General features: G+C 61.9%; 57 protein-coding genes (1 of these 57 only partly in view). 19 read left to right on the forward strand and 38 right to left on the reverse strand.

The window, feature by feature from the left end:
- Nucleotides 1-313: 313 nt before the first annotated feature.
- From NITMOv2_RS21865 to NITMOv2_RS21925, 14 genes are all read right to left on the reverse strand, one after another.
- Complete coding sequence (locus NITMOv2_RS21865; RefSeq protein ID WP_083448299.1) at nt 314-973, reverse strand: class I SAM-dependent methyltransferase; 660 nt, start codon at nt 971-973, stop codon at nt 314-316.
- A 322-nt stretch (nt 974-1,295) separates the two neighbouring features.
- Complete coding sequence (locus tag NITMOv2_RS23690) at nt 1,296-1,958, reverse strand: hypothetical protein (RefSeq protein ID WP_145976477.1); 663 nt, start codon at nt 1,956-1,958, stop codon at nt 1,296-1,298.
- A 191-nt stretch (nt 1,959-2,149) separates the two neighbouring features.
- Complete coding sequence (locus tag NITMOv2_RS21870; protein ID WP_083448300.1) at nt 2,150-3,292, reverse strand: glycosyl hydrolase family 28-related protein; 1,143 nt, start codon at nt 3,290-3,292, stop codon at nt 2,150-2,152.
- A 168-nt stretch (nt 3,293-3,460) separates the two neighbouring features.
- Entirely contained in the window at nt 3,461-5,350 is a 1,890-nt protein-coding gene (asnB, locus tag NITMOv2_RS21875; RefSeq protein ID WP_053381846.1) for an asparagine synthase (glutamine-hydrolyzing), read from the reverse strand.
- 16 nt (nt 5,351-5,366) lie between these two features.
- Nucleotides 5,367-6,560: a glycosyltransferase family 4 protein gene (locus NITMOv2_RS21880; RefSeq protein ID WP_053381847.1), complete on the reverse strand. Its 1,194-nt coding sequence runs from the start codon at nt 6,558-6,560 to the stop codon at nt 5,367-5,369.
- Between the two features lie 73 nt (nt 6,561-6,633).
- Complete coding sequence (locus NITMOv2_RS21885) at nt 6,634-7,863, reverse strand: glycosyltransferase family 4 protein (protein ID WP_053381848.1); 1,230 nt, start codon at nt 7,861-7,863, stop codon at nt 6,634-6,636.
- Nucleotides 7,864-7,885: 22 nt separating this feature from the next.
- On the reverse strand, nt 7,886-8,749 hold the full coding sequence (locus NITMOv2_RS21890; RefSeq protein ID WP_053381849.1) for a glycosyltransferase family 2 protein: 864 nt from the start codon (nt 8,747-8,749) through the stop codon (nt 7,886-7,888).
- Nucleotides 8,746-9,921, reverse strand: coding sequence for a family 10 glycosylhydrolase (locus NITMOv2_RS21895; RefSeq protein ID WP_053381850.1), 1,176 nt, complete (start codon nt 9,919-9,921; stop codon nt 8,746-8,748). Before NITMOv2_RS21895 ends, NITMOv2_RS21890 begins: the two co-directional genes overlap by 4 nt.
- A gap of 1 nt (nt 9,922) precedes the next feature.
- A complete protein-coding gene (locus NITMOv2_RS21900; RefSeq protein WP_053381851.1) occupies nt 9,923-11,305 on the reverse strand; it encodes an O-antigen ligase family protein in 1,383 nt (460 codons plus the stop codon).
- Nucleotides 11,302-12,894, reverse strand: a complete 1,593-nt coding sequence (locus NITMOv2_RS21905; RefSeq protein WP_053381852.1) for a flippase — start codon at nt 12,892-12,894, stop codon at nt 11,302-11,304. Before NITMOv2_RS21905 ends, NITMOv2_RS21900 begins: the two co-directional genes overlap by 4 nt.
- Nucleotides 12,895-13,107: 213 nt before the next feature.
- Complete coding sequence (locus NITMOv2_RS21910) at nt 13,108-13,740, reverse strand: hypothetical protein (protein WP_053381853.1); 633 nt, start codon at nt 13,738-13,740, stop codon at nt 13,108-13,110.
- Nucleotides 13,741-14,119: 379 nt separating this feature from the next.
- Nucleotides 14,120-14,827 carry a hypothetical protein gene (locus NITMOv2_RS21915; protein WP_053381854.1) on the reverse strand — a complete coding sequence of 236 codons (708 nt, stop codon included), beginning with the start codon at nt 14,825-14,827 and terminating at the stop codon, nt 14,120-14,122.
- A 122-nt stretch (nt 14,828-14,949) separates the two neighbouring features.
- Nucleotides 14,950-16,419, reverse strand: a complete 1,470-nt coding sequence (locus NITMOv2_RS21920) for a type 2 periplasmic-binding domain-containing protein (RefSeq protein WP_053381855.1) — start codon at nt 16,417-16,419, stop codon at nt 14,950-14,952.
- Nucleotides 16,420-16,474: 55 nt separating this feature from the next.
- Nucleotides 16,475-17,299, reverse strand: coding sequence for a hypothetical protein (locus tag NITMOv2_RS21925; protein WP_053381856.1), 825 nt, complete (start codon nt 17,297-17,299; stop codon nt 16,475-16,477).
- 738 nt (nt 17,300-18,037) lie between these two features.
- On the opposite strand from NITMOv2_RS21925, the gene NITMOv2_RS21930 reads away from it, so the two are divergent.
- Nucleotides 18,038-18,283, forward strand: a complete 246-nt coding sequence (locus NITMOv2_RS21930) for a type II toxin-antitoxin system HicB family antitoxin (protein ID WP_053381857.1) — start codon at nt 18,038-18,040, stop codon at nt 18,281-18,283.
- On the forward strand, nt 18,267-18,509 hold the full coding sequence (locus NITMOv2_RS25280; RefSeq protein ID WP_083448304.1) for a type II toxin-antitoxin system HicA family toxin: 243 nt from the start codon (nt 18,267-18,269) through the stop codon (nt 18,507-18,509). The genes NITMOv2_RS21930 and NITMOv2_RS25280 overlap by 17 nt, the downstream gene beginning before the upstream one ends.
- Nucleotides 18,510-18,552: 43 nt before the next feature.
- Here NITMOv2_RS25280 and NITMOv2_RS21935 read toward each other — a convergent pair whose 3' ends face one another.
- The gene (locus NITMOv2_RS21935; protein WP_053381858.1) at nt 18,553-18,795 is read right to left on the reverse strand and encodes a TonB family protein; all 243 of its coding nucleotides are present in this window, start codon (nt 18,793-18,795) and stop codon (nt 18,553-18,555) included.
- Nucleotides 18,796-19,014: 219 nt separating this feature from the next.
- On the opposite strand from NITMOv2_RS21935, the gene NITMOv2_RS21940 reads away from it, so the two are divergent.
- Entirely contained in the window at nt 19,015-19,236 is a 222-nt protein-coding gene (locus NITMOv2_RS21940) for an antitoxin MazE family protein (protein ID WP_053381859.1), read from the forward strand.
- Nucleotides 19,233-19,559, forward strand: a complete 327-nt coding sequence (locus NITMOv2_RS21945; protein WP_053381860.1) for a type II toxin-antitoxin system PemK/MazF family toxin — start codon at nt 19,233-19,235, stop codon at nt 19,557-19,559. The genes NITMOv2_RS21940 and NITMOv2_RS21945 overlap by 4 nt, the downstream gene beginning before the upstream one ends.
- A 60-nt stretch (nt 19,560-19,619) precedes the next feature.
- Here NITMOv2_RS21945 and NITMOv2_RS21950 read toward each other — a convergent pair whose 3' ends face one another.
- The 6 genes from NITMOv2_RS21950 to NITMOv2_RS21980 form a co-directional block, all read right to left on the reverse strand.
- Nucleotides 19,620-20,255: a TonB family protein gene (locus NITMOv2_RS21950; protein WP_053381861.1), complete on the reverse strand. Its 636-nt coding sequence runs from the start codon at nt 20,253-20,255 to the stop codon at nt 19,620-19,622.
- A 110-nt stretch (nt 20,256-20,365) separates the two neighbouring features.
- Nucleotides 20,366-20,779 carry an ExbD/TolR family protein gene (locus tag NITMOv2_RS21955; protein ID WP_083448305.1) on the reverse strand — a complete coding sequence of 138 codons (414 nt, stop codon included), beginning with the start codon at nt 20,777-20,779 and terminating at the stop codon, nt 20,366-20,368.
- A gap of 285 nt (nt 20,780-21,064) precedes the next feature.
- The gene (locus tag NITMOv2_RS21965) at nt 21,065-21,418 is read right to left on the reverse strand and encodes a four helix bundle protein (RefSeq protein WP_202967292.1); all 354 of its coding nucleotides are present in this window, start codon (nt 21,416-21,418) and stop codon (nt 21,065-21,067) included.
- 158 nt (nt 21,419-21,576) lie between these two features.
- Nucleotides 21,577-22,359, reverse strand: coding sequence for a MotA/TolQ/ExbB proton channel family protein (locus tag NITMOv2_RS21970; protein WP_053381864.1), 783 nt, complete (start codon nt 22,357-22,359; stop codon nt 21,577-21,579).
- 19 nt (nt 22,360-22,378) lie between these two features.
- Nucleotides 22,379-26,944, reverse strand: coding sequence for a two-partner secretion domain-containing protein (locus tag NITMOv2_RS21975; protein WP_053381865.1), 4,566 nt, complete (start codon nt 26,942-26,944; stop codon nt 22,379-22,381).
- A 10-nt stretch (nt 26,945-26,954) separates the two neighbouring features.
- Nucleotides 26,955-28,709 (reverse strand): ShlB/FhaC/HecB family hemolysin secretion/activation protein, encoded by a 1,755-nt coding sequence (locus NITMOv2_RS21980; RefSeq protein ID WP_053381866.1) that lies wholly within the window; start codon nt 28,707-28,709, stop codon nt 26,955-26,957.
- Nucleotides 28,710-28,953: 244 nt separating this feature from the next.
- Here NITMOv2_RS21980 and NITMOv2_RS21985 point away from each other — a divergent pair, with 244 nt between their 5' ends.
- From NITMOv2_RS21985 to NITMOv2_RS24150, 3 genes are all read left to right on the forward strand, one after another.
- On the forward strand, nt 28,954-29,814 hold the full coding sequence (locus NITMOv2_RS21985; RefSeq protein ID WP_274519490.1) for a type II secretion system protein N: 861 nt from the start codon (nt 28,954-28,956) through the stop codon (nt 29,812-29,814).
- A 141-nt stretch (nt 29,815-29,955) separates the two neighbouring features.
- On the forward strand, nt 29,956-30,750 hold the full coding sequence (locus NITMOv2_RS21990; RefSeq protein WP_053381868.1) for an outer membrane protein: 795 nt from the start codon (nt 29,956-29,958) through the stop codon (nt 30,748-30,750).
- 132 nt (nt 30,751-30,882) lie between these two features.
- On the forward strand, nt 30,883-31,053 hold the full coding sequence (locus NITMOv2_RS24150; protein ID WP_187299307.1) for a hypothetical protein: 171 nt from the start codon (nt 30,883-30,885) through the stop codon (nt 31,051-31,053).
- A 77-nt stretch (nt 31,054-31,130) separates the two neighbouring features.
- Here the strand turns inward: NITMOv2_RS24150 and xth are convergent, their stop codons facing one another.
- Nucleotides 31,131-31,904, reverse strand: coding sequence for an exodeoxyribonuclease III (gene xth, locus NITMOv2_RS21995; protein WP_053381869.1), 774 nt, complete (start codon nt 31,902-31,904; stop codon nt 31,131-31,133).
- 70 nt (nt 31,905-31,974) lie between these two features.
- Nucleotides 31,975-32,811, reverse strand: coding sequence for a mechanosensitive ion channel family protein (locus tag NITMOv2_RS22000; protein ID WP_187299308.1), 837 nt, complete (start codon nt 32,809-32,811; stop codon nt 31,975-31,977).
- Between the two features lie 83 nt (nt 32,812-32,894).
- Between NITMOv2_RS22000 and NITMOv2_RS22005 the strand changes: the two genes are divergently transcribed.
- Nucleotides 32,895-34,436, forward strand: a complete 1,542-nt coding sequence (locus tag NITMOv2_RS22005; protein ID WP_053381871.1) for an HDOD domain-containing protein — start codon at nt 32,895-32,897, stop codon at nt 34,434-34,436.
- 25 nt (nt 34,437-34,461) lie between these two features.
- On the opposite strand, the gene NITMOv2_RS22010 is transcribed toward NITMOv2_RS22005, so the two are convergent.
- The 4 genes from NITMOv2_RS22010 to NITMOv2_RS22025 form a co-directional block, all read right to left on the reverse strand.
- Nucleotides 34,462-34,899 carry a hypothetical protein gene (locus NITMOv2_RS22010; protein ID WP_145976478.1) on the reverse strand — a complete coding sequence of 146 codons (438 nt, stop codon included), beginning with the start codon at nt 34,897-34,899 and terminating at the stop codon, nt 34,462-34,464.
- Nucleotides 34,896-35,093: a hypothetical protein gene (locus NITMOv2_RS22015; RefSeq protein ID WP_053381873.1), complete on the reverse strand. Its 198-nt coding sequence runs from the start codon at nt 35,091-35,093 to the stop codon at nt 34,896-34,898. The genes NITMOv2_RS22010 and NITMOv2_RS22015 overlap by 4 nt, the downstream gene beginning before the upstream one ends.
- A 72-nt stretch (nt 35,094-35,165) precedes the next feature.
- The gene (locus NITMOv2_RS22020; RefSeq protein ID WP_053381874.1) at nt 35,166-35,846 is read right to left on the reverse strand and encodes a tetratricopeptide repeat protein; all 681 of its coding nucleotides are present in this window, start codon (nt 35,844-35,846) and stop codon (nt 35,166-35,168) included.
- Entirely contained in the window at nt 35,843-37,237 is a 1,395-nt protein-coding gene (locus tag NITMOv2_RS22025) for a dihydrolipoyl dehydrogenase family protein (protein ID WP_053381875.1), read from the reverse strand. The genes NITMOv2_RS22020 and NITMOv2_RS22025 overlap by 4 nt, the downstream gene beginning before the upstream one ends.
- A 109-nt stretch (nt 37,238-37,346) precedes the next feature.
- On the opposite strand from NITMOv2_RS22025, the gene NITMOv2_RS22030 reads away from it, so the two are divergent.
- The 5 genes from NITMOv2_RS22030 to NITMOv2_RS22050 are packed head-to-tail and all read left to right on the forward strand — an operon-like array spanning nt 37,347 to nt 41,551.
- A complete protein-coding gene (locus NITMOv2_RS22030) occupies nt 37,347-37,577 on the forward strand; it encodes a DUF1653 domain-containing protein (RefSeq protein ID WP_187299309.1) in 231 nt (76 codons plus the stop codon).
- 57 nt (nt 37,578-37,634) lie between these two features.
- A complete protein-coding gene (locus NITMOv2_RS22035) occupies nt 37,635-38,381 on the forward strand; it encodes a CBS domain-containing protein (RefSeq protein WP_053381876.1) in 747 nt (248 codons plus the stop codon).
- Between the two features lie 37 nt (nt 38,382-38,418).
- The gene (locus tag NITMOv2_RS22040) at nt 38,419-40,698 is read left to right on the forward strand and encodes a glycosyltransferase family 2 protein (RefSeq protein WP_145976479.1); all 2,280 of its coding nucleotides are present in this window, start codon (nt 38,419-38,421) and stop codon (nt 40,696-40,698) included.
- Nucleotides 40,695-40,892, forward strand: coding sequence for a hypothetical protein (locus NITMOv2_RS22045; protein WP_053381878.1), 198 nt, complete (start codon nt 40,695-40,697; stop codon nt 40,890-40,892). The genes NITMOv2_RS22040 and NITMOv2_RS22045 overlap by 4 nt, the downstream gene beginning before the upstream one ends.
- Nucleotides 40,850-41,551 carry a cellulose biosynthesis protein BcsS gene (locus NITMOv2_RS22050; RefSeq protein ID WP_145976480.1) on the forward strand — a complete coding sequence of 234 codons (702 nt, stop codon included), beginning with the start codon at nt 40,850-40,852 and terminating at the stop codon, nt 41,549-41,551. The genes NITMOv2_RS22045 and NITMOv2_RS22050 overlap by 43 nt, the downstream gene beginning before the upstream one ends.
- 6 nt (nt 41,552-41,557) lie before the next feature.
- Here the strand turns inward: NITMOv2_RS22050 and NITMOv2_RS22055 are convergent, their stop codons facing one another.
- Both NITMOv2_RS22055 and NITMOv2_RS22060 read right to left on the reverse strand, forming a co-directional pair.
- On the reverse strand, nt 41,558-42,067 hold the full coding sequence (locus NITMOv2_RS22055; RefSeq protein WP_238590421.1) for an MEKHLA domain-containing protein: 510 nt from the start codon (nt 42,065-42,067) through the stop codon (nt 41,558-41,560).
- 55 nt (nt 42,068-42,122) lie between these two features.
- On the reverse strand, nt 42,123-42,335 hold the full coding sequence (locus tag NITMOv2_RS22060; protein WP_053381880.1) for a hypothetical protein: 213 nt from the start codon (nt 42,333-42,335) through the stop codon (nt 42,123-42,125).
- 133 nt (nt 42,336-42,468) lie between these two features.
- Between NITMOv2_RS22060 and leuC the strand changes: the two genes are divergently transcribed.
- Genes leuC through NITMOv2_RS22075 form a run of 3 tightly spaced genes read left to right on the forward strand, consistent with a single transcriptional unit; the run spans nt 42,469 to nt 44,928 of the window.
- Complete coding sequence (gene leuC / locus NITMOv2_RS22065) at nt 42,469-43,872, forward strand: 3-isopropylmalate dehydratase large subunit (protein WP_053381881.1); 1,404 nt, start codon at nt 42,469-42,471, stop codon at nt 43,870-43,872.
- A gap of 51 nt (nt 43,873-43,923) precedes the next feature.
- Nucleotides 43,924-44,541 carry a 3-isopropylmalate dehydratase small subunit gene (gene leuD, locus NITMOv2_RS22070; protein ID WP_053381882.1) on the forward strand — a complete coding sequence of 206 codons (618 nt, stop codon included), beginning with the start codon at nt 43,924-43,926 and terminating at the stop codon, nt 44,539-44,541.
- 18 nt (nt 44,542-44,559) lie between these two features.
- Nucleotides 44,560-44,928, forward strand: coding sequence for a hypothetical protein (locus tag NITMOv2_RS22075; protein WP_053381883.1), 369 nt, complete (start codon nt 44,560-44,562; stop codon nt 44,926-44,928).
- A 5-nt stretch (nt 44,929-44,933) separates the two neighbouring features.
- Here NITMOv2_RS22075 and corA read toward each other — a convergent pair whose 3' ends face one another.
- Nucleotides 44,934-45,989 (reverse strand): magnesium/cobalt transporter CorA, encoded by a 1,056-nt coding sequence (corA, locus tag NITMOv2_RS22080; RefSeq protein WP_238590422.1) that lies wholly within the window; start codon nt 45,987-45,989, stop codon nt 44,934-44,936.
- Nucleotides 45,990-46,082: 93 nt separating this feature from the next.
- Between corA and NITMOv2_RS22085 the strand changes: the two genes are divergently transcribed.
- Together NITMOv2_RS22085 and NITMOv2_RS22090 are read left to right on the forward strand one after the other, a co-directional pair.
- Nucleotides 46,083-46,871, forward strand: a complete 789-nt coding sequence (locus NITMOv2_RS22085; RefSeq protein ID WP_053381884.1) for an inositol monophosphatase family protein — start codon at nt 46,083-46,085, stop codon at nt 46,869-46,871.
- Between the two features lie 22 nt (nt 46,872-46,893).
- On the forward strand, nt 46,894-47,763 hold the full coding sequence (locus NITMOv2_RS22090; protein ID WP_053381885.1) for an NAD(P)-dependent oxidoreductase: 870 nt from the start codon (nt 46,894-46,896) through the stop codon (nt 47,761-47,763).
- On the opposite strand, the gene NITMOv2_RS22095 is transcribed toward NITMOv2_RS22090, so the two are convergent.
- A complete protein-coding gene (locus tag NITMOv2_RS22095; protein ID WP_053381886.1) occupies nt 47,760-48,212 on the reverse strand; it encodes a hypothetical protein in 453 nt (150 codons plus the stop codon). The two genes, NITMOv2_RS22090 and NITMOv2_RS22095, sit on opposite strands and share 4 nt — an antisense overlap.
- Before the next feature lie 61 nt (nt 48,213-48,273).
- A complete protein-coding gene (locus tag NITMOv2_RS22100; RefSeq protein WP_053381887.1) occupies nt 48,274-49,434 on the reverse strand; it encodes a pyridoxal phosphate-dependent aminotransferase in 1,161 nt (386 codons plus the stop codon).
- A 265-nt stretch (nt 49,435-49,699) separates the two neighbouring features.
- On the opposite strand from NITMOv2_RS22100, the gene NITMOv2_RS22105 reads away from it, so the two are divergent.
- Nucleotides 49,700-50,056, forward strand: coding sequence for a PilZ domain-containing protein (locus NITMOv2_RS22105; RefSeq protein WP_053381888.1), 357 nt, complete (start codon nt 49,700-49,702; stop codon nt 50,054-50,056).
- 12 nt (nt 50,057-50,068) lie between these two features.
- On the opposite strand, the gene NITMOv2_RS22110 is transcribed toward NITMOv2_RS22105, so the two are convergent.
- The 6 genes from NITMOv2_RS22110 to NITMOv2_RS22135 all read right to left on the reverse strand — a co-directional run.
- On the reverse strand, nt 50,069-50,692 hold the full coding sequence (locus NITMOv2_RS22110) for a lytic transglycosylase domain-containing protein (protein WP_053381889.1): 624 nt from the start codon (nt 50,690-50,692) through the stop codon (nt 50,069-50,071).
- Between the two features lie 170 nt (nt 50,693-50,862).
- Nucleotides 50,863-51,483, reverse strand: coding sequence for a peptide-methionine (S)-S-oxide reductase MsrA (gene msrA / locus NITMOv2_RS22115; protein WP_053381890.1), 621 nt, complete (start codon nt 51,481-51,483; stop codon nt 50,863-50,865).
- Between the two features lie 98 nt (nt 51,484-51,581).
- Nucleotides 51,582-52,124: an SLOG cluster 4 domain-containing protein gene (locus tag NITMOv2_RS22120; RefSeq protein ID WP_202967293.1), complete on the reverse strand. Its 543-nt coding sequence runs from the start codon at nt 52,122-52,124 to the stop codon at nt 51,582-51,584.
- 22 nt (nt 52,125-52,146) lie between these two features.
- The gene (locus NITMOv2_RS22125) at nt 52,147-53,835 is read right to left on the reverse strand and encodes a tetratricopeptide repeat protein (protein ID WP_202967294.1); all 1,689 of its coding nucleotides are present in this window, start codon (nt 53,833-53,835) and stop codon (nt 52,147-52,149) included.
- A gap of 35 nt (nt 53,836-53,870) precedes the next feature.
- Nucleotides 53,871-54,533 carry a hypothetical protein gene (locus tag NITMOv2_RS22130; protein ID WP_053381891.1) on the reverse strand — a complete coding sequence of 221 codons (663 nt, stop codon included), beginning with the start codon at nt 54,531-54,533 and terminating at the stop codon, nt 53,871-53,873.
- Between the two features lie 135 nt (nt 54,534-54,668).
- Nucleotides 54,669-55,248, reverse strand: the 3' end of a protein-coding gene (locus NITMOv2_RS22135) for a TldD/PmbA family protein (protein ID WP_053381892.1). It continues 767 nt past the right edge of the window; only the last 580 of its 1,347 coding nucleotides appear in the window; its start codon lies beyond the right edge, outside the window; its stop codon occupies nt 54,669-54,671.

A 55,248-nucleotide genomic window follows, 5' to 3' on the forward strand; every position in this document is an offset into this window, starting at 1 on the left:
AAGACTGCAGCGGGAATGCGAAAGTGTACTCCAGGGGATATTTTCGGGTGGGTACACAAAGTTCAAGATTGAGTTAACTAATTGTTAAACCGGCGGCGACCCAGACGCCGTCAGCTGCCGAAGATGGAGGGAGGAAAGAGAAGCAGACGGTCTGCTAAACAGCGGAAAGATGAAGCAACATCGTCCGATCTGTAAGGTAGAGAACGCCGGCTCGGCTGTATACAGGGAAGGTTATCCTATCAGAACGCTCCGGAGGGACAATGGGCGCTCCTTGTGATCGCCGGCTCCACAGAAATCCGCAGAACGCCCTTCCTCATCGCTTGACCGCTGCAAGGTTCAGAGAAAACGCGTTGCAGGAGTCGTCTTTGATGCCTAGCGTGTAGGGTTCTTCTTTGAAATAACTCAGCCGCGCTTTCACTTGAAAGCCGCATTCATGAAGGAGCCCGCGCAGACTTGCTTCCGAGAAGACCATCTTGTGTCGGAATTCAGCCGGCAGGTCTAATGCGAATAGCCCATTGATCCATCCGTTCTTCAGCGTCCTTTCATCCAGCGCCAACCCTTTCGGCCAGAGCACGGTTCTCCACGCCAGCGCTTCGTAGAACGGCACGCACACGATCAGATATCCGCCGGGCTTGAGGACTCGACGCCACTCGGCGAGAACCGAGCGGCAATCCTTCAGGTCGAAATGTTCGAGGATATGGCTCGCGCGGATCAAGTCATATTCATTGTCACCGGCAAAAGCCAACGAGGTGGCGTTGGACACAATGTCCGGCTTGAATTTCTCCTGCACGTCCACATTGATATACGTCGGCAGTCGGTGGACTGAGCAGCCTAGATTGAGCTTCTTGGAGGACCGATACACTTCGAGCGGAATCGCCGATGTCCGAACCGAGACCAGTCGACTGCACAGGCGATTCCAGGCAGGTGTTTTTTCTATCGTCATTCCAATAAGAGCGCTTATCAATCCCGCCATGAGTATTCTCCAGGTACAGCACTCGCACTTGGAGCCCAGTGTCAGACGCAGATGACCAAGGAACAGATTCCACTGCTAACAGCCATTCGCGCCTTCAGAAGGCGTGGAAGTCTAGCGCATGGTAGGTGTTCGACGGGACACGCAAAGATCAAGATTGAGTTAACTGATTGTTAATGGACTCAAGCGAGGGCAAATCCGCCCGCCGAAGACCAGTCTCTCAACTCATTGACATGCTGGAGGGAACGTCCAAGGAGGCATAGTGCGCGGGCGATTCCAAACGGACTACGAGAGACGAGTTTTTCGCATCTGTACCCGCTAACCATCAATCACAGCGCCAGGCGCCGTTCAACCGTTTGGCGAAGGCTCCGGTGCCTCCAGCGGCGCATGGATTGGTAAAGGCGCAATCCGGGCAGTAATACATCGTCCCGTTCGGTGAGGCCGGCAACGACGCGAACGGCTTTTTCCCTATTTGCATGGCGCCATCGTCGGCGACATCGAAGACCTTCGTGCCGGTCAGTTGTCCGGCTCCTCGTCCGACGCTTAACCCAACAGAGCCGTAGGCCTGAATGAGTGATGGGTACACACCTGTATATCTATAGGATGGTAGACCAAATGCTATGATTGAGGCTCCCGCCACAGTACCGGAATTATCGTTACCGACAGCTAACATATAGGAAAGATCCTGAGTGCCATCATTATAAATAGGTTGTGCCCAATTAGGAGGGCCTAACCAAAATTCGTTGGCGATATTCGTGCTATGCGTGATATGGACCGCACCGTTTCTTTCAACCCGAAAATGAGGCGCAATGATATCATCCGCGGTGTGTGTGATTTTGAACGAGTTGCCGGTTAAATCCCCGTACATTCCTCTGACCGTAAAGTATGTTTCTCCATTCGCACATCCATGGAACGTAGGGCAAATATTTCCGGATAATTGAAGTAAGGCCTGATTAGGAGCAGAGAGAACGACCAGCGGGTCTTCCATCACAGTTGATCCCTGACCCAGTGTGACTCCGCTCCCAGCCCAAATTGTCCCAAGTCCACACAGACCGACTACAACCATGCGTTTCCAAATTTGCATCGGCGCTCTCAGCAAAATAGTGATGGAGCTCCACCTAAGTTTAGCCATAGAGACAATCGCTAAGCGTTCCTAGCACTCGGACCTCATGGATTCAGTTAGTCTCTTCGGACCACTACATTCCACGTACCGCTTGCGAGGTCAATCGTCCCACCTGTCTCATTTTGAAGTCGGATCTTAACTGTATCAGCCGCGCTGACGTAACCAGTACAGGTTATGCCTTGCAAATCATATGGGGGACGTACTTCTACTCCATGCAGGAATGTCGCTCCAGTTACCGTAATGGCTGAAGAGGTCTCCCCTGCACCGTCGGCGAGACTACCGGGATTCCATGTAATAGACCCCCGCAAGGGTTGCAATCGTAAAACAGACGGATCTATTGAGACGCTGGAGCCCCACTTCGACCAATCGAAATTCGCGGTATCGATTTTGATGTTCGACGAGCCGCTGAGCCCATAGATCCAGCCTTGAAAACTGTTATTTGCTCGTGTCGCATAGGTGCCAATGATATACGAATTTTTGCACCCATCCTTTACCGCAATGGCTACAGCGCTATTGTCGGCAATGAGCTGTCCGCCGAACATGCGAAACGCGGCGGTTGAGTCCCCGCTCGGTTCAAGCGAGACACCATATTGCCCCAGGCGCTCGCTATAGAGCCCCAACACCGTGATTTGCCCTCCTAGATGCAGAATACCGGTACCGCAAGTTTCTACATCGCACCCAACGAGGGTTGCCGTGCCGCAGCCGTTCGCAAATTTGAAGCCCACCGTGAAATAGTCTCCATCTGACCTGACGATTACATGGTCATAGACGACATCATTGCCGCTGGTCTGCAGGATTGCTGCCTCAGTGCATTCGTAAGTGGTATCAAGATGGATTCGTATATCCTTCAGTTTTATGCTGTAGCAATCTTGCAGGGTAATGTAGGTCGCGGGAGGCGTCGTCCCCTGAACCCAGATCATGAGATTTTCAATGAAACAGTGATGAACGGATGCTATGGAGAAAGCGGCACAGTTGTATGGGCGTAGAACCGCGCCAAAACTACCGCCTGTATTGGCGCCAATAATGTGAATCCCGACGGCAGGTAGCGTTAAGGGGCTGGTTGTCTTATAGACTCCAGGTGAAAATAGAAGCGTGCCACCGGAACCGCCGACATTTGTAATCGCAGATTGAATCGCACTCGTGTCATCCGTGACCCCGTCTCCTATCGCGCTAAACGCTCTCACATCGACGATGTACATATTCTTTCCCCGTGCTTAGAAGATATTGCGAAATTATTGCAGCTTCCTGTTACATGGCACTCAAAGAGGGGTTAAGAAAACGTAAAGGTGGTGGGCACAGCCTCCGAGGCACTAGCTGTACAGAGACTCAGTTTCTGCTTGTCCCAGGAATGGCGAGAAAGCTCTAGATCACTCGAACCAGCATTCGTGCCAGAGCACGAGATTCAGCAGATTCCAGATCTTGAAACTGTTGAATCGAGGCTGATGGCGGTGGCTTTCAAAAAGACGACGGACTTCGCCGGCGTCGAATCGCTCTCGGATCAACCGACTTTTCGATACCCGTTCTTGCGCGAAGGAGGCCAGACGACCGGTCAGCATGTTGGTGGCGGACCCGCAAAATCCCCATTTCTTCCGGTCAATGATCTCGTCGGGAATGATCCCGCGCGCAGCTTGCTTGAGAAGATACTTAGTCTTCCCCTTTTTGTATTTCAGATCGGATGGAATCGTAAGGGCGAATTCCACCAGGTCTTCGTCGAGAAACGGCACGCGCGTTTCGATCGACTGGGCCATGCTCATCTTATCCACGCGCATGAGCAGCAATTCGGGCAGGCGATTTTTCAACTCGACGTTGATGATGCGGAGCAGCGGGTCGTGCGCCGGTAGATCGCGCATCAGCTCGGCGATCCACCGCCCGGACGTAGAACAGGCTCCTCGTCCTCCCTGTAGCAGCCGATCCTTCTCGCCGTCCCAGAACGCAATCGCGTTTCCCAGAAAAAGCGGTTCATCCTCAGCCGCCCTTCTGCAGGCATCGGCCAACTCGGGTGCCGCGCGACCGGCAGCCGCACCGGCGACTATCCGCCGCAAGCTCAGGGGCAGCTTCTTGTAACGACTGAAGACGCCGGACTCCCACCCGGCAAACTGGTGATAGGTCCGGTATCCGGCAAACAATTCATCACTGCCCTCGCCGACTTGAATGACCAGCGTGCCGGAATTATGCGCAAGCTTCGAAAGGTAATAAATCGGCACACAGACCGGATCGGCAAGCGGCTCGTCCTGGGCATAGGGCATCTTCGGCAGAAAATGGAGAAAGTCATCTTCGTCGATCACCAACTCATGATGACGGGCGCCGAAATGTCCGGCGACCTGTCGGGCATGCTCGAACTCGTTCGAGGCATCTCCCTTGATGCCGATGGAGAATGTTTCAACCGGCTTGTCCAGCAGCTCCGCCATCAAGGCCACATTCAACGACGAATCCACGCCGCCGCTGAGGAATGCGCCGAACGGCACGTCTGAAACCATGCGCCTGGCGACAGACTGCCGCAACAAACGCCGAAGCTCAGCCACCGCTTCCGGTTCCGTCAGTCGAGCGCGGCCGGGGACAAATGCCGCCGGATCCCAAAAACGGGTGTGCGCAGGACGGCCGCGCCGATCGATGCGCAGATACGTTCCTGCCTCGAGTTTCTGAATGCCCTCGAAGAACGTGAGCGGCGCGGGCGCGTTCGCGAACGTTAAATAATGATATAACGCCTCGTCGTTGAGCGCGGCCTTCGCACCAGGAGCAGCAAGTATCGCCTTGATCTCCGAAGCAAAGACGAACCCCGCCGGCTGTCGCGAGTAATAGAGGGGCTTGACGCCCAGCGGATCACGGACCAGCGTCAACGAACCGTCCGTTTGGTCGAAGAGCGCAAATGCATACATGCCGCGGAGACGCTTCAAACATCCGTCCAGCCCCCACTCCCGCACCCCGTACAGAACGACTTCCGTATCGGTGTGCGAACGAAAGGCGTATCGCCCGCTCTCCGAGAGCAGCCGCCGGAGCTCACGGTAGTTGAAGATTTCTCCGTTGAAGACAATCCGGAGAGATCCGTCCGCCGTCGACATGGGTTGCCGCCCAAGCGGGGACAGATCGATGATCGACAACCGGCGATGGCCCAGCCCGACAAAAAGGCCGGAATCCCGATGGATGAACAAGCCGGCATCATCCGGACCTCTCTGCACCATGCAATCCCGCATGGCGGCGAGGTGCTCCTCCGCGATGCCCCGACCGGCCGTGTCAAAGACTCCGACGATGCCGCACATCGTTACGTTCCTTTACCTATCGGACCTGGTGCCGTTCGGTTCCGCCGACCCCGACCGACGCAACGTCGCGACGAGGACGCCATCCTCCTGACGCAAGCGTAAACAAATCACCGACGTGTCGGACGAATCGCTCGCTCGTATAGAACCGCTCAAATCGTTGCCGAGCATTCCGACCCATTCGTTCAATCTCCTCCGGACGGTCGAGGAACCAGAGAATTTGCTCGGCAAGATGCTTGGGATCACCGGACCGGACTTCGAGCCCGCACTCTCCTTCTGTGACGGTATCCCTCAGGCAACCCCGGTCCGTGAACAGCACGGGCAAGCCGGAGGCCATCGCCTCAAGGACGACGAGCGGCTGGCCTTCTTGCTGTACGCCGGGAAACACAAACAGGTCCGCCGATGAGTAGATCGATCGTTTGTGGTCCAGGGTGGAAACAGGTCCGGTAAACACGACGTGGCCTGTCAGTCCATGGCGAGCGATCATCGCTTCCGCTTGCCGGCGATCCTCTTCATCCGACCAAGGACCGGCAAGTATGAACTCCACATCCCGGCGAACTTTCACGATGATCGGGATTGCAGACAACAAGACAAGAGCACCCTTCAGCCGACTCAAGGTGCTCAAGTGTAAAATTCGAAACCGGCGCGGCTTGTGCGGCTCATGCGGCAGCTTTCGGACCACAGGCCAACTGATACCGTTCGGTACGACGGCAATTCGATACGGCGCCATGAGTCCGTCAAAGACGTGTCGGAGCGACTCACCTAATACCGCCACGTACGACACCCGCCGGAGGACCATCCGCACAGAGGCCTTCATGAGGAACCATCGGCTGTCATACCAGGTCCTGAAATTCCCGCCGTGCAGATGCAGCACCACCTGAGAGCCGGAGAGCCAAGCCGGCAGGATCAAGAAACTGTCGCGCAGGAAACCGATCGTCGATTGGGAGAGCGGCAGATACGTCACCGCCGGTCGTTCCTCTCGCAGCATCGCGATCAGTCTCCACCATTGCTTGAGGAACAGCACAACGTCGTGGAGATCCGGTTTGTCGACATGCTGAATCCCGCGGCGGTCGGACAGGTCGAGATGTTCCAATCGAAACCGCTCGCGAAGAGCGGATTTCAGCACGGCCTCCGTCGCCACGCTCACCCCATGAAACGGCGGCGGGGTCGGACCGATGACTAAGATTTTAGGAAGCGCGGACATTCCGATCATAAGCTGAACTTCTCACCGATCTTTGTGTGATGGCAGGGACCGTGGGGCCGCTGCCTTGGAACCTTCGAAGTGCTTATCTCCTACGCCCGAGGCTCCCAATGAGATCACAAATCGTCCCGGAAGCTTGGTTCAATGAACTCGCGAGCCTCACACATTCCTGGCGAAGCTCGGCAGGCAACTCAAGCCCTGCTGCGATTCCCCGAATAATTTCGTCCACCGTTCGGTGTTCAAGAAGAACCCCTGATCGCTCGTCCTCGATCACGTATGGCGCGACCCCTACGCGAGTGCTGACCACCGGTGTTCCGCATGCCAAGGACTCCAGAATGGTGAAGCACAAGCTCTCTTGCTCGGACGCGACAACCGTCAAATCAGCAATGTTATAGAGCGCCGGCAACTCTTCTTGAGGAACCTTGCCGAGAAAGCGCACGCAGGACCCAAGGTCGGCTGTGCGGACTTGCTCATGAAGCGAGCGCTCCTCATCGCCGTTGCCGGCAACCAATAAGACAATGTCCGACCTGATACGCCTCAAGTGCTCAACGGCATCGACGATCAAATGAACTCCCTTCAGCCGAGTCAACCTCCCGACAAAAAGCACTACCTTGCCATCGTGAGGAACGCCGTACCGATTCTTTATCGTGGTACGAACCTCCTGCGAGAGCGGCTTAAACAGCTCGGCATTCACGCTCCCCCACACCAAATGGATATCCTGAGCCCTCGCGGGCCAGCGAGAACGGTATACCTCGTAGCATTGCCGGTCGATGCAAACAAACTGATCCGCATGACTGCCGATCTGATTGATCATTGTCGTATACAGTTTTCTGAATGCCGACGTTCGGCAGATCCAATACCTGGAATATTGCGCTCCCCATTCCTCGGTGCCATGCGCATGGTAAACGATACGAGCCCGCTGGAACGGCATGAGGGGATAGAGTTCAGGAGCATGAAGGTAGAGAACGTCGAATGACCGCTGAGTCACAAGATGTCGATTGCGCAGGCATGACCAGAACATCTTGGCCCGGAGGGGGATGAGTGGACGATGCCCATTCACTTCCCGCTCAGTCAACTTGCACAAAGGGATAAACGGATAAGACACCCCATGGATGGTCCGCTTATACACATGACCAACCGTCTCGTCCTGCCTCCAGCACAGACCGAATAAGGTAATGTTCAGGGGATAGTTCTTCGTGGACTTCAGGAAGTTTTTGACAGCCGTCAGCATTCCCCCCGTCGGACGCTCCTCAAAATCACTGGGCAAGACGACCGCTAAGTTGATCGATGAAGGTGTCGGCTCGGTTAACGGCATAGACCCGCTCATGAGATCCGGGCTACGTACCGGGCTCAGGCCAGCCTCGATACAATATGCCCGCTTTGTACACCTGCGTCCAAAGCGCATGATACGGCCGCATCCATAGAGGCAAGTTCAGCAAGCGGTACGCCCTTCGCTTGATGAGATTCATGGTCTTCAAGTAGTCGGCCATCGATTTCTTTCGGAAGTATCCACCCGATTCGGTTAACCAGACGACTGTCGGTTTGGGGAGAATCGCGGCTCTGCCAAACTGCATGGCTCTGAGATAAAAATCGTAATCCTCGCACATATCCAACCCTTCGTCGTACCCGCCCATCAGACGCCACACCGTCTTGGGATAGACCAATGTTGAGTGATTGAATAAGTTTCTTCTAAACACGGTGATTCTGCTCGGCCACACTACATTGCCTTGGGTGTCCTCACTCGACTCCTCCGGTGGAACAGATTCTGCCGCAATGTGATCCACAAAGGTCTGAGTCGGAACCGCCGGGGTTCCTATAAAAGCAACATCCGCCTGAAGGCGGGCAAATTTCATCACATAGCTCAAACGGTAGGTGAAGCTGAGATCATCGGCGTCATTGTTTGCAATGTATTCGCCGCGGGCGAGTTCCACCGCCTTGTTCAAGGCTCTGCTCCGCCCAATTCTTTCCGCCCTATGCACCCGCAGGCGCGGATCATGGATCTCTTCGCAGATGGCAGCTGTGCGATCAGTCGAGCCGTCGTCCACCACAACGACTTCGAAGTTCGGATAGTCTTGCGCTAAGGCTGCCAACACGGATGCTTTGATGAATCGCTCTGCGTTATAGGTCGTCATGATGATAGACACCATCGGAGCGTCGTGCCGAAGCGAGGGGTTGGGTGTATGAACATTGCCGGAAATCATCGCGATCGTCCTACGCCGTTCGGATCTGCAGAAGCGTCCGCTTTCACCCACCGCGGTCGTGCGGGCTTCGCGAACACGCCCGTTTGCAGCACGTCGATCTGCGCGTCGTTGAGCATGCTGTACAAATAGACGCACACTCCGTTGCCCTGCTGGAGGGTTCTGGCGTCTCGGATCAAATCCGCGACTCGTTCCGGTTCTCGTGACCGCACAGGGCTGGTAGCCGTGGCTTCCTCGTAATTTCCGACGCCGACGACCATCGCCTCCGGACGCTTCATGGCGGACTGAATCGTTTTCATCGCCGCAAAATCAGGGGCGGGCTCGTAATGCATGTTGTAGAGGACGTCGATCAATCCATCGTCCGCCCATTTCGCGCTATCGTGTCCCTCGAGTCTCAACAGCGGATGCACCGGATCGCCCGACATGCTGACGACGATGTCAGGCTTGGCGCGCCTGCAGCTCAACGACACGCGCCTCACCAGATCCGTGACGGCGGCGGCCTGCCAGGCGATGAGTTCTTTCATGTCCCATCCTGGAATGCGTCTGACCTGGCGATCCAGCAACAGATTGCGTCCGGTCTTCCGCCGATAGTCCTCGACCCAGCGGGGGCTGTCGCTGATGCCTCCGGCGCTGACGAAATCCAAATTGATGCCGTGAACCGGATATGCCGCGGCAACCTCGAAGATCAGCGAGGACATGAACTCGCGAAAGGATTGTAGATGGACGTCGAATCGCTGAGCCGGCGTGCCGCTGTCATAAAAGTCCTGGAAGAATTCGCGTTGCCGCAACGACACCGTGAACCACGGATACACCTCGATTCCGTACCGCCCGGCAGTCTGCAGCAGATTGCCCAGAGGATCGAACCCCTGCGCGCGCACGTTGTGGCTATCCCAGGGCGCCAGCTTCGACGGCCAGATGGTGCCCCGCCCGTGCCAGACGCAGGGGATGAACACGTTGAATCCGGCCCGCGCAATGCGTGAGCAGACACGTTCCGCCGACTGCTTCGTGACCCAATTGAGCCCCTCGTCGAGGATAGCCCGGCTTTCCCGCTCGACAGGACCGTCCGCCCGGGCGACGCTCGACGCGCATCCTGTGAGCCGGCTGCCGGCTGAAAGGGCCGCCAGCGCCGCGGCGTAGCGCAGGAACTGGCGCCTGGTCAGAGAGCGATCCGACATCTCACGCCTCTCCCAGCAATGGATACCGGCGCCGGCTCGGCCGCGCTGACGGCCTGGGCGCGAACTCAGAGGTCGCGGATTGGACTTGCTCTGTGGTCACGTGTTCCGCCGACTCCAGTTCACGCGCCTTCTCGCTCATGCCCACCAGCGCAAAGACATACAGACCGACGCCGTGGAAATAGTCGAAGGCGTTATCCGTCGCCATGAACGTCAGGTACACGACAAGGCCGGACAGGGCCGCGAGCGCATAGCGACCGGCCGGCGAGCGGGGACTCTCACGATACAGCCGGATCAACCGCAGCAGATACCCCGCGATGGCCAGGGCGAACAGGGTCAACCCCGCGAGACCGACTTCCGCCGCCAGTCGCACAAATTCCGAATGGATCACCCCGATGCCTCCGCCCAACTGAGAATAAAAATAATTCTGCGTCGCGCCGATGCCGGAGCCGAGGAAGGGATGAGGGGCGAAGAATTTATCGAGCACCGTCCCCCAAGCCTCGTACCGGCCGGACCCATGCACACGACTGAAGACCGCCAGAGGATCCTCCACCAGGCTCGTGAGCGTGATCGACCCGCCGTCCATGAACATGCGGTTCCTGAACGTGTCGCTGATCATGAACAACGCGACCAACCCGGAGAATCCGGCTATAGGCAGGACAACGCGCAACAGCCCCCGCGAAGCAAACAACATCATCGCCGAGATTCCGACGAACAGGGCCCCGATCGTAATCCGGGTGAAAGCGGCGATGACGCCGGCCACGAGGCAGAGCAACAACAGTCCATTGGCCGTCCGGTTCCCGGCCGCGGTGCTCAAGCGGGCGCACACCAGCATGGCGGTGACCGCAAGATATGCGGAAAATAAGGCGGGACTGGTGGCGGGAAGCGTCAGGCCGACTTCATCGCGCGTGACGCCCGTCACGAAAAACAAGGCCGCGGCAAGCGTCGCCGACAGGCCGCCGATGAGCCACAACCGCTCCATCGTCGCGCACTGCCGCTTCTCCGATACGGCGATCTGGATGAACAGCAGGACGAGAACCGGAGCCGAGAGTTTCGCGAACATGCGCGTTCCGTATGGAAGACTGGGCGCCCACATGAGCGACAGCGCGGCCAGGAGCAGAAAGCACAAGTGGAACGGATACCGCTTCGCATAGTGCCAGGCTTGGACGAGGTGTAACGCCAGCACGAGAGACGAGGCCAGCCAGAGCCCCAGCAAGCGGATGGCCGACAGATCCATTTTGCCGAACTCCGATGTGAGCATGCCGTCCCGGCCGAGGGTGAAGGGCACCGGGCCCGTGAGCAACGACACATACAGAAGTCCGACCGGCGCGAACAGCGCCAGAATGACTTGAAGGCCACCGACGGCGAGAATCAGCGCCGCGTTCATCGGTCGGCACTCCATCCGACCGACCAGGCGCGCCTCATGGGTTGGGCTCCCCGAAACAGGCTCACGAAGGCTCGGCGGTCGTTGTCATCCACACCCATGGCCAGGAGGGCGCCGACATAGACGCCGGCCACGACTGGAGCGAGCAGGAGAGCATTTCCCTCCACCAGGGCGGACTTGAGGAGGAACCCTGCCGCCAGCGACAGCGTCGCAGCCCCCAGCGGTTTGAGATGCCGCCGGCAATACGGGATGAACCCGGAACAGCGATAGGCGGCAATCACACAGAGAACGCTGGACATGGCCACGCAGAACGACGTGGCCCATGCCGCTCCGAGGATGCCGAACTGAGGGACCAGAATCAGGTTCGACGAAATGAGGACGACGGCCACCACAATGGCGATGGTCATGACGGTCTTCGAACGCCCCGACATCAGCACGATTCCGGTGGAGGACACGGCCGCGCTGCCCACCAGATGGCCTGACGCGAGAATTACCAGACAGGCCGCTCCGCCCTCGAACGCCGGGCCGAACAACCGCAGAATGTCTCCGCCAAAAAGCGCCAACTGCACAAACATGAAGAAGGACAGGGTGAATGCCCATCGCGAAGCGGTCTGGGACACATGCTTCAGTTTGGCGACGTCCTGTCCTGCCGACAAACCCCCGATCGTGGGCATGATCGCCGCGTCGAAGGCGCTCAGAATCAATGCCAATACCGCCGATGTTTGGGATGCGACCGCGTAGACGGCGACATCGGACGACGCGCCGTAGGCGCCGATGGCCAGCAAGTCCGATCGCGGCGCCACAATGCCGAACAGGTTGGCGACCACGAGCGGCATGGAGAACGCGAGCAATGCCTTGATCTCCTTCCCTCCCGGAACGGCCCCTTGATCATACCTAAAGTCCGTCGATCCCTTGAGATATCCTATTGACAAAACCAGACTCATCAGGAAAGCAATCAGAAGCGCTCCAAGCACTCCTCCCAGACCGAACCCCATCGACAGGGCGATGCCCGCGAGCAGCAATTTCCCCACCGGCTCCACGCCGTTCCGGATGAGCACCATCCAGCGGATCTGCCCGAGGGCTTGCATAGTGGAGAGCAGAATAGTGGACAGGGCGGCAAGCGGGACAGCCAATGCGAGCACGACAAGCACCGGCGCCAGATCAGGCTTTCCGAACACCTCTCGGGCCAGCGGGTTCGCACACCACAACAGGGACAGCGACAACAACGCGCCGAACCCGGCGGCCATCCCCGCCGCCGACACAAGCGTCTTGCGCACAGAGGCGATCCCGTTCGACCCCGCCTGCGAGACGAACTTCATGACCGCCGTCTCCATGCCGAGCGGAGCGAACAGCACGAGGATATTGAATACGGTGATGCCGAGCGCGTACAGCCCGAAGTCCACCGGTCCGAGCGTCCGCGCCAGGTAAAGACCGAACAGATAGTTCAGCCCGTTTCCGAAGGCCGATCCCAGCAGCACCGTGACGCTGTTCGTGGCGAGGTGCGACACCGGATGGTGTGCCGGCGACGGATTCTCCGCCGGCTGATTCGGAACGTGCGCCGGCGGGGTGAGTGAGACAGGTAAAACGGCCATTGCAGCTTTCATCGCCATGTCTGCGTCCACACGATGGTCTGCGAAGATGCCGGTGCCGGCCTTCATCGATTGGAGAAGCAGCCCAGCAAACCGTTACTGTACCGACTTTGCCGAGCCGCGGGGCGACAGAAACCTCAAGCCTCTGTTAACAAGTTGTTAATCGGCCGCCCAACCGGTCCCATCATTCATTGTGCTTCAGTTCGATCTACAGGGTCACGGCGGAGCGTCCTGTCGGACGTCTACCGATCGCCGTCTGATACCCAGGACCATCGCAAGACCGGTGGCGAAGAGGACGAAGGTCGTGATGAGCGGCACGGGCGCGGTCGGCGTCGTCAGGGCAATCCCCTGCAGCGAAAACGTCGCCGTTCCGAGCCTCCGGTTCCCGAAGAGATGATCCCAGGTCAGACAGAACTCCAGCGTGTCGGGATTGAACGTGCCCGTCGCGACCCCGCCGATATTCCAGGCACGCAGGCGGTCGCCGCGGGACACGCCGAAAAATAGGGAGGAGAGATCCACCGTAATCGTGTCGCCGCTGATGATCGCAGTCGGCGGGGCGTTCCCTTGCACTCCACTCGTGAACAGCGAAAACGTCCGCCGGCCTCGCACGATCGGATCGACGATATCCGGTCCGGGCTGGTACTCGTTCAGCAGCAGCAGACCCGGCTGCTCGAACAGGCGGGCGAGCTTCCGGGACAATCTTCCTCCGATGTCCACTGAGCCTCCGGTGAGCTCCAAGTGCGTAACCTGAATGTCCGACGGTGTGACGAGCGCGGCTTCGGCCTGCGAGAACCCCAGCGCCCATCCTAGAACCGGCATGACGAGAAGCGCGGCAGCGACCGATCGCATAACGACCTCCTTGGAGGAAATAGAAAACTAAAAATGCCTAAGCCTTCAAAGCCATGCTAGGAGCCGTGGTTCACAGGTGCGTTACGCCGTGCTCACGAGCGCGTCAAGATTGCCTCAAGAAATGCGGGGACCTCACTCTACTCCCGTCGGCCGAGGGACGGGAGTACGTGAGATCAAGAGCGTGTTAAATGATTGTTACGTATGGATCAGGGGCGCGGACCGCCGGCCAGGCGGCCGGACCCGCTCGATATCCGCATGCCGGAGCGAGTTGAGGACACCGACGGCCGAGCAGGCGACCCGGCGGTCGGCAAGGAGCAGTGCGGTGGAGACCGACGCTGTCCGGCGTGGCGGCCTTCCGGCCGCCACGCCGGAGTCTGGACTAGACCGTGAGGCGGATGCGGCGGGCCCGCAGGGCGAGGCCGATGAGCCCGCTGCCGAACAGCACAGCCGCCGCCGGCACGGGGACCGGAGCATTGACGACGTTGCCGCTGAAGACCGACGTGCTCGAAAACGCGTCGCCGACTCCTGTATTCGCCGATCCGAACAGGAGCGTGAGCGCGCCCTCGAACGGCGAGCCCGGCGCCAGCCCATAATAGGCCAGCAGATCGGGGTGCTTGGTATCCGTGAACGATCCGAACGTCACTTTGAACTGGCTGCCCAGATCCTGGACGAATGCGCTGGTGAACGAGCCGCTGAGCAGAGTGGAACCGAGCGGAATATCAGAAGCCCCTTGAAGCTGGAGCCCTCCGGTAATGGTGATCGTCCCGCCCGACCCGAACCGCCACCAGCCGTTGTTGTTCGTATTGGCGCCGCCGGCGTTCACGAAGGCGCCGGAGGTGAAATTGAGCACGCAGCTCAAACAGGTCGAGGTCACATTCGCGTTGGCCGGCGTGGAAAGGCCGACCGCGTTGTCCACCTCGATGTTCGTGCCGATGAGTCCGCCGCCGGTGCCGTCATACGAGACGGACCCCGACGTGGGAGCGCTGATGTTGAAATCCAATTGCACCGCCAGGGCCGGCCGGCTGACGAGCAGCCCCGCCAGGGTCAAAGCCACATAGGCGGCTATCAGGAGAATCTTCGTCTTCATACGACCGTCCTTCCTCATCGAGGCGAGCCGTGAGAGCCGGAAGACGCTTTGAGGCCTTCCGGCTCTCGACAGGATATTCCAGGTCCCGGTGGGATCCAGGATCAGCCTGTTGGAATCCGCTCTTACATCGGATTCGGGCTCGCGTAGAAGCCGCGGCACTGGCTGTCGTATTCTCCCGATCGCGTCGTGTAGGTGGCGTGATCCGGCGCCGCATTGTCGGCAGGCTTGGTAGCGAGGATATTCTCCGTCGCTTCAAAGGCCCAGTTGGCCGGGAGATTCTCGACGACCGTTTTGTTCGCCGCGTCGGACATGAAGCGAGCGATGAAGGCGTCCCGCGTCGTGTCGCCGGTGCCGGCGGTCTTGGTATAGCCTTCCAGGTTCACCCAGAATTCCGTCTTGCCGCAGCGCAGTGCTTGAAGTACTTTGGGACGCGCAGTCGCCTTATTGGCGTCCGCCACGGTGGCATCCACGCCACGGAAGCCGTTGATATTGATCGGATGCGCGTTCGGCATGGGGTTGGCTACCGCCGGCGTAATGTAGGCCGGTGAGGCGCTCGATTCGAACGAATCGATGTAGCCGATCTTCCCGAAGAACCCGGTCCCTTGGACGTCATTCAAGCAATCCCGGACACCGGAACTGGAGGCAAAATAGAACGCGATGTTGGTCGTCGGAGAGTTCCATTCGCCCGCCTCTTCCTTCATGAGCACTTGGTCAAAAGTGGCCTTCGAGCCAGACCCGAATTCCCGCATGCACAACCGGATGGTATGCGGGCCGGAGGGCACCGCCTGCGTGCCGGCCAGATCGTTGGTCACCGCATAGCCCAGCTCTCTCCAATCGCGCGCTTGTCTGGAGAAAATTTGTTCGATCTCGGTCTGGGTGAGATTCAGCACTGGACCGAGGTTGTTCCCGGCCGCATCCACGCGGCGCACGTTGTTCTGCACCACGATGCTGAACGGCAGCACCATCAGCTTGTTCTCGGTCACGTTCGGAGCGGGATCGGCCGGCTCCGTTCCCGCAGGAGAGGTCTGGCCGAAGGACGTAAATTGCACGTCGGAGAACCCAAAATGCATCGGCTGGCGGACGAATGTCGGGATGGGATAGTCCGTCGTGACGCCGCTCGGAGGATTGGTACAGGTCTTGTTTTCCTGGATGCTGATCGTGACCGTGCTGTTGGTGTCTACGTCGAAGAAGGTCTTGTTCACCGGCGCGAGCGCACCACAGCCGCTCGTCACGGGATTGTTGACATCGATGTAGCCCAGGAACCCTTTGCCGTTGTACTTGCCTTTGGACCGATCGCCGCCGGTCAAGTCGTCAACGGGGTAGACTCCGTCCGATGAGCCACGAGCGGAATAATGGAAATTGACATCCTGCCCGTTGAATTTGCATTTCCAGAGGTGGGTGTTGTTGTTCGCCGACTGATAATGAGTGATCGTCCCGGCCGTGTGGTCGCAGACCGACAGGGGCACTTCGTTGATGAACTGACGGCCCGCGGACGATCCGCCGGCAAACACGTCAACTGCTTCCGCGTTGGACGCCATGCCCGCCACGCCGAGGACGGCGGCGGCGATGGCGGCAAATTGAGTGGTCTTCATTGTTGGTACTCCTGGTTAAATTAGATTCCGAAATGCGATCGTTTTCTGGGTATCCTTACGCCGTCTGGCCGAAGAGATTCCGCCGCGCTATGCCGACGAGACCGATCAGGCCGCTGCCGAACAGCACGACCGCCGCGGGAACGGGAATAGGCGCAACGGCCAGCTGGCCACCGGTAATCTGGAAGAGACCGTTAGCGAACAGTTTCGCCTGGCCCATGGCCATGGCGGGATCGTCTACCAACTCACTATCCACCTTGATGATGTGCAGCAGTTGATCCAGGTTGGCGCCCATCGTCACGTTGAACCCATTGTTCAGCTTTTCTGCCAACCCCATCCGCGAGGTCATCGAATTCGTGTTCGTAAATCCGAGCACTGCACCGTTTTGGCCGGTGACAAGGTTCGGCGCGTTGCTGTCGTTGATATTGCCGGCCCAATTGTTCATCGCAGTGAGAAACGCGCCGTTGCTGGCTTGAACCGTACCAGCGAGGTTCGTGGACGAGCCCGCCTTCAAAGCAAACCCTCTGGTTCCGGGATCGGCCTTCACGCCCATGACGGTATAGCGGACTGGATAGTCAGGGGAGGCCGGGTTAAGATCCTTGACGCCCGGCGCGTTGAGGTAAGCGGACAAGTCGAACGTGTAGGTTTGGGACGGATTCGTCAACGCATCCACGTCTCCGATTGGACCCGGTTGACCGATCGGCGTCAGGTCGCTGAGATTGATCAACGCCTCCGCGCCTTCACCGGGGGTCCTGTTCCCATAAATCGCAAGAATCAGATCCGTCTGCTGGAAATTGAACGCCCACGCCGGCTGGCTGAGCGCTCCCGTCACCAGGACCGCAGCCCCCGCGAGGGCCATCACGGCTTTCTGTACTGTCTTCATTAGAATCCTCCTTCGCGAATGGATAATCCGACTGCCCGTTGTTGCTTGGCACACTTGACTCCGTCCGACCGCTTCACTCCCGACGCTGCTTGAAGGCAGGGCCGGAAGTCCGAAGCTGCCCGCAGCACCTCCTTTCATACGGTTGATCATTGGTTCTCTCCTGTGCTGCCTCCGGTTATGACCGTCCCTGTTGTCACGAGGTGCTTGTAGTGGACCCGTGTTACTGCGACGTAAGGAATCAGTGGGAGCTTCGTAAACGTTCCGTCAAGTTTCCCGTGACTGAGCTGCATCGGAAACACGGGTCCCCTCTTTCTCACAGCGGTCGGAGAATCGCACAGGGCGAGTTACAGCCGAATGGGCGCTTTTATTGCGGGTGCGTTAAATGTGTATGCGTATCGGAACCGGGCCCGAACCGCCGCACCAGGCCAATCGGTGGACAAAGGCTTGATGGGACGCGCCGTTAGGCAGGGGGGAAGAACTTCACGATGACCACGCGGTCCATGCCCTCGGGGGGACGGCCGCACCTGGGTGACTTTCGAGCGCATCGAGGGCGGATCGATCGAAGAGGAGGCTGCCGAAGGAATTGAGCAACCGGTATTGCAGGACCCCGCCTTGCTCATCAAAGATCAATTCGCACATGACCGCCTATTCCAGATCTGAGAGAACGGCTTCGATACACTTGCGTCCCGGAAATAAACGCTCTATCCTGGCCTCAGTTGAAGGACCTGGGAGGAGAACATGAGGCCCTTGCAGCAAACAATCAAAGCCGTGATCCGTTCGGGTGATGAAGGGGGCTACATGGCTGAGTGCGTAGAGGTGGCGGTCGTCACTCAGGGCCGCACCATCGACGAAACCGTCGCCAATCTGAAGGAAGCCGTGGCCCTGCATTTAGAAGGGGAAGCGCCTGCCATGTTCGGCTTGCGTGAACGACCCACTCTGGTTATCACGCTTGAAGTCGATCCCACCTATGCCCAAGCTTCGTAGGTTGTCCGGACACGATGTCGTTGCCATACTGAAGACCTTCGGATTCGTCGTGGTGGCCCAACGAGGCAGCCACATGAAGCTGAAGCGTCGAGGGTCGGAGGGAGATCAAGTCCTAACGATTCCTGCCCATACCAGTCTCGATCTCGGCACACTCCGTGCCATCTTCCGTCAAGCCGGCCGCTTCATCCCCGAAGACCGACTGCGCCCACATTTTTATTCAGCGTAACCCTCGCCGGCCGGTTCCTATTTCTCAACCGTGAGACGGTCGATCAGGCCGGCGGGAAAAACTTGACGATGACGGTGCGGTCCATGCCCTCGGGGGGCGGCCGCACGTGCGTCACTTTCGCGAGGGCATCGAGGGCGGATTGCTCGAAGAGGAGGCTGCCGGAGGCATTGAGCAGCCGGTATTGCAGGACCCGGCCTTGCTCGTCGAGCACGAGTTCGCACATCACGGCATATTCGAGATCGTCCGGCAATGACGATGCCGAGCGGCGCGCTGCAATTTCGGCCAAACGATACCCATGGCGCCGATAGGCCTCATGAATCAGATGGGCCTCTCCAATCCCGTGGCCGTGTGGAACCGTGGGACGTCACAAACGGGGCAAGATCTTACCTTGTGCATTACCAAGCGACTGAACCAGTTGGCCGGCGCACTCCGCCGCAGAATCCAGTAACATGTTACGAGGACGTGTGGTAAGCTGTCGTCACGAGACGACGGAAAGGGAACTCCTATGCCCTCTGAGACGCACCTGACCCCGAAGGAAAAGCAGAGCCGGTATCGGCGCCGGTTGCGCCGCAAGGGTTTGCGCCCGGTGCAGATATGGGTTCCGGATACCCGCGCGGCCGGATTCTCGGCGGAATGCCGCCGCCAGGCGCGCCTCGCGGCTCGGTCCGCGCAGGAGAAACCTGTTCTTGATTTCATCTCGGAGATCGCCGCTTGGGACAACGGATGAAACGCGGCGATATTGTCGCCGTGGCCGCCAAGGGCCATTACAGCGGCAAACCGCGGCCCGCCCTCATTCTGCAATCCGATCTCTTCTCTGCGCTCGGGAGCGTCACGATCTGCCTCTTGACCACCGAGATGATCGATGCGCCCCTTTTCCGCCTTTCCGTTGAGCCATCGCCGGAAAACGGCCTCAAGCAGCCCTCGCAGATTATGATCGATAAAATCGTGACCGTTCCCTCTGCCGCGATTGGCGCCCCCATCGGCGCGCTGGATCACGATGTGATGGTCCGCGTCGACCGCTCCCTTGCCGTCTTTCTCGGAATCGTCTGACTTCATCCCTGCTGGAGCGGCATCCCGTGCCTGCTCGTGGTCTGTGAGAGGCGCGCTTCTCTATGCGGGCGGAAAGAACTTCACGATGACCACGCGGTCCATGCCCTCTGGCGGAGGCCGCACTTGCTTCACTTTCGCGAGGGCATCGAGGGCGGATTGATCGAAGAGGAGGCTGCCGGAGGAATTCAACAGCCGGTATTGCAGGACGCGGCCTTGCTCGTCGAGCACGAGTTCGCACATCACGGCATATTCCAGATCGTCGGGCAAGGACGGCGGCTGGTGGTATTGGGCCTGAATCATCGCGGTGAGAATGTCTGAGTAGCCGGCGAACCGGCCGCGGCTCTTGCCGATGGCGAAGGGATCGGCGGCTGTCGGGGGCGAGGCGGGCGCGTCTGACGCCTTCGGCGGAGGCGGCGCTTCCGCCTGTGGGGGCGGGGGTGGCGGCGCCTCTTGCGGCTTTGGCTCAGGCTTCGGAGGCTCCGGTTCCGGTTCGGGCTCCGGTTCTTTCTCAGGCGGGGGCGGCGGCTCCTCCTTCTTGAACGCGTTGAGCTTGTAGACTTTGATAAGGTTCTGCCCCCATTCGGTCTGCGACACCCAATACAGTCCCGCGCCGATCCCGACGTGGACGAGCCCCACGATCAGCAGCGTCGTGCCGAGCTTGCTCTTTTTCTTTTCGAAACCCTTGTAGCCGCCCACAAAAACGTCCTTCGTATCTCGTGAAGCGTATCTCGTATCTCGCTCGCGAACGACGCTTCACGAGATGCACTTCACGCTTTCGAGGTACGCTTCACGAGATACGAGATACGTTACTCATTAATAGGTTTCGTGGCAATGGCGAGGTCTTCCACCGGAATGCGCTGGAGAATATCCAACACCGCGACGACATGTTTGTATTCAACACCCGCATCGCCGCGCAATACGAGAGGCAGCTTGCCGCCTTTGGCGGCCTTGAGATCGCGGATGAGTTTCTCCAGCTCGCTCAGCTTGACCTTCTCCTCGTCCATGTAGACGTCGCCGTTCTTTTTCACCGAGAGCGTCGGTGTGTTGCTTTCCATGTCGGTCTCGTGCGGGGTCGATTCCGGCAGCTTCAATTCGATGCCCTGTACCATGGCCGTCGTCGTGATGATAAAAATGACCAACAGCACCCAGGCGAGGTCGAGCAGCGGCGTGATATTGATGTCCGCCACCGCGCCGTGGGATTTTTTAGAGAAGCGCCTCATGTCTTTCGTATCTCGTATCTCGTGAAGCGTATCTCGTCTGTCGAAATGCGAGTAGCTCGTCGTTCGTGAAGCATTGCTGCTATCTCATCCCGGAACGCTTCACGATTCACGAGATACGAAAGACATCGAAAGACATCCTGCGGTCCTCCGACCAACTTGAAGCCGTCGGCGTGGTAGTGGAGATCCTCATCGCTGAGCCACCAGCGGTCGCCCCAGCGCTCCTGCAGGAGCCGGCTGTTGTCTTCATCCCGCGCATTGCGACCGGGCGTCTGGCTTTCCAACACTTTAGAGCTTCTTCACTAAATTTCTGAGCATTCTCGACTCATGGTCGAGTTTCTCGATCATGAGATTTCGTACTTTCGGCTCAATGTATCCAAGGTTAGATGAGATCTCCACTTGCGTTTCCAACTCGGCGCAAGAGCCTAACGCGACAAAGAGCAACTGCCGATATTCTTTATTGTGAAATCGGTTAAATCCTTCCGCCACATTGGACGGAATTGACACCGACGCTCTTCGCATCTGCGCAGCCAAGCCATACGCCTCCTCCTTCGGAAAGGACGAGGTTGTCCGATAAACGTCCAGCACGATCTCCTTTCCCACCTTCCACACATCTAAATCACGAAAGTTCTGTATCTTCATGTGGGCACCTCCTGCCCACAGACCGTATCATGGAGTGTGGCTCTGGAGGAATGTCCCTTTTCGCGCCTCTCTTGAAGCGTATCTCGTATCTCGTGCCGGAACGTTTCACGCTTCACGAAGGACGAGATACGCGCAGCGCGCACCTGAACGCTGTGCGTTCAGTGCGCCGCAGCGCCCATTGTGTCGCCTTCTTCCGAGGCGGAGCTGCGCGGGCGCATTTCTTCGAGTTCCTGCTCCGCCGCTTCGAATTGATCTTTCGGGCGGAGGTACTCGGTCATGAAGACGGTTTCGATATGCGCGGCGAAATTGTCCATCTCCATCGTCAAGGCTTTGATCTTGGTGACGAGGAAGTTGTAGCAAAAGAGGGACGGGATCGCGACCATCAGGCCCGCGACGGTCGCAATGAGCGCCGACGCCACCCCGGGCGCCATCGTCGTGAGCGTCGCCTGTTGCGCGCGGCCGATGCCGGAGAAGGTGTCCATCACGCCCCAGACCGTGCCGAGCAAGCCAATGAACGGCCCGCCCGAGATGGCGGTCGCGAGAATAATCATGCCCGATTCCAGCCCCACGGCGGATTCGCCGAGCACCCGCTCCAGCGCGATCCGCACGGCGCTCATCCCGTGATGCGGGACCTTGTCGGTGCCGTATTTCTCCTGCTGCGCCTTGAGCTCCTCGCAGCCTCCGTAATACAGGTCGTACATGGGCGAGCCTTGCAATTGCTTGATCGGCCCCTTGTTGAAGATGACCAGCGGGCTCTTGGCTTTAGAGTAATAGCTCAGGAATACACCATTCCGCTTCTTGGCCTTCGCCAGTTGCCGGAACTTGTTGATGATGACGGTCCAGCTCACCAGTGAAAACAGCAGTAGGACGGAAATGGTGATCTTGCCTTCCAATGTCGCGTGGCTCAATGCGAACGCGACGCCGCCCGAACTCATATCCATGTGCCTGTCCCCTTTCCGATCAGCTGCCGGATGCTGGTTGCGCTTGCGGCTTCACATCGACCTGGATCACAACGCCGCGCTTCACTTTCACTGCCTGCAAGCCTTTTGATTTTCCGTCTTTGCCATCATTGCCGGCTGCGACCTGCTTTTCCGCCTGGGCGCGGGCCTGCTGCGTCGACGATTCGGTCGACTTCTCCTGCACGCTCTCGACCGTTTTCGACGCCGTGGCCGAGGTGCTTGACGTGGCCGAGGCCGTCGCGGACACCGTGCCGGTCACGCCCGCCAATCCGCCGCCGAGCGACGAGCCGCCGGCGCTCGCTCCTCCGCTCACGCTCCCACCGATCGCGGCGGTTCCCGAAAATGCTCCCACAAAGGAGGACAAATCTCCCTTCACGGCGCCCTCGACGTCGAACTGCACCTCGCCTTCGATCGTGCCGCCCTGCAAGTCGAGATTACGCCCGGCGAAAATTCTGATCCGTCTTCCCCTGATACCGGCCGAGGGCACAACCAGATCGCGGCCTGCCCTTAAGGTAATGTCGCCGAGTTCCAGCGGCAGATTTCCTTTATCAGGATTCTGCCGGATGAACTGCTCGAATATCTGGCGGAAGGCCGGTTCTCGCGCCTCCACCATTTGCGCCAGCTGACTTTCCAGAGGCTCGGTGTTGCGGCCCAGGAAATTTTGCTTGACAATCTCGCTCTTCAACGCCGTGATCTCCGGCGTGTCGAACTTCGGGAAGTTCAGCGGGAATTTCGGGTCGCTCCCATGGTGGGTGAAGATGCCGCTGCCGGGAACGAGGAACTCCTGAAACCGGGGCGCTCCGTTCTCATCCCGGAGCGGATTCCCGTTCTCATCGAAGAGCTGCACTCTGAACGGGATCGACTCGTTGCGCCCTCCGCTTCCCGCATTGATATCCCCTTCGACGGAATAGACAGAGATATTACCGCCCGTGAGCGTCGCAATCCGCGACTTGAACACGTCCACGTCGCCCTTCGTCTTGATATCGATATTGCCGCCGCGGATGGTTACAATCCCGGAATTCGGATTGGACCCAAACGTGCCGACCGTCAGTTTGCCGCCGGTTGATTGCTCGATCGACACCTTGGCGGCGTCCACGAGTTGGATCTGCCCCTCGACCGACAGCACGATCTTGCCATCGACGATGACCGGCTTCCCTTTTACGAAGACCGGGGTGAAAGGCTGGCCATCGATCAACTCGCCGGGGCGATCCAGCACCACCGTCGCCTGCGAAACGACCGGCTGGCTTCCGTCAAGCACGAGCGGGACTCCTTCCACCTTCACCTGCTTCCCATCCACCAGCAACACCTTCGAGACGGGGTCGATGACGCCTTGCACCAATTGATCGGTGGCACTGCCATCCGAATTCAGGGCCGGCTTCGTGCCCAGCCCATGGATCCAAATATCCGCGCCGTTGTGGCTCACGATGCGCGTCTGGGTCATCGAGATATCGTTTCCCACTGCGATATCCAGCAAGCCGGGTGCACCGACCTCTTCGGAACTGAGGCTGAGGCGATGCTGGACGCCGCGGCCATCGCCAAGATCGAGATGGCCTGTTCCTGCCACTAGGTTGCCTTGCGCGTCCAGCGACCCCACACGAACCTTGGCCGCACCTTTTCCAAAGAACTCGAGCCCGGTCTCCGTACAAGAGGGACAGTTCCGGCTGAATCCCATGTTGCCGCCGGCGGCCACGGTGGCGGTCACACCTTCGGGCACCGACGTGATCAGCGTGAACTCGCCCCCGGTCCTAGAGCCTGAAACCGGATCCACGATCGTACCGATGTCCTTGGCCGCCTCCACAGTGACCTTTTTCTTGAACACGGGCGATAACAGGTTCAGGACCAGGGAATAGATGCTGCCGGTTTCGCTTTTGAAACTGACGTCTTGCACAGGGTGGTTAGGATCGACTCCCGTCGGAACTTGTGTCCTGTCTGAATTAAAACGAGTCTGGGTATAGAGTCCCTGCAGCTGCAACGGTCTGAAGTTTTCCTCCGGACTGGCGTATTGAGGCGTGTTCCTCAAGATTCCTCCGGACTGAGTCACGACCGGAGCGCCGCTGAACTCTGGAATCGACGGCCATTGCGCTTCGGTAAACTCCGACTCACTCGGCCTTTTGTTGATGGCGGTTTGCGACAACTCGGTTTCAGGCCTTGCGATGAACCGGCCGAGCGCAGGATCCTTCGATGCTTCGGGTATAAACAACAGTTGCCAACTGCCCGTCACTTCGTTATCACCGACAAACACAAGCTGATATCGTGGGTCCTTCCTTCGACTGGGGAGCTGGGTTACGACTCCGTTCAGATCTCTCTTCGCGAAGAAATTGAGCCTGCCGGTCAGTGAGGGCCAGAAGCTGAGATTGGAGTCGATCAGAATGTTTCCTTCCAGCGCCTGCGCGTCGAACGACGCAGGGTACATCAACCGAGCGGGGTCCGTATCACCCGTGGAGGTGACAATCTTTGGCCTTAACGAGATGTCGCCCTTGGTTGATACTAACGATACGCCGCTGTCCGGATGTGCAGTAATAAACGGGGCTCCAAACGCGAAAATATCCTCAACGAGTCCACGATCCTGTGTTAATCCCCAATAGATGTTGCCTGGCGCGATGACATTGACGGTTGTTTTGTAGGACTCAGTGAGCAGTCCTAGCCCCGAATCGTCGATCCGTCCGCCCCCGACGGTAATGTTGGCGTGAAGCGGCTGGTTTCCCGCCGTACCGTCCCATCCTACATGTCCGCCGGTGGCATGCTGGCCAGAGCCGGAACCCACATTGGTTCCCACATTCACAGTCGCCGTGCCGTTGGTCAGCAAGAATCCCGGCCCTACTTTCGCCGTGCTATCTCCCAGCCAGTTCCTTCCGATATTCATGGTCAAGTTTCCCAGACCGCTGAGGCGAATACCAGACACACCAGTTTCTGGAAAGCTGGTCTTGGTGGACAGGACAGGGCTAGGCGAAATCAAATCGCGGTCGGTGGTGATGGACAAGTCTCCGCCTGCAAAAGTCTCCAGGATAGATTGGCCCGAGACATTGGGAAGGTGCACCAATTTGACGTCGCCGAAGGCTGTCGGGTTCCTGCCAGCCTCCACGGTTATTGACCCGCCTGAACCCGTCGAGATGACCGATCCTCTGATTTCGATGTGCTCGTTGGCCAAGAGCTTGTAATCCCACCGGCTGCCGGCCACTCCCTGTCCCCGCTCGCCGTTGGTGATACGGGCGTTGCTGAAGAGGAGGTTTCTGCCGGCATTGAACGTCAAGGTGCCGGTCTGCCCGTCGGGCAGCAGCCACTCGGACAAGTCGAATCTTGCCGTCACGGTGAGATCCGTTCCGGCGGCCGACTGAAACTCGATGTCGTTGAGCCCCGTCCCGCTGAAACTGCTCAGCACACTCGTTGTAATGGGATTGTGTTCGTTGAACACCGGATCAATGAGCAGTTTTCCGCCTCGATAGCCGGCCGGCGCGTGGGCGCGGAAGGCTCCCTCCCACGTGACTTTGCTCGCGCTCAGCTCGATGAACCCGCCGTGGCCGCCCTGCGTGCCGCCGGACACGTCGATGAGCGCGCCGCTCTGGAACTCCGTCCGGCCATTCGCCAGATCCGCCTTGGCGATGACCGTGCCGCCGTGCGACACACCTATCGTCTCGCCTTTGGCCAGGATACGGCTACCGTCCGCCAGCGTGACTGCTTCCGAGGCCACCAGTTCCACTCGACCGTTCCGAGCCTGAACACTGTTGGCTTGAATAAGCCCGTTCTGGTTCACGACACGCCCAAACAAACTCACCTGCCCGCCATCCGCGATCAGATCTTTCAGGTTCGTGGCTTGCCCGGTCGGGGACTGCACTTCCACGAACAGGCCGCGCCCGTCCGGACGATTGCTCAGGTAGGCGCTGGCTCCCGCCGCCAGCGCGATGTGGCCCTCGGGGCTCTTGATGATCCCGGCATTCTCGACGTTGTGCGCGAACAGATAGGCGCCGAACGGACCGGCGGTGATCTGGCCTTCGTTCCGCACCATCCCGGCGATGGAAGTCTCGGCGAATCCGAAATGCGTGGAGGCCCCGCCGAACCGGTAGAGCCCCGCCAGGAAATCGGCATCGCTCATGTGCAGGGTGGACGCCACGAGACCTCCGACGTTCACCTGCGCGTTGCGGCCGAAGAACACCCCGTTGGGGTTCAGCAGAATCACCGTACCGGTGGCATTCAGCATGCCGTCGATCATGCTGGCGTGGGCATCGAAAATGCGATTGAGCGCGATCCCGCCCACCGGCTGCAGAAAGCTCGTGACTTCGTTTGGGGCGATGTTGAACTGATTCCAGTGGATGATGGCGTGCGACGACGCCTGCTGGATCGTCACGCGGTCCGTCCCGAGACCGGAGACGGTCGCCTCGCCGGCGACGACGGCGGGATTGATCGGATTGGCCCACGCCTCTTGGAGCCCGCGCAGGGGGACGAGGCAACCGACGATCAGCGCGCCGACCAAGAGGCGGCGCCCCACCCGCGCCACGACCTTCAAGGCCCGACTCACCTTTCCGCCGTCCACGATCAGGTGTCCGGTCACGGTATAGATTGTGCGGTCCATCTCGGCACCATCAATAGGCTAACGAGAGCATGAAATGGGCAAAGGTATCACCGGCTCTTGTCGCGGTTGCATCCCGCAAGGCGTAACCCTGATCGAAGACGAACGTCAGGTTGTAGGGGACCAGCCGCGCCCGCAGCCCGGCCCCGACTCCTTCCAGGCGGAACTCGTTCCGTTGCCCCGTAGGGGCGCGGGCGATCCAGAGATTGGCGGTGTCGTAGAAGGCGGCGAGCTTCCATTCGATTTTCACCTCGGATGATTTCCGGCGTTGCCAGATCCAATCGATGGGAATGTCGATGAGATTGGGCGACGTAAGCTCGGCGCGCCCGCGCACCGCGTGGTCGCCGATCGACTCGCTTTGGATGTAGCCGCGCACGGAATCCATGCCGCCGGCGAAATACTGCTCGGCCGGCACCAAGGGTTCGTTCGCCCATTGCCCGTCGGCATGCAGCGCCAGGTTGAATCCCCACGGCAGCGGCTGCGCTCGATCGAACGCCGCTTGCAGCACGAAGAATTTTCCCGTCGCGCCGGCCCGGTTGCCCGGCTTGTTGAACGGATCGTTCGGATCGCCCGCGAAGTCTTCTTTTTCCCCCCCGGGAATAACGGGCCAATAGCCTTTGGCGGTCGTCGACAGCAGGGTCACGCCGTGCGAGTCGGGGAGCACGGCGGAGTAGCCAAGCGATAGGGGCGTATATTGGATGGGACTCAACACCACAGCCGTGCCGAGCGTGCCGGGAAACGTCGCTTCGGTCTTTTCCAATCGCTTGTAGTCGGCGCCCACCGTAATGGTATGGGTCGACGTGCCGCCTTCGAAGATGGGGAAAAAGTAGCGCAGGCCGGCGACGGTGGCGTTGCCCGCCACCGACACATCGCCCGGGCTGATCGCCAGGGTGCTGCCACCGAGAATCGAGGTGCTCACCACTTTCGAGGCGTAGACGGCCACGGCGTTCTGTGGGCCGGAAATGGGCGCGACATAGGTGGCGGAATACCCCTGAACCGCGCCCCAATCGGTCGGGGTTTGCGTGGTCTGGAGGGACAGAATGTGGTCGGCTTGCCACAGATTCGTGTAGGAGGCCTCGACGGTCAGGCGATGCAACGGCGTGGTAAAGGGGCCCTTGTTATCCGACGTCACCTTCGCATGCAGCGGCAGGCGGTCTTTCACTTTGAGCTCCAAGTCGACGGTACCCGGCTCCGTCCCGGCCTTGAGCACCGGCGTGACTTTAAGGTCAGGATTCGCATTCACGGCGTCGAGTTCCTTGACCAGCTGTTTTTCTTGGAGCAGCTTGCCCACACGCAGCGACGGCAGCTTGTCGAGGATCTGCCAGCGCGGATAGTGTTCATTTCCGGTCACGCGGATATCGAACAACCGCCCTTCCACGACCAGAAACCGAACTCGGCCGTCTTCAATAGATTGCTCCGGGATACTGACGATGATGGTCGGGAATCCCAGCGCCTGGTAGGCCTTTTCCAGCTCGGCCCTCGCCCGCTCCAGATCCGCCATTTGCCTGTCGGGCCCTTTGTATTTGGCCGTGATCTCGTCGATCTTGGCTTGGGGCAGCAAGGCGCTGCCCTCCACGACGATATCCTTCACGGCGAAGCCCACCGAGGCAGGCGATTCACTGACGCCGGCGCCGGAAGACGGAGGGCCGGCCTGAGCCGTCATCGCCGAACGGCCGGCCGCTGTCGCGTGGCCGGATGCCATGTCGAGCGCCGTTCCCCCTGCCACAACCCACACCATCACGCTGAGCCGTACGAGTTGCCTGTTCATACCTCTTCACGGTCGCTCGAACGGCGAAGCGCGCTTATCGTCCTCCGACACCCCGCAGGATTGCGCCGGGTGACGTCCTACGCACCAGCATTCGACAGCGTTCTATCGGCGGGCTGTTACGGCGGCGTTACTGACAGATTTGTCTTCTGTTAGTTCTTGGCTCCGAGCGGCTAAACCCCTTGCGGACGCATGTGTTCGTCGTTAGAGTGCCGATCGTCTTTTGTCCTTCTTCACAGCCATGCCCATGACATATCGAACCGCTGCGCTTGCCGTGATAGGGGCGATAAGCTGTTGGTTGATCGCGCACAGCGTGAACGGTTATGTGGCCTATACCTTGTCGTCGATTCCCTCCGACTCGCTGACGAAGGACGCGTCGCCTGCGCCGGATGCTCCATCAGCACTCGAGCCTCAAGAGATGGCAAAGTCGATTCTCTCCTCAGGGCTCTTCGTCGTCCCGCCGGACGTCTCGTCGATCACCGCAGAAGCCCAGGAAGCTCCTCCGACTCCGCCCATCGAATTGAAAGGAAAACTGAAACTGTTGGGAACGGCGATCGTCAACGGTCGCCGTTCATCGGCGGCCATCGAGCAGCTTTCCGATCACACGCAAAAACTATATTTCCTGGAAGACACGATTGAGGGATTCGGCCAACTGGCGGGCATTACGCGGGAGGGAGTGACGATCGTCGAGGGCAACCGGCGCGGCTATCTGCCGCTGGCCGATGAATCGGCGAAGCCGGTGCCCATCTCCATTGCAGCGCCCGTCCCTAGACGTCCTAACGCCCCCACCTTGATCGACCGGCGCCAACTGAAAGAGACTCTTTCCGATGTCTCGAAGCTTCTCACCGAAGCGCGGGCCATGCCCTATTACAATCTCGAGAACAGCGGCAAGCTCGAAGGGTGGCAGCTGATCGAGATCAAGCCGAAGAGCATCCTCGATCAACTCGGTATTCAACAGCGGGACGTCATGCTGCGCATCAACGGCACGCCGGTCACCGATCCGGGCACGATGCTGCGGCTGCTGCAAGAACTTCAGCATGAACGGCTCGTGAAATTGGACCTGATCCGCGGCGGCGACCGGCAGACTTTGAGCTACGAGATCCGCTAGCCCAACTTCTTCTCTTCTCTCCAATCACCAGGCTAAATTTCCAGGTCCATGCAAGTTAACCGGAAGTTAATGTGCCAGTAACGATCGCGTGACGCCGCCAAGGCTATTCTCGCGCCGCTTTTTCAATTTGAAGGAGGGCACTTGTTTCCTCGCCTGCGCGGTGCATGCCGGTTCTTGATCCTGGCAACCTTATTGACCTTCACGGCGGTCTTGCCGGCTCATGCCGAATGGTATGTCGCCGGGTATGGCGGGCTCACCACCGGAGGAGATATCCGCAACGTGACCATGCCCGATTACGGCTTGCGTCTCGCCCAGATTCAATTCCCGAGCGTGCTGAATCCTGTGACCGGTGACTCTCTCACTCAGAATTTCAAGGCGTCGGACCTCTCGCTCTCCAATTCCTTGCTCTTTGGGGCGAAAGCCGGCTACTTTTTCAGCGATCAAGGATTGTCCTGGCTCGGGGTCGAGCTGGACGCCTTCACGTCCAAGCCGGACATCAAGCGAACCACTGTGTCCACCGCGCACGATATTACATTCGTGCCGGGCGACACGACGGAGTGTTTCAACCTGGGAACCCGCTGTCCGCAGACCGTGAACAACAAGGGCACTCTCAACGTGGAGGAGACTTCCTTGCGGGTAACGGTGGTGAGCGCCAACGTGATCGTGCGCTACCCGGGCGCGTTCCTACAGCCCTATGTCGGCGCGGGAGCGGGAGCGTTCTACTTCCAGTCGTCCAGCGGCACGTTCCAAGGCCGCCAGATCGTACCGGGACTGAACGTGCTGGCGGGGCTGAAGCTGCTCGTGTCCGACGAATGGGGCCTCTTCGCCGAAGGCCGTTACAATCTGGCCAACCTCAGCAATTTCGATCCCACGTTTGGCTTGAGCGGGACGTATAGTATCTTCCATTTCGTCGGCGGCATCGCGTATCACTTTTAGCCCTCGCCGTTCATATCCTCCGCCCAATATTAGACGGTTTTAACTAAGGCCTAACGCGTCTTTAACCTGCCGATGTTAGCTTCCTGCCAGACGGTTGGGCGGCGACTCATCGTTATGACGCGGAGGGGCACGATGACTTGTCAAAAATGCAAGGGGCTGATGATCGAAGAGCGACAGCCGGAACTCTCGCCGGATATGGTCGGACACCGTTGCGTCAACTGCGGGCTGTTCGTCGATCCGCTCATCCAGCACAATCGGAAGAGCCACGCGCGGAGCCGCGAAGCGCTCGTCCAAGCCGTGTGACGCAGCGCTCCCATCCGGCGTGACGCGGCGGGTGCCGCGGGGCCGGATCGGGCGGGTGGGGACGTCGCGCGCGTGGGTCAGATCGAAAACTCGGCCCAGAGAAACGTATGGTCTGACGGGTCTTTCGCTCGCCGCGGCTCGACGTCCACCTCCACCCGCACACAGCGCTCCGCCAGCGGTGCCGTCGCCAGGATATGGTCGATGCGCCAGCCTTTGTTCGCCTCCAACGAGCTCGGCGCCCGGTAATCCCAAAAGGTATATTGCTGTCGATCCGGATAGAGCCGGATGAAGACGTCCTGCCAGCCCCACGCTAAGACCTGCTCGTAAGCCTTTCGTGCATCCTCGTGATAGCAGACGTGCTTGAGGTGTTTCTCCGGGCTGTGGACGTCGATCGGACGCGGCGCGACGTTCATGTCCCCGCACCAGAGCGCCGGCGCGTCCGGCGAAAGGTGCTTGTCACAATACCGCCGGAGCCGCTCGTACCATCCCAGCTTGTAGGCGTATTTCGGCGACGTGATCTCGTAGCCTTGCGGGACGTAGGTATTGATAATCGGCAGGCCGCCGATCACCACCCGCAGCAGCCGGGCCTCGTCGGGATCCCCGCCGTCGTCGAATCCGTGAAAGACCGCTTCGGGCTTCTTGCGGCTGAGCACCGCGACGCCGTTGTACGATTTCATCCCGCGATACGTGATCTCGTAGCCGCATGACGCCAGCGCGAGCAGCGGAAACTCGCTATCCTGCACTTTGGTTTCCTGGAGACACAGCACGTCCGGCCGGTGGCGTTCCAGCCAGTCGGCCACGATGCCGACACGCTTCCGCAGGGAGTTGACGTTGAAGGTGGCGATTTTCATGGAGCGCCGCGCGCCGGCGGATGCTAACAGATGACGGGAAGGGGCACAAGGCGGACGCGCCCCGGACGGATCAGCCGGCGGGTTTGTCCAGATGGTGTAGATAGCGGCGCAGGATGGCCTGCTCCACGCGGGAGCGCCCGCGGTCGGGCGCGGGAAAGCGGAGCACGAGATGCATCTTGCCGGGCTCCGGCAGTTGAATCGTGATGCGCGGCTCCGGCGACGGGGCTTCGAGCAGATTCGTCTGCTCCAAGAGTTTCATCTGGCGCGCCGCCTCCTCCATGAACGGCGCGCATTCGGTCTTCGCGGCGTCGAGCAGCGCCTGTTCCGCCCTGTGCCAAGGCTCATCCGCGCCGAGCGGAACGACGAGCGTATAGAGCCCGAATTCCTGGCCGGGATTTTCTTTCACCAAGGCGTTCGTGAACAACAGGCTGTTGGGAAACACCGTGATGCGCCCCGTATAGAGATGCGCCGACTGGCCGGGCCCGATTTCGAGCAGCTTCGTGGCGAACATGTCGTGATCCAACACGACGCCGCGATGCCCGGCGATCTGAATCCGATCCCCGACCGAGTAGACCTTTCCTCCCACCCGCAGCGCGGCGCCGCTCCAACAGAGAATCAGCTCCTTGGTCGCGAGGACCAGGGCCGCCGCCAGCGCGACGAGCGAGACGGCGAAGGCTTGGAGCTCGTGCGCCCAAATGACGACCAGGCCGAGGAGAAAGGCGAAGAGGATCGAGTTTCTGGTCGTGACCACCCAGCGCCGTTTCGACTCCATCGAGAGCGCCGCATTGCGCGCGATCCACCGGACGACCAGCGCCCGGATGATCAGCAGCGAGACGAGCAGAATCAGCGACTTGATGCCGTCCAACATCACCGAGCTGTCGATCTGAACCCATCCGCTCGTCGTCATCCGCGCCCTCGCCGGCTCCATCCTGCTCGGTTAAGGTTCATCCGCCGTCATCCGATACAGCATCCGGCCCTACAGAGGAACCCATGTCCACTTCGCCCTCGACATCCGAGTCGGCCTTGGCCGACTCGATCCGACCGCGTCTGCACCGTTCGCTTCAACCGCTGTTCGACCACGGCAACCCTTGCTTACCAGCCCTCGAGAAAACCTGCCAGAAAATTCTGAGTCTCGCGGGCGGCCTGACGGGCGCCGACCGCCTCGCGCAACTCGTGAGCCGCGATCCCGGCCTGGCGTGTAAAGTGCTGCAGGTGTCGAACAGCATCGCGTACAGCCCGCAGCAAGTGATCACGTCCGTTCCGCATGCCGTCACCTGGCTGGGTCTCGACACGGTCCGCTCCATCGTCGCGGCCGCGCAGCTCGTCGAGCAATTGCACGAATGGCCGGAGCGGCGGCGGATTCTCAGCGGCGTCATCGCGCGGGCGCTCGTCGCCGCCGCGCACGCCAACGAGCTCGGGCTGGCCGTCGACTATCCCTCGCCGGGCCAACTGTTCAGCTGCGCCCTGCTGTACGCGGTCGGCGATCTCGCGGTGGCGCATCAGGCGCCCGATCTTTATCGCGCGCTGCGCGGCATTCCCCAGCGGGCGCGCACCCAGGCGGCCCGCATCATGGAAGAAACCGAGCTCCTCGGCGTCCCGAAGCACCGGCTCGCGCAGGCCCTCGCGCAGCTGTGGGGCTTGCCTCCTTATCTCGTGGAGCTCTATGCCGACGGCGAGCCGGCGGAGGGCCGCTGGCACACCGGCAGACACTCGTTGAAGGGGCTGGTGGTCGGATCGGCGCTGTTGGTGGATGCGATGGCCGGCCCCTCCTCGCCCACCGCGGTGGAGGCGGCGAAACGCCCGCTGTTGATCGGTACCGGATTGCCCGGCCATCTGTTCGGCGAGATCCTGATGCGCGCGCTCGACCGGGGAAAACAGCTGGTGCGCGCGGCCGGGTTATCGTTCGACCTGTCCGGCGAGGACGAGCCGGCGCCCGGCGGCCGGGCGCCGGCGGCGGCGCCGGAGCCGATTCCCGCTGCGCCAGCGGCTCCGGCGCAGCGCGGGCCGTCGGCGATCGAAACGAATCCATTGGAGACCCTGCAGTCGCTCCAGGCGGCGCTCCGCGAGGCCAAGGATCTGAATACGCTCCTCGGCACGCTGGTCCGCGCACTGCACCGCGACGCAGGCTTTGCCCGCGTGGCCCTATGCCTGTTGAATCCGCATGACAGCAACCAGCTCGTCGGCCGCCTCCTGTTGGGCGTCGATCCGCCGGCCGCCCATCTCCACTGCCTGTCCGGCTCGCTGAGCGACGACCACCCGTATTTTCTCAATTTGCTGAAAGCCGCGGAGCCCTGCTTGATCGAGGATTTTACGACGCCGATGAGCGTCCCGGTGAATCCGGCGTTCCTCCGGCTGTGGAATCCCGGCTCGGGCATCGTGGCGCCACTGCGCATCGGCCATCGCCCGATCGGCATGATCTACTGCGACAGCGGGCCGCTGCCCAACCAGGTCAGATCGAGCGACTACCAGGCGTTCCAACTGTTCTTCAATCAAACCACCTTGAGTATGAATCGGCTGGCGGGCCTGCTCTGACGGAGTGCTTCGCTCGCGCAGCGCTCTATTTCGCGGTCAGCGTATCTCGTGTTCCCGGCACGCATTCCTCACGCTTCCAGTGTTTCAACACCTTCTCTTCGTTGAACGTCAGGGTGTAGCGGTAACAATAGAGCGTCGGCTTCGGGCCCTCCTGGTTCTTGCTCATCAGTGCGCTCACGGATTGTGAGGCGTCGGCGAGAAACGCCGGATTCCACGGATCCAATTCCTTGTCGCTGAGCGCGAAGCGGTAGGTCCACACCGTGTCTCCGCCGAGCGCCGGGGTCTTCGCGGTATGCGGGGGGCCCAGCTTCTCGCGGACGTCGTCCTGGCTCAAGCGATTGAGGCCTTTCTTGAAATAACCGTCCCGCCACGGTGCGCTGCAGCCGGCCTGGAGGAGGCCGATCGCAACGGCCAGGCACAGCGCCGACATGAAGACTCGCGCCGCCTGTCTCGGGAATCTCATGATCCGGAATTGAGCTGCTGCATCCGCTTGATGGAACAGTACAAGGCATAGCCTTGGGCCAGCATGCCGGTGACGAGCAGTCCCAACGCGGTCTGGAGCCAATGGGAAGAGGGATGGTCGAGGCCGTACATGCCGATGACGAAGCCGAGCGCGATCGCGAGGACCCCGGCGGACCGGGCGATGAGGGCGTTCATCCGCCAGTTTCTTGGGGAGGGTTCTTGCATAGCCACGGTACCGGCTACGCTACACCGGCCCCCTCGCTCAGTTCAACTCCGTTTCGTTCGTACGTCATAGGCCCGAGTCTCCAGGCGGGCGGCTTCCTCGTCCCGTTGCAATTTCCGCAGCACGCCGGCCAGTTCCTCCAGGCTCTTGGCCAGGTCGGGATGCGCCGGTCCCAGCGTCTTCTCGCGGATGGCCAGGGCCCGCCGGTACAGCGGCTCCGCCTTTTCCGGCTGCCCTTGAGAGACGTACACGAGACCCAGATTGTGCAGCGTCAAGGCGACGTCCGGATGCTCCGGGCCGTGCAGCCGTTCCTTGATCGTCAAGGCCCGGCTCAGGAGCTGCTCCGCCTGCGCATATTGCCCGTGCATGCGGTGCAGCACGCCCAGATTGTTCAATGTCGCCGCCACATCGGCATGGGTTTCTCCGTGGGCGTCCTGGTAGATCTTGAGCGCCTGGAGATAGACCGGCTCGGCTTCGACGTACTTGCCTTGCGCCGCCAGCGCCTGCGCTTCGCGGGAGAGCGCCACGCCGACCTGCCGCTGATGCCGCCCGAATTCCTGTTCCGCTTTGCTCACGGCGTCGGCGAAGATCGCCTCCGCTTCGGCGTACCGCCCTCGCTGCATGGCCTGTTCACCGGCCGCCATGGCCGACTCCCAGGATTGCTGCCGGCAGGCGGTGAGCGCGCTCAAGACGAACAGGGCCAGGAGAAGTCGCCCTCGCATCATGCTCGGCGCACCTGCTCGGCGAGCGATTCGGCCGGATACGTGAGGATCTCGGCGAGGGTCGGATGGTAATGCGGCATCCGCACGAGATCCTGCACCGTCCCATGATAGTACATGACCGCGATCAGCTCATGGATCAACTCGCCCGCTTCCGGACCGACGACGGCGGCTCCCAGGAGGCGGCCGGTCTCCGGAGCGGCCAGCAGCTTGACGAAGCCCCGCGTCGATCCCAGGACCATCGCCTTGCCGTGATCCGCGAAGGGATAGGATGCGGTGAGATACGGAACGCCGCGCGCTCGGCAGGCCTTCTCGCTCAGCCCTACCACGGCGACTTGCGGATCGGTGAAGATGACTTCGGTGACGAGCCGATCGTCGAACTCCTTCGGCGGCCCGTGCGGATGACAGGCATTGAAGCCCGCCAGCTCGCCCTGCTGGATGGCGATATGCACGATGTCGTACAAGTTCGTGACGTCCCCCACGGCGAAGATGTGCGGCTGCGACGTCCGTAGCGTCCCATCGACCACCACGCGGTCCTCGTCCACCTTCACGCCGGCCGCGCCGAGCTGTAAGCCGTCGATGTTCGGCCGGCGTCCGAGCGCCTGCAGCATTTCCGCGCCGGTGACGCTCTTCGTCTCGCCCTGATGAAGGAACTCCACGGTCTTCGCCCGCCCGCCTCCGGACGCCCGGAGCAGGCTTACGCCGGTGAGGACCTCCATGCCGTCCTCGCGGAGGGCCTGCTCCAGGGTCGAGCCGATGTCATCGTCCAAATGGGACAGCACATGCAACGACCGCTGGAGCAGCGTCACCCGTGTCCCGATGCGCGAAAAGAATTGGCCGAGCTCCAGCCCCACCGGTCCGCCGCCCAGGACGATCAGCGAGTCCGGCTGCTCCCGGACATCGAGGAGTTCGTCACTCGTCAGATAGCCGGCTTCGCGCAAACCCGGAATCGGCACGTCCCGTGGAATGGACCCGGTTGCAAGAATGAACGATCGGGCGGTGAGGTGCCGGGATCCGGCTTGGATGAGCTGCGGCGAGATGAAACGGGCGGCCGATTCGTACAGCGTGAACGCCGGGTCGCGGAGCTGCTGGATCCGATAGTCGGCGAATTCCCGCACCAACGTGTTTTTCCGGTCGACGATCGCGCCCAGCCGGCTCCGTACCTCGACGGGCGCGAAGCCGAATTCGCCCGCGCGGCGCATCAGGGCGGCGACTTCGGCGGAGCGGAGGATCGTCTTCGTCGGCATGCAGCCGCGGAGGATGCAGAGCCCGCCCAGCGGACCGGGGTCGACGATCGCCACGTCGGCGCCGGAGTCTCGGGCCGTCCGCGCCGCGGCATAGCCGGCCGATCCGCCGCCGATGACGATCACATCATGAGAGATTGGCTGAGCTGCCATCGGGAGCCGATCATGTCACGCCGGCCCGGAGCCTTCAAGACGGGGCTGGCAAGACCGGGCTGGCCATCCCAGCGGCAGCCCATTAAGATGGGCCGGCAAGGAGAGCGCCATGGCGATAGTCCCCGGCCGATATCGGCATTACAAAGGCGGCGAGTACGAAGTGATCGGCACCGCGCGGCATTCCGAAACGGAAGAGGAATTTGTGGTCTATCGCGCGCTGTATGGCGAACGAGGGCTCTGGATTCGTCCGGCGGCCCTGTTTCTTGAGCCGGTCATCGTAGCCGGGCAGGCGCGCCCGCGTTTTCAGCTGATGGCCGGCGACACCCCTCCGCCTCCCTGACGCTCGCCGCTTTAGGATTCCGCGCCATCGTCCGATACAGCCGCTGGGAGTGACAGCATGGCCATTCACTTGGCGGTCAACGGCGTGGTCGAGAACTATCAGGTCCGGCCGGCCGGCCCGCGACCGGCGCGGATCGAATCGCTCGAGGCGCAGGGCGAGAAGACGGCTTCCGACCGATCACGGCTCGCCGCGCACAGCGCCTATGAGCAACAGGCGCGCCAGGGCCACCATCCCAAGCCGGCACTGCTGGCCCGCGATCTCATGACGGCGCCGGTGGTCACGCTGCCCTCCGACAGCACGCTCGCCGAGGCCTGGGCGCTCATGCAGCGCCGGAAGTTCCGTCACGTTCCCGTCAGCTCCCTGCACGGAACGCTCGTGGGCCTGGTGTCCGATCGCGATCTCCTCCGCCACGCGCCCGGGCTTCTCGGCGCTTCCCCTGCCGGCCCGTCTGCTCATCGGAAGCTGGCCGACGTCATGACATCGCGCGTCATCTCGGCGACGCCGGTCACCGAGATCCGGGACATCGCGCGGGTGATGGTCGACGAGCGGATTCATGCCGTGCCGATCATCGATTCCGCACGCCGCCCCATAGGGTCCTCACCACCCGCGATCTCCTGCGCGGCATCGCCGCCCCCGGCTCGCTGGAACTTTGGACTTAGCCCGCCTTTTAGGGACGATCCTCCGGCCGGCACCCTGGGCCTTTCTTCCATCGCATCAATACCTTACCGCCGGACCCCGCAAAAGTTTCTCTCCCTTCGTAGGGATAGGCAGAACCGCGTTCCGCTTATAGGCTGGTGGCGTTAGCCCACATCTCGTTCAGGAGTGAGAGGCGACGGTGGCCTTGGTCGACCTTTTTTTCAGCGTGCCGGTCGCGGCGGGCCTCTCCGGCTTGGCGCTCCTGGCGATCGCCGTCCTGCTCAGGCGGAACACGAGCCGGCGAGTGGTCCTCGCGCTGAGCCTCCTGCTCTACGGGCGCTACATCCTCTGGCGCCTGCTCTACACACTGCCGACGGACGATCTGCCGTCCCTGCTCGTCGGCGGGGCGGTATTCCTCGCCGAGTTGTACGGATTCTTCCAGTTCTGTTTCTTCACCTTCCAATCCTGGTCGCCGACCGACCGCCGGCCCGCCCCGATCACGCGCTACCCCACCGTCGATATCATGGTCACGGTCGTCGATGAGCCGCTCACGCTGCTGCGGCACACCCTCCTCGGGTGCTTGGCGCAGGCATACCCGGCGGACAAATTCCGCATCCATGTGTTGGACGACGGCCATCGCGCGGACGCGCAACGACTCGCCGCGGCCTTGGGCTGCGGCTATCTGCGGCGCCCCGATCGCCCCCGCCACGCCAAGGCCGGCAATCTGAACCATGCGCTGCGGCACACGAGCGGCGAGTTGGTGGCGGTGTTTGACGTGGACCATGTGCCGGCCCGGACATTCCTCACAGAAACGGTCGGATTTTTCGACGATCCGCGCGTCGCCATCGTCCAAACGCCCCACCATTTCTACAACCCCGACATCTTCCAGCGAAACTTGCGGGTCGGCGGACAGGTGATGAACGAGCAGGCGCTGTTCTTCCGCGCGCTGCAAGCCGGGCGGGACGCCCATAACAGCGCCTTCTTCGCCGGCAGCGGCGGCCTGTTCCGGCGGAAGCCGCTGGAAGAGATCGGCGGGTTCCAGACGCAGACCATCACGGAAGACATCCATACCAGCATGGAATTGCACGCGAAGGGCTACCGGTCCTGCTACCTGAACCGCGTGCTCTCGGCAGGGCTCATGCCGGAGACCTTCGAAGGCTACCTCAAACAGCGGAAACGCTGGGCCATGGGCTGCATCCAGGTCCTGTTGCGCGACAATCCGTTGACGAAGCGGGGGCTGACCCTCGCGCAGCGCCTCGATTATTTTGGATCGATTTTTTACTTTTTCTTCGGCGTGCCTCGTTTGATATGCCTGACGGCTCCGCTCGCGAGCCTCCTCTTCGGCATCCCTCCGCTGAAGGCGGACCCGGCTCCGCTGACCTTCCACTTTCTTTCCTTCTTCCTGGCCTCCGCCTGGGTCATGCGCCCCGCCAGCCGCGGTTCGCGGAATCCGTTTTGGTCGGACGTGTATGAAATCGCCATGTGCTTCGCGCTGAGCTTCGTCGCGCTGAAGGCGCTGGTCGCGCCGCGGAAGGAACGGCCGTTCGAAGTGACGCCGAAGGGACAACGCATTCTGAAGAGCACGGTATCGGAACTGTCCCTCGTCTGGCCCCATTTGATCGTGCTGGGCCTGCTGGCGGCCGGCCTCGTGCTGGGGGCCCGCCGCCTCTATCTGGGCGCCGGCGATGCGGGGCTTCCCGTGAGCCTGTTGTGGGGAGGCGTAAATCTGCTGCTGCTCGGCATTGCGACGTTCGTCGCCAGCGAACAGCCGCAAGGCCGGCGCGCCTTTCGCCTGCAGCGCGACTTTGCCGGCGAGCTGCTCGTCGACGGAGACGGAATCCCGGCCCGCGTGCTGAATCTCAGCGAAGACGGGGCGGCGGTCGTTCTCCCGCAACCGGTGTTGACCGCGGCCTCCTCCATCAGCTTGCTGTTGATTTCGCCGCGGGGGGCGCCGATGCGGCTGACCGGCCGCGTGGTCCGCCAACGCCGGCTGCCGGACGGGACGGTGCAGACGGGATTGCAGTTCGTGAATCTCGATGAAGCGACCAGGCGCGCGCTGGCCGACAAGATGTTCGGTGACGCCGCCGATTGGGAGAACGACTACCGCGTCCAACCGGGCGTTGCCGGCAGCCTGCGCTCTTTGGTCCGGGCGCTCACGGCTCCGTGGAGGTCGTTCGCGTGGGAACGCCGGCGGACGCTGCGCATGCCGGCCGGGGCGCGGTGCCGGTGGAGGACGCCGGAGCAGCTGCTCATCGGACGGCTGGAGGACATGTCCTTTACCGGCGTGAGCGCCCGCTTCGCTTCGGCGCCGAACGGCGCACTGGCCGGCAGCCTGCTGGAGCTCCATCAGATGACGCTCAAAGTGAGTCCCGTCGCGATCGTCCGCCGCTGGGGCCATACCCGCGTGCGGTTCCGCGTGGAGAGCATCGAGCAGGGCGCGGACCGGTGGCGGGTTTGGCACGAGGCGCGCTGGAGGAGCACATGAGCGGAGACCGACGTCAGGCTGCGCCCTCTGCCGAGATCAGACCGCTTCGGCGCCTGATCCGAGTGCCGGGAGACTTTCATTGCGAAGTGGTGGCGGACGGACTGGCGCTCGTGCGGTTTCGCATCGATCAGATTCAAGAAGGAGAGGAACGATGGCGCGATCTCCACTACTCGTACTGGCGGCACTTGGCGTGATGCTCGCGCCGGCGGCGGGCGACGCCGGCGATCTGTTTACCGGCGTTCAGATCGACGACAAGAGCCAGTACTTCGGCTATCTCGGCGTCCGCGCTCCCCTTCTGCTGACCTCCGGCGGCCCGGACCTGTTCGTGCAAGCGATGACGGCCGGCCTCGGATACAGCTTCACGAGCAACGGCCGGCTGCTCGATGCCAACGTGCAGTTCGTGGTGCCGTCGCTCGGGATCACGCAGACCGTCGGACGGTGGACCTTTTCGGCGCTGGCAGGGCCCCAGTTGCGCCGGATCGAGGAAGAACGGCTGAACGGGCCTGCGTCGATCGACCATCAGATCGGCGCCTACGGACAAGTCGAAGCCTTCTACTGGCACGAGAAAGGCAGCCTGCACGCCATCGGTTCCTATGCGGATTTGGATCATTTCTTCTGGAGCCGCCTGCGGGGCAAACTGTTGGCCTACCGGTCTCAGAGCCGCTGCTGCAGCGCCTATGTAGGATGGGACATCGTGGGCATGGGCAACGCCGAGTTCCGCGCGGTGCAAACCGGGCCGCTGGTGGAGGTGCCGATCCGGAAGGTCTTCGTACTTCTCAGAGGCGGGTATCAGAACAGCACGTCGTTCCGCAGCGGAGGGTATGGTGGCGTGGAACTGTACGTTCCCTTTTGACTTCTCTCAGGCCAATCTGGTCCATTGCGCAAACGTCGCGGCCTGACCGACGCGCCGGCCCTGCTCATCGGCGACATTCCACACCGTCGCCGCTTCCACCAGAAACCGCTTCCCCGTGGCCGAGATTCGAACCCCCCGGTAACGGTCGATAGAGCCGTGCTCCGTAACCAGCTGAAGCAGGCGAGCCCGCTCTTCTTGATTCACCGGTTCGGCCGTGCGGCGCGAGGGGGTGCCGACCAGTTCGTCCCACGTCATTTCCCACAGCTCCAGCGCCGCTTGGTTGCCGTAGTTCAACAGCGGGTCTTCTTCCATTCCGTGCGATACCACGACGAAGGGCGCCGTGAAGAGCCGGCGCGCCTGCTCCGCCGCCGGCCCGCCGCGGTCAATGAGCTGCCGCCCGGTCCACCGGTGAAAACTGTCCAGCAGGCGTTGCGCCCACCGGACATGGGGAGTCCGGGCCCACACTGGATCGGTGATGGCGGGATCGGCGGTCATCGTCAGGCACCAAACGGGCACCTGCCAGTCCTGCTACCATGGTCCGCCGCAGCGATGCAAGGCGGGTGGTTCAGATTCAGTGGGTGTTGGATTTGGCTTTGCGGACGTTCGGCCGGGGCAGCAGCCGATACTCGACCAGGCGGCAGCTGCAGAACGACATCTGATGGCTCTCGGTCGTCACACAGACGATCACCGAGCGGCAAAAGACGCAGCCGGGTGATCGGCCGTCGCGCTTGATGGTCCAGCGGGGAATGGAAATGGATTGGGGATCGAGGCTGTGTTTCTCCATCACAAGTCCTATCGGTCGCCGCGCGGAAAATCTGAAGCGATCCGATGGACGGCAGGCCGGTCGCTGGTATGCGGGGGGAGGCCTATGTATAATGGGCCGCGTCCCCAGTGCTCAGCGGCGCAAGGAGTGTGGTATGGCGGGCAGAACCTTATTCGACAAGATTTGGGAGTCGCACGTCGTGCGGGCCGAACCGGACGGCACGACGCTCTTGTATATCGATCGGCAACTCGTCCACGAAGTGACGTCCCCGCAGGCGTTCGAAGGGCTGAAGCTGGCGGGGCGGCGGCCCCGGCGACCGGCGGCCACCCTGGCCGTCCCGGATCACAATGTTCCGACGACCGACCGCCGGCTCGGGATCGCGGACCCGATCAGCGCGAAGCAGATCCGGACGCTGGAGGAGAACTGCCGGGAATTCAGAATCACCCTGTTCGGCATGAACGATATCCGCCAGGGAGTCGTGCACGTGATCGGTCCGGAGCAGGGGTTCACGCTGCCGGGCACCACGATTGTCTGCGGCGATTCGCATACCTCGACCCACGGCGCGTTCGGCGCGCTCGCCTTCGGCATCGGGACGAGCGAAGTGGAGCATGTGCTCGCCACGCAATGTCTGGTGCAAAAGCGGCCCAAGACGATGGAGATCCGGGTGGACGGAACCCTCTCGGACCGCTGCTCCGCCAAAGACGTGATTCTGGCGATCATCGGACACATCGGCACGGCGGGCGGGACCGGCTATGTCATCGAGTACACGGGCTCGGCGATCCGCGCCTTGAGCATGGAAGGCCGCATGACCCTCTGCAACATGTCGATTGAAGCGGGGGCCCGCGCCGGCATGGTGGCGCCGGATGAGAAGACCATCGCGTACATCGACGGAAGGCCGCTGGCTCCGAAAGGGGAGCTGTTCGACCGGGCGGTGCGCGCCTGGCAGCAACTCAAGACCGACGCCGGCGCGGCCTACGACGCGACCGTCACGATGCGGGCGGAAGACATCGCCCCGCAGGTCAGCTGGGGCACGAGCCCCGGCATGGTGACGGGCGTGGATCAAAAGGTCCCGGACCCCCGGACGATGGCCGACGAGAAAACGAGGCGGGCGGCGGAACGCGCGCTGGAATATATGGGCCTCGCGCCCAACATGCCGATCACCGACATCACGATCGACAAGGTCTTCATCGGCTCCTGCACCAATTCGCGGATCGAAGATCTCCGGCTGGCCGCCGCGTTTGCCAAGGGGAAGAAAGTCGCGAAGTCGGTCCACGCGATGGTGGTCCCCGGGTCCGGGCTGGTGAAGCAGCAGGCCGAGGCCGAGGGATTGGATCACGTGTTCCGCGAGGCGGGCTTCGAGTGGCGGGAAGCCGGCTGCAGCATGTGTCTGGCGATGAACGCCGACGTGCTCCAACCGGGCGAACGGTGCGCCTCCACCAGCAACCGCAATTTCGAAGGCCGCCAGGGCGCGGGCGGCCGGACGCATCTCGTCTCGCCCGCCATGGCCGTGGCCGCAGCGATCGAAGGACACTTCGTCGATATCAGGCATTGGGCCTGATCTCGACAAGACTGTGACCCTTTTCCTTTTGACTTGCGACGAAGGAGCGTGATGCAACCGTTTACTCAGCTCACCGGCCTGGTCGCGCCGCTCGATCGCGTCAACGTCGACACGGACCAGATCATCCCGAAGCAGTTCCTGAAGACGATCAAGCGGACCGGCCTCCGCGAAGGGCTGTTCTTCGATTGGCGGAAACGCAAGGACGGCTCGCCCGATCCCGACTTTTTCTTGAATCAATCCCGGTACGACGGCGCCACGATCCTCCTGACCCGCGACAACTTCGGGTGCGGCTCCTCGCGCGAGCATGCGCCCTGGGCCCTGCTGGACCAAGGATTTCGCTGCATCATCGCCCCCAGCTTCGCCGACATTTTCTACAACAACTGTTTTCAGAACGGCATCTTGCCCGTCGTCTTGAAGGGTGAGGAGGTGGCGGCGCTGTTTCGAGAAGCCGCGGCGCCCGGCTACCGGCTCACCGTCGATCTGGCTCGGCAGACGGTGACGACCCCGGGGGGAACATCGTTCCGATTCGACATCGATCCCTTCCGCAAAGACTGTCTCTACCGCGGGCTGGATGCGATCGGGCTCACGCTCCAGCACGAGGCCGAGATCGCCGCCTATGAACGGCGCCGGAAACCGGAAGCCCCCTGGCTGTTCGCGGACGTGCCGTAGCGTGGAGCGGAGACGATCATGAACTGGCGCGGCGCCGTCCGGGGGATCGTCATCGTCGCATTATTCGCCGTCGGCGCGGCGCTCATCGTCGCCTTCAATTGGAGCTACTCAGACGGCAACCGGGCGGGATATATCCAGAAGTTTTCGAAGAAAGGCTGGCTCTGCAAGACGTACGAGGGAGAGCTCGCCATGACGACGGTTCCAGGCGTGGCCCCCGTCCTCTGGCCCTTCAGCGTGTGGGACGACCGCGTGGCGGATGAGCTGTCCCGCGCGATGGGCAAGCGGGTCATCCTCCATTACAAAGAATACCGCTACATCCCGACGTCCTGCTTCGGCGACACGGATTACTTCGTCGACAAGGTGGAGGTGCAGGACGACTCACCGTAGCGCTGCTACAGCCATTTCCTCCGGCGGAACCCCGCCAACATGACCGCCGCCACCAGGCCCATCAGCCCGAGCACCACCGGATAGCCCCAGGCCCATTTCAGCTCCGGCATGTGCTCGAAGTTCATCCCGTAGATGCTCGCGATGAAGCTCAGCGGCATGAAGATCGTCGTAATGACGGTGAGCACCCGCATGACCGTGTTGAGGCGGTAGCTCACGCTGGAGAGGTAGATGTCCAGACTCGCCGCCACGATTTCGCGCAACGTCTCGATGGTATCGACGATCTGAATCACATGGTCGTAGACGTCGCGAAAAAAGAGCTTCATCGGCTCGTGCAGGAACGGCCCCTCCGCCCGCGACAGGTTGTTCATCGCTTCGCGCAACGGCCACACGGCCCGCCGGATAAACAAGAGCTGCCGCTTCAAGGCGTGGATGTCCTTGAGAGTGTCCGGCTGGGGATCGGTGACGACGCGCTCCTGCAGCGTTTCAATCTTCTCTCCCAGGAGCTCCAGCACGGCGAAGTACTGGTCGACCACGGCGTCGACGAGCGCGTACAGGAGATAATCCGACGAGTTCTGCCGCAGCCGCCCTTTGCCGCCCCGCAAGCGATCGCGCACCGAATGGAAGACGTCCGCTCCGTTTTCCTGGAACGAGAGGACGAAGGTCCGGCCCAGGACGAAACTGACCTGTTCGACGAGGACCTCGCCCCGCTCTCCGACGGTCAGCATTTTGAGGACGAGGAACAGGTACTGATCGTAGTCCTCGAGCTTGGGCCGTTGATCGGTATTCGCAATGTCTTCCAGAAGCAGCGGATGAAGGTCGAACTGCTTGCCCAGAGCTTCCAGCAGGTCCACCCGATGCACGCCGCCCACGTTCACCCACGTCACCGAGCCGTCGGCCGGCGGCCCCAGCTCGGTCACGTCGGCCACGAGCCGCTCGTCGCAGCGGGCGCCGGCGTAATTGAACTGCGTGACGGCGACCCCCTCGGCCTTTCGCTCGCCGATGTGGACGAGCGTGCCGGGCGGCAGCCCGGTTTTTTTCGAGCGTTTCTGAACGAGCTTCACGATGGCTCTGCTTGTACGCAGATTCGCCGGGGAGGTCAAGCGGCATGCCGGAGACGCCTTTCCTTCCGGCGCGCGCCTTGGTACTCTGTCGCCATGAGCTGGGAACGGGAGCTGCACACGCTCAAGGACGCGATCCGGAACGCCGGCGTGGAAGCCGCGCGGCTGAGCGCCGAGGGGTTCGACATCCGGACCAAAGCGGACGAGTCGCCGGTAACATCGGCCGACTTGGCGGTGAACGCCATTCTCCACGAACGCTTGCTGAGCGCCTTTCCCGAGGACGGCTGGCTGTCCGAGGAATCGCCCGACAGCGCCGCGCGCCTGGACAAGCGCCGCGTCTGGATCATCGATCCGATCGACGGCACCAAAGCCTTCATCCGGAAGGAGCCCGAGTATTGCGTCTCGGTCGCCCTCGTTGAGGAGGGCCGGCCGATCGTCGCGGCGATTTACAATCCTTCCACCGACGAGTTGTTCACCGCCGTGCGGGGAGGCGGCCTGCGGCTCAACGACGAACCGATCCACGCCAACGGAAGACCCGCGGATGCCAGACCGGTCATCGCGGTCAGTCCCTGGGAACAGCATCTCGGACGCTTCAAAACAATCGAGCCCCATGCCGCCAGCCGGCCGATGCGGTCGATCGCCTGGGCCCTCGCGCTCCTGGCCGGTGGGCGGCTTCACGCGGTCGCCACCTTCGAACCGGAAAACGAGTGGGATGTGGCCGCGGGCGCTCTGCTCATCGAAGAAGCCGGCGGCACGCTGCAGGATGGGGCGTGGCACACGCTCGGCTTCAATCGGCCGGAACCCCGCTACCGCGGCATCATCGCCGTGAGCCGCCACTGCCCGCCGTCCGTCGCGCGCCAACTTCGCGCGTTGTCGCCTGCATGATCCCCTCCGAGGAGAACCGCTGATGCGTGTCGCCGTCGTCGGCATCGGAGTGCTGGGCCGCGCCGTCGCCGCGCGACTGCAGAGAGCCGGCCATACCGTCGTCGCCTACAATCGCACGAGCGGGAAGGCCGAGGCGTTGCGTCCGCTGGGCGTCGTCGTGGCGGACTCTCCGGCGCTGGCGCTGAGAGAGGCGGACTGTACGTTGCTGTTCCTGACCGACGCGCCGGCCATCCGGTCGGTGTTGTTCCGGGAAGACACCCGCCCGGCGCTCGCGGGACGGACCGTCATCCAAATGGGCACGATCGGTCCGGACGAAAGCCGTGCGGTGGCCGAAACGGTCCTGGCCGAAGGCGGCGACTATCTGGAAGCGCCCGTCCTGGGCAGCGTCGCCGAAGCGCAGGCCGGCAATCTCCTGGTTATGGTCGGCGGGAGCCGGGACCAGATGCGCCGCTGGGAGCCGCTTCTACAGACCCTCTCCAACGAGCCGCGCTTCGTGGGATCGATCGGCCAAGCGGCGTCGCTCAAGCTCGCGCTGAATCACTTGATCGCCGCCGAGACGGCGGCCTTCTCCCTGAGCCTCGCCTTGATCCAACGCTCGCAGGTGCCGGTCGATCTCTTCATGTCCATCCTGAAAGACAGCGCGCTGTTTGCGCCGACGTTCGACAAGAAACTTCCCCGATTGCAAGCCCGCCGGTACGACGATCCCAACTTTTCGACGCGGCATCTCCTCAAAGATGTCGATTTATTTGTAGCGGCCGCTCGGGAGCACGGCCTCCGGACATCTTCCCTCGACGGCGTGCGGCAGATTCTCGTCGACGCGATCGCCCATGGATCGGGCGACGTAGATTACTCGGTTCTGTACGAGGAGGTGCTGCGGGGAGCTCAGCGTTAAGGCACGGCAGGCGTATCGTTCAGGTTGGTGAGCGAAGTCTTTCTGGTCAGGCGAAAAGACCCGCCCTTCTGCGCCGGGGCGCGATCGTCGCCGATACGGAGATACCACCAGGTGCCCTCGCCTTCGTTGTAATCGGGAGAGAGCTTGATCACAAAGCCTCCTTCGCGGTCATTCTCCCGTTGGTACCACTTGCCGACCCACGTCCGATCCCCGAACCTGGTGGTCTCCAAGCGGCCGTCCTTCCATGCATAGGTCCCGTTGCCCCGGTCATCGAGCCTCAGCGTGACGACGGCTCCGTCCTCATACTCCCATTCCCCGGCAAGGATGGCGCGATCACCGTCCGGAAGATCGGACGCGACGGCCGGCGCCACCGCCTGATGGTGTCCGCAACCCGTGATGATGAAGAGCAGCAGCGCGAACGGCGTCCACGCGAGACGGCGAAAAAGCATAGGACGGTTTACCACGTGAACGTCATGATGACAACACAACTGGGGTTATTTTTGCCGTTCTCTACCACCGGGCTTGCACGATCCGGCGGCAGGCTTCCTCCAGATCGGCATCGGTTTTCGCATAGCTGAAGCGCAGGAACCGGGCCCCTTCGGGGCCCGCGAAGAACGCCTCCCCCGGCACACCGGCCACGCCGGTCTTCTGCAGGAAGGCCATCGCCCGTTCCTTTCCCGTGCGGCCGGGAATCCGCGACACGTCCGCCAGCACGTAGTAGGCGCCGCCTGGAATGGAGGGCCGCAACCCCGCTTTGTCGAGCGCGGCGCAAAAGCGGTCCCGCTTGTGTTGGTAGTCCCGGGCAAGATTCTCATAAAACGTGTCCGGCAGTTCATTGATGCCGCAGGCCACGCCCATTTGAAGCGGAGCCGGCGCGCAGACGTAGAGCAAATCGTTCATGGCGCCGATGGCCCGGCTCCATCGGTCGTCGGCGACGCTGTAGCCGATCCTCCACCCTGTCACGCTGAAGGTCTTGGAGTAGCCGCCGATCGTGATCGTACGCTCCGCCATGCCGGGCAGCGAGGCGACGCTGATGTGGCGACGCCCGTCGTAGAGAAAATACTCGTAGATCTCATCGGTGAAAACGAAGAGATCGTGGCGCCGCGCCAGCTCGGCCACTCCCTCGAGCTCCTGCCGGCTGAAGACTTTCCCGGAGGGATTGCCGGGCGAGTTGACGATGATGGCCTTCGTCCTCGACGTGACGGCTTGCGCCACGTCGCCGGGCTCGTAGGTCCAGTCGGGCGCCCGCATGGCGACGATGGCCGGCACGGCATCCACCGCGAGCAGCGCGCTGATGTGATATTGGTAGTACGGCTCGAAGAGAATCACTTCATCGCCGGGATCCAACAGCGCCGCGCAGGCGCAGTGAAACGCGCCGGTCGCGCCGCAGCTGGCCGTGATGTGCCGATCCGGATCGGCCGGGATGCCGTTGTACCGCGCGAGCTTGCCGGCGATCGCCTGACGCAACTCGGCCAGCCCGTCAAATCTGGTGTAGAGGTTGTAGCCGTCGGCCAGCGCCCGCGCCGCGCCGCGAATCACCGCGGGCGGCACCGGCGTGTCGCACACCCCTTGCGCCATGTTCAAGCCTTTCACGTCCACACAGGCCTGGGTCATGGCCCGGATCTCTGATTGAGCCAGACTCGCCATTCGCCGGCTGACCGTTCGCGCCATCGCTCTCCTCTGCCTTCAGTTGTAGAGGTCCTTTGTCGCAGACCGATCCCTCTACGTCAAGACCGGGATCGTGATCGTTCTCCGAATAGCTTTCTCACTTAGTATTTGCTACGTACCTATCGACCGGCTTATACTCATCCGACCAAAGGGTCTCTTTTCTGATTCGGCGGTTCACCGCCATTTCCCGCCTTGGAGGTACCCCGATCGGGGAATGCGTGCCGGGGAGCCCGCCGGTATCCTTTCTGTCGAAGGAGAGTCATCAGCCATGGATGCCCTACCAGCCGGACAGCAAGTGCCTCCCACCGAGCACGCCGAGAAAGACCGCCGGGGACGACGGCTCAACCTCTCCTGCCGCCTGTTTTTCTTCGGCGACGACGAATTCGAGGGCGAAGGCAAAACGCTCGATGTCTCGGCCAACGGTTGCCGAGCCACCTCCGCGGTGACTGTGCAGCCGGGCATGGCTCTCAAATTGTCGCTGTTCCTGCCCGACCACAACTGGCCGTTGCGCGTCGATCGGGGGATCGTCCGGTGGGTCGCGGGCCAGGAGTTCGGGGTGGAATTCACCACGATCCGGATGGCGCAACGGGAACGGCTGCGGGCGCTGGTGATGAAGCGCCGATGATCCCCTCCCCGCTTACTTCCGCCCGAAGGCAGGAGCGGACGCCGCACCGATGCTCCCGATCTCCCGCTTGCGGGTCGGAGCAAGGCCGGATGCGCGGGGATGGCCGCGCCCCCCACGGAACGCATCATAGTACCGCAGGACCTTCCTGACATACGCGCGGGTTTCTCTGATCCTCGGAATCTTCCCGCCTTTGACGCGATGGACGCCGGCATTGTAGGCCGCGAGCGCCAGCGGCAAATCGCCGTCGTACAAATTCAACAGATGACGCAGTTGTTTCGCGCCTCCGCGGATGTTTTGAATCGGATCGTAAATGTCGCCGATCCGCAGCGTCGCTGCCGTGTCGGGCGTCAGTTGCATGAGGCCGACGGCGCCCTTGCGGGACACGGCATGCGGACGGAAGTCGGATTCCACCTTGATCACCGCCCGCAACAGCGCCGGATCGAGACGGTACCGTTTCGCATAGAACTGGATCGCCCGCCGGATCTCCTGCTTGCTGTACTGCGGGCGGCCGTCGAAATCCGATTTGGTCGGCAGCGGGAGCGCGAGGACGATCAGACCGGCGATGGCGAGCGTGCGGAGTCCGCGGAGAATTCTCCGACTGGACGGCGGCGGCCATGTCGACAATGGATTGTTCACGAAGCGACCCGCTCGTCCCGTCGGATACGGGAAGAAGGCGGGTCATAGGAAGCTTCCTCAAGAGCTGTGCCTGCCCGGTCCCTTCTAACCCATTGTAGAATCGGGTTGGGACCGGTTCTTCTCATGTGACTGGGTGCCCGAAAGGGACAGGGCGGCCAATTTTTGCCAGGCTACGGTTTCCCCCACAGCGTCTCCAAACGCTGGGCGCGGCCGCAGCTGAATTTGTAGTACTTATAGCGGATCGGATTCTTCTTGTAGAAATCCTGATGGTACTCCTCGGCCCGATAGAACGCCGCCGCCTTCGTGATCTGCGTCACGATCGGCTGCGCGAACCGCTTGGACTGCTCGATGCTCCGTTTCGATTCTTCCGCCAGCCGCTGCTCCGCTTCGGTCCCGTAAAAAATAGCCGACCGGTATTGATTGCCATGGTCGCAGAACTGGGCGTTCGGCGTGAGGGGATCCACGTTCCGCCAGAATGCCTCCAGTAACTGGGGGTACCCGACCTTCGCCGGATCGTAGAGCACTTCCACGGACTCGGCATGGCCGGTTTGTCCGGCGGACACCTGTTCGTAACTGGGATTCGCCACGGTGCCGCCCATGTAGCCGGAGACGACGGCGATGACGCCGTCTACTTTTTCGAACGCCTCTTCCATGCACCAAAAGCATCCGCCGGCGAAGTACGCCTTAGCCAGTGAATCGGCCTGCACAGTTTGAGATGCCGGCCATCCGAGCAGGGCGCTGGAGAGGACCAAGCCAACGACCGATAGGGTGCGAAGCGTGGGAATCGCCATGGTGGATCCTCCTGTGAGAACGTCGTCCGAGGGGCGACGTTCTTACATCCTACTACGAGGAGGAAGACCGGCCCGGTTTTCTCGCTCGCCGGACCCGCTCAGAGACGGACGTCACCATAGCCGTCGCCCGCGTTGCGCCGGGCCTGCCGGTGGTGCCCTTCCATCCGTTTCATGATGAGCTCGATCGCTTCCTCCGGCGAGGCGGCCGCCGAGACCAGTTTCTTCCCCAGCTTCCGGAAAAACGCCGCCTCGGCGGGGCTCGCGTCCACGAGGATCACCGGCTTGCCGGCTTTCACCGCCAAGGCCACTTCCGACACCGTCCCGGAGCCGCTCAAGCCGCACGCGACCACGACGTCGCTGGACAGCACGTTGACGTTGTTGCGCCCGCTCCCCATTTCGGTGATGATCGGGACATCGACATGGCGCGACACCTTGTCCTTCGCCGTCGGCAGGATGCCGACCGTCAAGCTGCCGCCGACCCGCTTGGCGCCCTCACAGGCCGCGTCCATCACGCCCACATCGCGCCCGCCGGTGAGGACCACCCAGCCGCGCCGCGCGATGAACTCGCCGAGCAGGCGCGCGTTGTCCAAGTCTTTCTTCTTGGCCTTGGCCGGCCCCATCACGCCCACGATAAACCGCACGGTCCCTCCGGTCCTCGAACCGTTAAAAGCGAGACGCCGTTAACGCCACATCGGCATGCGCCCACGCCGACTTGAATCGCTCCTCCACCGCTTCGGCCTCGGCGGTCTTGCCCTGCGCACGGAGGCTTTGCGCCAGCCCGAACAACGCCCAGCCGTTGTGGCGATGGCGCTCGAGATCGGCCCGATACACCGCTTCGGCCTCGGCCGGCCGGCCGGCCATCAGCAGAGCCGCGCCGAGATAGTGCCGGATCGGCAGAGGCCAGTGGGGCGGCTCGGTATAGGGAAGCCCGTCTTCGAGTGCGATCGCTTCCTGAAACAGCGCGACGGCCTCGGCATACCGCTGCCGATGAGCGGCGAGGTCTCCGGCCAGGAGGCGCTCGGCGATCTTCAGCAGCGTGCGCGTCGTTTTCTGCTCCGGCGTCTTCTGCCGGCCCAGCCGCTTGGCGAGGGCGGCCAAGGCCGCATGCTCGCCTTCCGCGCCGGGCAGGCGCCCGGTCGCCGCCAGTGCGAGGCCTCGTCCAAGCCGCCACATGCCGTCAAACAGCGACAAGCCCTTGGCGGGAGGCGGCTCCCGCAGGAGGGCGTCCCACTGCCCGAACCGGATCAGCGAGTAGATCGGCGTGGTGAGATACGCTTCCCTCCACGGATCCTTGCGCGCATCCGCTTCGGAAATGGTCGCCGTGAGCTCGCGGGCCGCCTTGATAGTCTCGGCCTGCCGGCCTTCCATCAGCAGCGAGGCCCAGAGAAAATGCACATTGTGGTTGTAGTAGCCGGTGGGATAGACGCCCGTGAGGGTGCGGCCGGCGAGATACTCCCGATCCACGTGCACCGCATGTTCGTTCCGCTCGGCCGCGTCGTGATACTGCCCCAGCCGGATATAGATGTGCGCCGGCATGTGGACCAGATGCCCGGCGCCCGGCATGAGGCTCGGCAGGCGCTGCGCACAGGGCAACGCGCGTTCCGGCGAGAGGGACGCTTCCACGGCGTGGATGTAGAAATGGCAGGCGCCGGGATGGTCAGGGTGCGAGGCTAGGACCGCTTCCAACGTGGCGACGATCTCCTCCGTCCCCGGCTTCGGCTTGCCGTCCGGCGTCCAGTAGTCCCACGGGCGCAGATCCATCAGCGCTTCCGCGAACAGGGTGCCGGCGTCGGGATCGTCGGGAAACCGGCGCCACAACGCCCGCATGGCGTCGGCGTACGCGCGGTCGAGCGCCGCCCGCGATCCGCCTTTGGCGCCGTACCGTTTCGCCAAGGCGTCGATATAGGCCTGCTCCGCATCGCTCGCCGCGCTACGGCGCGCCCTGGCCTTTTGCACCGCGTCCCGGGCGCGCCGCTCTGCCTGTTTGTCCGTCGCCTGGTTGATATTCGGCCCGAGCGCCAACGCGATGCCCCAATAGGGCATGGCGGCGGCCGGATCCAGCCGCGCCGCTTCCTCGAAGGCGCGGATCGCCTCTTCGTGATTGAACGCATAGACCAGACGCAGGCCTTGATCGAAATAGCGCTGCGTCTGTTCCGACGAGGTGGTGATCGCGTGATGCAGCGTGCCGAGGTTGTCGAACAATGGAACAGGCGCAGACCCTTCGGAGGGGGGCGCGGCGCCGGCGGCGAGGCAGAGTCCGCCGAGCCAGATGAAGCCGCCGCATGCCAACCGGATCAGTGCCCGGCCGATCGCGGGGCATGCGCGCAGGAAGCGGGAGACGGGGTACGGCACGGGAGGCTGCTCACGAATTCGCTGGTCGCGGTCGCTCACAGACTGAGCGACGGCGTCGCCGGGGCGTCCTTGCGGCCGAGGGCCTTGTCTTTCACGCTCTGCTTCTCGCGGCCCGGCCGGTTCCGCTTGAGGGGAGCCGAGGCGACCCCGGTCGTCATGGCCGACAACGGGCCGCTTTCCATTTCCTTCCCCAAATACAGGAGCGCCTGTTGTTGCGAGAGGACCAGCGACTTGAGCTCATGGATTTGAGCCGACAGGCGGGCGATGTCTTGTTGCTGGGCGAGCAGGAAGGCGCGCAGCTCGGCCATCTCCTCCGGCTGTACGGCGGTCGCCGGCTGGGCCGATATCGGCGCCGGCGCGGGATCGATACGTAGCTGCGCCTCTTCGGGGAGCCGATCTCCGGCACAGGTCGCGCCGGTCGGTGATCGGTCGTCCACCGGAGCCCGGCCGGGCGCGTGTCCCGATTCTTCCGAACAGATCTCCAGCGACGGCGTCCGGTCTGCGGGCGTTGCCTGCGCCTTCCGTCCCCATCTGGTGAACGATGCAACGGCCTCCGCGAGCCCGCGAGCACAGGCCGCGCCTGATTCCAAAAGGACCTGCCCCAGGGACCGTTTCGACGGCCGGGCGGCGGACAGCTGCTCCGGCGTGGGAATGCGCCGGATGAGATTGATCGGTTCATCGCTGAATCGGCGGGACATAGACCTCTCCTCCCTGCGGAAGACACAGGCGCAACCCCCAGTGGGCACGCGCAGAAACATCGTTTCTCTACTCCTGCCGTGAGCAAGAGTCAATGTTTTTCATCGGATAGGCGGCGGCCGGCCGACGAGGACGGGCTAGAAACGGGTCGCGCTGGAAAAGTGAAACTCGGGCAAGGCCACGGCCGGCACCAGCATCTTGCCCGTCTCGGAGGTCACCGCTTCGAGCGGCACCGTCCAGGCGTCCAGGTGCTGGAATGCCCGTAAGGGACTCTCATGAAAGCGGAAGTTCTTCACCGCCGCGACGATTTCACCTTTTTCGATCAGGAACGTCCCATCTCTGGTCATGCCGGTGAGCGTCAAATCGGTGGGATTCACCGTCCGGATGTACCAGAAATTGGTGACGAGAATCGCGCGATCCGCCTGCTTGACGACGTCCTGCACGCGGTCGCGGGCGGCGCCCGCCACCGACAGCGACGGCGCCTCCAATGTCGGAATCGCCGTGAGGCGGTGCACGGCGGCGGTGTACCGGTCGTACGAGAGCTGCCGGAGCACGCCGCGGTCGATCCACACCGCCGCTTCGCTCGGCACACCCTCCGACGTAAAGCCGACGCCGAGTAGATCGGCGTGTCCGGGCAGGTTTTGCAGCGTCAGCCGCTCATCCACGATCCGCCGGCCGAGCTGCTGGGCAAAGGGACTGGTCCCCTTGTCGTAGGAC

Origin of the sequence: Nitrospira moscoviensis (genome assembly GCF_001273775.1) — a bacterium.
GTDB classification, from domain to species: Bacteria; Nitrospirota; Nitrospiria; order Nitrospirales; family Nitrospiraceae; genus Nitrospira_D; species Nitrospira_D moscoviensis.

Excerpts from the sequence above, each read along its gene's own strand:
- msrA (WP_053381890.1), bottom strand. The coding sequence starts at position 51,483 with ATGGCGATTCCCACGCTTCGCACCCTATCGGTCGTTGGCTTGGTCCTC.
- NITMOv2_RS21880 (WP_053381847.1), bottom strand. The coding sequence starts at position 6,560 with ATGATCGGAATGTCCGCGCTTCCTAAAATCTTAGTCATCGGTCCGACC.
- NITMOv2_RS25280 (WP_083448304.1), top strand. The coding sequence starts at position 18,267 with ATGCCCAAGCTTCGTAGGTTGTCCGGACACGATGTCGTTGCCATACTG.
- leuC (WP_053381881.1), top strand. The coding sequence starts at position 42,469 with ATGGCGGGCAGAACCTTATTCGACAAGATTTGGGAGTCGCACGTCGTG.
- NITMOv2_RS22015 (WP_053381873.1), bottom strand. The coding sequence starts at position 35,093 with ATGAACGCCCTCATCGCCCGGTCCGCCGGGGTCCTCGCGATCGCGCTC.
- NITMOv2_RS23690 (WP_145976477.1), bottom strand. The coding sequence starts at position 1,958 with ATGGAAGACCCGCTGGTCGTTCTCTCTGCTCCTAATCAGGCCTTACTT.
- NITMOv2_RS21980 (WP_053381866.1), bottom strand. The coding sequence starts at position 28,709 with ATGAACAGGCAACTCGTACGGCTCAGCGTGATGGTGTGGGTTGTGGCA.
- NITMOv2_RS21905 (WP_053381852.1), bottom strand. The coding sequence starts at position 12,894 with ATGGCCGTTTTACCTGTCTCACTCACCCCGCCGGCGCACGTTCCGAAT.
- NITMOv2_RS21910 (WP_053381853.1), bottom strand. The coding sequence starts at position 13,740 with ATGCGATCGGTCGCTGCCGCGCTTCTCGTCATGCCGGTTCTAGGATGG.
- NITMOv2_RS21955 (WP_083448305.1), bottom strand. The coding sequence starts at position 20,779 with ATGAGGCGCTTCTCTAAAAAATCCCACGGCGCGGTGGCGGACATCAAT.
- NITMOv2_RS21865 (WP_083448299.1), bottom strand. The coding sequence starts at position 973 with ATGGCGGGATTGATAAGCGCTCTTATTGGAATGACGATAGAAAAAACA.
- NITMOv2_RS22100 (WP_053381887.1), bottom strand. The coding sequence starts at position 49,434 with ATGGCGCGAACGGTCAGCCGGCGAATGGCGAGTCTGGCTCAATCAGAG.
- NITMOv2_RS22095 (WP_053381886.1), bottom strand. The coding sequence starts at position 48,212 with ATGCTTTTTCGCCGTCTCGCGTGGACGCCGTTCGCGCTGCTGCTCTTC.
- NITMOv2_RS22105 (WP_053381888.1), top strand. The coding sequence starts at position 49,700 with ATGGATGCCCTACCAGCCGGACAGCAAGTGCCTCCCACCGAGCACGCC.
- NITMOv2_RS22085 (WP_053381884.1), top strand. The coding sequence starts at position 46,083 with ATGAGCTGGGAACGGGAGCTGCACACGCTCAAGGACGCGATCCGGAAC.
- NITMOv2_RS21985 (WP_274519490.1), top strand. The coding sequence starts at position 28,954 with ATGACATATCGAACCGCTGCGCTTGCCGTGATAGGGGCGATAAGCTGT.
- leuD (WP_053381882.1), top strand. The coding sequence starts at position 43,924 with ATGCAACCGTTTACTCAGCTCACCGGCCTGGTCGCGCCGCTCGATCGC.
- NITMOv2_RS22010 (WP_145976478.1), bottom strand. The coding sequence starts at position 34,899 with ATGAGATTCCCGAGACAGGCGGCGCGAGTCTTCATGTCGGCGCTGTGC.
- NITMOv2_RS21885 (WP_053381848.1), bottom strand. The coding sequence starts at position 7,863 with ATGCCGTTAACCGAGCCGACACCTTCATCGATCAACTTAGCGGTCGTC.
- NITMOv2_RS21915 (WP_053381854.1), bottom strand. The coding sequence starts at position 14,827 with ATGAAGACGAAGATTCTCCTGATAGCCGCCTATGTGGCTTTGACCCTG.
- NITMOv2_RS21895 (WP_053381850.1), bottom strand. The coding sequence starts at position 9,921 with ATGTCGGATCGCTCTCTGACCAGGCGCCAGTTCCTGCGCTACGCCGCG.
- NITMOv2_RS21945 (WP_053381860.1), top strand. The coding sequence starts at position 19,233 with ATGAAACGCGGCGATATTGTCGCCGTGGCCGCCAAGGGCCATTACAGC.
- NITMOv2_RS22005 (WP_053381871.1), top strand. The coding sequence starts at position 32,895 with ATGTCCACTTCGCCCTCGACATCCGAGTCGGCCTTGGCCGACTCGATC.
- NITMOv2_RS21940 (WP_053381859.1), top strand. The coding sequence starts at position 19,015 with ATGCCCTCTGAGACGCACCTGACCCCGAAGGAAAAGCAGAGCCGGTAT.
- NITMOv2_RS22090 (WP_053381885.1), top strand. The coding sequence starts at position 46,894 with ATGCGTGTCGCCGTCGTCGGCATCGGAGTGCTGGGCCGCGCCGTCGCC.
- NITMOv2_RS22025 (WP_053381875.1), bottom strand. The coding sequence starts at position 37,237 with ATGGCAGCTCAGCCAATCTCTCATGATGTGATCGTCATCGGCGGCGGA.
- NITMOv2_RS22035 (WP_053381876.1), top strand. The coding sequence starts at position 37,635 with ATGGCCATTCACTTGGCGGTCAACGGCGTGGTCGAGAACTATCAGGTC.
- NITMOv2_RS21965 (WP_202967292.1), bottom strand. The coding sequence starts at position 21,418 with ATGAAGATACAGAACTTTCGTGATTTAGATGTGTGGAAGGTGGGAAAG.
- NITMOv2_RS22020 (WP_053381874.1), bottom strand. The coding sequence starts at position 35,846 with ATGATGCGAGGGCGACTTCTCCTGGCCCTGTTCGTCTTGAGCGCGCTC.
- NITMOv2_RS21975 (WP_053381865.1), bottom strand. The coding sequence starts at position 26,944 with ATGGACCGCACAATCTATACCGTGACCGGACACCTGATCGTGGACGGC.
- NITMOv2_RS22045 (WP_053381878.1), top strand. The coding sequence starts at position 40,695 with ATGAGCGGAGACCGACGTCAGGCTGCGCCCTCTGCCGAGATCAGACCG.
- NITMOv2_RS22075 (WP_053381883.1), top strand. The coding sequence starts at position 44,560 with ATGAACTGGCGCGGCGCCGTCCGGGGGATCGTCATCGTCGCATTATTC.
- NITMOv2_RS21920 (WP_053381855.1), bottom strand. The coding sequence starts at position 16,419 with ATGAAGACCACTCAATTTGCCGCCATCGCCGCCGCCGTCCTCGGCGTG.
- xth (WP_053381869.1), bottom strand. The coding sequence starts at position 31,904 with ATGAAAATCGCCACCTTCAACGTCAACTCCCTGCGGAAGCGTGTCGGC.
- NITMOv2_RS21900 (WP_053381851.1), bottom strand. The coding sequence starts at position 11,305 with ATGAACGCGGCGCTGATTCTCGCCGTCGGTGGCCTTCAAGTCATTCTG.
- NITMOv2_RS22130 (WP_053381891.1), bottom strand. The coding sequence starts at position 54,533 with ATGTCCCGCCGATTCAGCGATGAACCGATCAATCTCATCCGGCGCATT.
- asnB (WP_053381846.1), bottom strand. The coding sequence starts at position 5,350 with ATGTGCGGCATCGTCGGAGTCTTTGACACGGCCGGTCGGGGCATCGCG.
- NITMOv2_RS24150 (WP_187299307.1), top strand. The coding sequence starts at position 30,883 with ATGACTTGTCAAAAATGCAAGGGGCTGATGATCGAAGAGCGACAGCCG.
- NITMOv2_RS22060 (WP_053381880.1), bottom strand. The coding sequence starts at position 42,335 with ATGGAGAAACACAGCCTCGATCCCCAATCCATTTCCATTCCCCGCTGG.
- NITMOv2_RS21925 (WP_053381856.1), bottom strand. The coding sequence starts at position 17,299 with ATGAAGACAGTACAGAAAGCCGTGATGGCCCTCGCGGGGGCTGCGGTC.
- NITMOv2_RS21870 (WP_083448300.1), bottom strand. The coding sequence starts at position 3,292 with ATGTACATCGTCGATGTGAGAGCGTTTAGCGCGATAGGAGACGGGGTC.
- NITMOv2_RS22050 (WP_145976480.1), top strand. The coding sequence starts at position 40,850 with ATGGCGCGATCTCCACTACTCGTACTGGCGGCACTTGGCGTGATGCTC.
- NITMOv2_RS22030 (WP_187299309.1), top strand. The coding sequence starts at position 37,347 with ATGGCGATAGTCCCCGGCCGATATCGGCATTACAAAGGCGGCGAGTAC.
- NITMOv2_RS21930 (WP_053381857.1), top strand. The coding sequence starts at position 18,038 with ATGAGGCCCTTGCAGCAAACAATCAAAGCCGTGATCCGTTCGGGTGAT.
- NITMOv2_RS21890 (WP_053381849.1), bottom strand. The coding sequence starts at position 8,749 with ATGATTTCCGGCAATGTTCATACACCCAACCCCTCGCTTCGGCACGAC.
- NITMOv2_RS21970 (WP_053381864.1), bottom strand. The coding sequence starts at position 22,359 with ATGGATATGAGTTCGGGCGGCGTCGCGTTCGCATTGAGCCACGCGACA.
- NITMOv2_RS22000 (WP_187299308.1), bottom strand. The coding sequence starts at position 32,811 with ATGACGACGAGCGGATGGGTTCAGATCGACAGCTCGGTGATGTTGGAC.